The organism is Paenibacillus sp. J14 (assembly GCF_000518465.1).
GTDB lineage: Bacteria > Bacillota > Bacilli > Paenibacillales > Paenibacillaceae > Fontibacillus > Fontibacillus barengoltzii.
Genome location: NZ_JADQ01000011.1, coordinates 1 through 57,671 on the forward strand (window position 1 = coordinate 1; position 57,671 = coordinate 57,671).

The window sequence follows — 57,671 nt, forward strand, 5'->3', positions numbered from 1 at the left end:
CAGCCTCTAGCTTCATCCAACCTTCTCGGTGCTAATAACCCAATTTTAAATCTTCCATGCTAACCAGGTGGTTTTAAAATTGGCTTCTTATCACGTGGCACTCTCAAGTAGCCTAATCGACGTCGAATCTTGAATTCAGCCGAGCCTTCCGTTGCTCACGTAGCCCGTACAAGCTTATGCTTCCGAAGTCGTTTTCTACGAAAACGTTTAGCTCCGCTACTCAGTCTCTAGCTTCATCCAACCTTCTCGGTGCTAATAACCCAATCTAACGGTGAAAACGGACCCTGCCCAAAGAGGCGGTATCCGTTTTCGCTCGAACACTATAGTTATTTTATTACAAATAAGGCATTGGGTCTACCGGGTTACCGTTGATCCGGACTTCGAAGTGACAGTGAGGACCGGTGGAATTGCCCGTGCTTCCGACTTCGGCAATTTTTTCGCCTTTCTTCACGTGCTGGCCTTTCTCAACCTTAATCCCGCCGTTGCGAATATGGCCGTAAAGCGTCCATACGTTGTCACCGTGGTCGATGATGACCGTGTTGCCGTAGCCGCTCCACCATTCTGCAACGATGACGACGCCGTCCTGAGCAGCATGAATGTCCGTACCTTGCGGTGCTGCGAAATCCACACCTGTATGGGTCTTCTTCACACCCGTAATTGGATGGATACGCGTACCGTAGCCGGAAGAGATGCGTGCACCATCCACCGGCAATCCAAAGGAACCTCCGTTCCCCTTAAATCCGCCGGAACCGGACGAAGTCTTCTTATATTTGTATACTTGTGCGGCCTTTAGCTTGTTCTTCTCTTGTTCCAACGCCGACCGTTTCTTCGCCAGCTCAACCAGGAGCGCTTCTTGCTCCGCGCTGATATCTTCGGATTCCTCGATCTCCGCGTTGTATTTCGCAATCAACTGCTGCTTCTCGATCTCCTTCGCTTCCAGATCGCTCTTCCGCGACTCGGCATCCGCATAAAGCTGCTTCACTTTGGCATAATCCTGCTCCAGTTGCTGCTTCTGTTGCTCAATCAGTTCCTTATCCCGTTTATGTTCGTCCAACAGGATATGGTCTTGATTGGCAATCGCTTGGAGGGAGTCCGCGCGCTCAAGAAAATCGGTGAAGCTGGTAGAGGACAGCAGCACATCTAAATAGGAAACGACGCCATCCGTATACATCAACCGAACGCGAGTGTCAAGCAAGTGGGATCGCTCTTCAATTCGCGCCTGGGTCTCGTCCAATTTTTGCGCGGTTTCACGCAGATCCTCTTCCGTTTCCTCAATTTCGAGGGAGATTTTCGTTAACTCATTGCTGACAACCTCAATCTGACTCATTAATTGCTTCAGATAGTTGGTGTTTTTATTGACGTAATGCTGCGCTTCCTGCTTCTGACTCTCGGCTTTCTCCTGCTGCGCTTTGGCTTGCTTAGCCTGCTCCTGAAGCTGCTTCAGCTCTTTGTCGATCTGGCTGATGGTTTTGGTCTTGGCGAAGCCTTCAGTAGGTTGGAAAATCAAAGCGGCTAATGCGACAACGGTGAGTGTGGTTATCCATTTCTTCAACTTCGTTTCCCCATCCTTCTTGTATAAGGTAGTTAAAAGTTCGACTCTTCTAGATATAAGAAGACCTCGGCTTTTGATTGCAATGTGCTACACCTTCAAGAACTTCCGAATCGACATCGTACTTCCCCAAATGCCAATCAAAAGTCCTAAGCCAACCAGCAATCCGCCTAGTTCCAGACCGATATCTTGCAGCGGCACCAGTTGAATAGCCAGCGTCACGTCGGATTTGACCGAGGTCACCAGCTCGTTATAACTAAAGAACAGCACGCCAACGGTAATCAAAGAACCGATCAAACCTATGAGTGCGCCTTCTACGAAGAACGGCCAGCGTATAAAGGTATTCGTCGCGCCGACCAGCTTCATGATGCCAATCTCCCGGCGACGGGCTAAGATCGTAACCCGGATCGTATTGGAGATGAGGAACATCGCCATCAGGGCAAGACCCGCTACAAAGGCAAATCCGATATTGCGGATCGCCCGGGTGATTTTGAATAACTTTTCCACCGTACCTTGTCCGTAGTTAACCTTATAGATCGGGTTCTCTTCGTATTTATCGTTCAGGGCATTAATCTTGCTGGCTACGTAAGGCACCGTAGTAGGTTCAATGACCTTAACCTCAAACGTATCAGGAATCGGGTTCGTCGTCTCGTCGTACCCTTCCAGCAGATCCTTGCCTTCCTCGCCGAGCTTCTCCCGGAAATCCTTGAGACCTTCGGCTTTAGGAATCAGTTTCACTTTGCTGACTTCTTCCATGGAGCCGATATCGTTATAGATCTGGTCGCGTACGGCTTCGGTCACATCTGAGTTGAGGTATGCTTTGATCTGTACCTGGTTGTCCGCCTCATCGGCAAACGCATTGACGTTCAGCACTAGCAAGGTGAACACGCCTAAGATCAGCAACGATACGATGATCGAGGTGATGGACGCCACCGACATCCAACCGTTGCGGAACACGCTCTTTGCGCCTTCCCGCAAATGCCGCAAGAAGGTGCTAATAGTCATAACCATATTCCCCTCTCAGCTGGTCTCGCACGATATTGCCGTGTTCAATCGCGATGACGCGTTTGCGCATCGTATTGACAATCTCTTTGTTGTGGGTAGCCATAACGATTGTAGTGCCTCGGAAGTTGATTTCGTCCAGCAGCTGCATAATCCCCCAGGAGGTCTCAGGATCGAGATTCCCCGTAGGCTCGTCCGCAATAATGACGGAAGGATTATTGACGATCGCTCGAGCGATCGCCACCCGCTGTTGCTCACCGCCGGATAGTTGGGATGGATCGCGGTTTGCTTTATTTTTCAGCCCGACCAGGTCGAGCACTTCCATTACGCGTTTCTTAATAATCTTCTTCGGGGCTTCGATCACCTCCAAAGCAAACGCCACGTTCTCGTAAGCCGTTAGCTTCGGGAGCAGACGAAAGTCCTGGAAAATCACCCCGATATTTCGGCGCACATAGGGAATTTTGCGAGGTTTTAGCTTGCCAATGTTAAAGCCGTTCACAGAAATCTGCCCCTTGGTGGGCACTTCTTCCCGGTAAATCAGCTTCATAAAAGTCGATTTCCCTGCGCCGGAGGGACCAACCAAATACACGAATTCATTACGGTCGATCTTGACCGAAACGCCTTTAAGGGCGTGGGTACCGTTCGGATATGTCTTCCAGACATCCTGCATTTCTATCACTTGATCACGTCCTAAATCTATGATTCCGTTTCTATAGGTGGCCCTATCTTACATTCGACATGTTCCAGCCAAATCCTTTAAAAGTTGAGGAAATTCCTTGAAGTCCGATATTTATTGTAACAAAGATGTTACCACTTGAGTACCCGAAAGTTTCCAGCTGTTTGATCATACATATAGTTGTACAAGGTTCTTTTCTATGAATCTCAAGGGCTGCGGCCTAAAGGAGACGGCTATGAAAAAGAAACATTTGGCAGCTATATTCCTCTGCGTTGGGCTTCTCGGCGCCGCAAGTTGGGGAGCGCTCACACTCTATGTCTCACAGGACACCCTGCCTGCGGGCACCGTTGTGGCCGGATTGGATCTGGGTCGGCGCCAGCGTGATGAAGCGCTGCGGCTCCTTGACCAGGAGATCGCCGCATTAAACCGGAAACAAGCTGTGTTTACAGTCGACGGCACTACCAAAACCCTCACCTGGGAGGATGCCGGGATTACATTTGATGCAGAAGCTTTTCATGATGAGGTACAGCGACTGGAAGAAGGCTCCTTATGGGAACGGGGAATGGCGAGAAGAAGTTTTCCTCGGCAGCAGACGCTCAGCATCACCTTCGATCCGAAGAAGCTGCAGACGATGTTTTCCCCGGAGTGGGAAAAGAATCGATTTGGCTCCCCAGTGAACGCCGTGCGAACGATTACGCCGCAAGACCAAATCCGCTATTTGCCGGGTACGGCCGTGCAACGCATCGACTGGGAACGCTTATTGGAGATGGTGCCAAAGCAGCTTGGTGAAGAAGTGCGTCGTTTGGAAAAAAATTCATGGCATGAACCAACCTCAAACGCGTTATCGAAACAGCTTCCTACGTTGCAGTTTACCGTACCGCTCAAAACCGTAGAGCCCGAAATCACCGTAGAACGGCTCAAAAAAGAAGGCATCCGCCGCAAAATCATCCAGTTCTCCACAAGCCTGATGTCCAGCGGGGCCGGGCGGGTGCATAACGTGGACGCGGCAGCCCGCAGCATCGACGGGATGGTATTGGCTCCAGACGAAATTTTCGATTACAACGAAGTGATTGAATATGCCGAGAAGACGTACGGCTTCCGGGAGGCGCCGGTTATTTTTGGAGGGCGGCTGACCCCTGGGGTTGGAGGCGGCATTTGCCAGGTGTCGAGCACGCTCTACAATGCGGCGGTTCGTGCCGGGCTGACCATCGTGGAGCGACGCAACCATTCCCTTCCGGTCAAATACTTGCCCAAAGGTCAGGACGCCACGTTCGCCAAAGGCTACATCAACTTCCGCTTCCAAAACACCTCCGGCCACCATCTCCTCATCCGAGCCGAGGTGAAAAATGGTCAACTAACTGTTAAGCTTTTTGGCGATATGCCGGAGAACGTGAGTTACACGCTGGAGTCCCGTACAACCGAAGTCATTTCCCCGCCCAACAAGTATGTGATCAACCGCTCCTTGCCTGCGGGCAGCCAGCAAGTGCTCGTGCGTGGAAAGCAAGGATATGTCGTGGAGACATACCGCATCAAGAAAGTGGACGGCAAGACCGTTGAGCGCACGTTACTCTCCAAAGATACCTATCCGGCACAACCCAACGTCATCGCGGTGCGTGAAGTCAAAGCTGGTTCGACTGGGGGCAGCAATAGCGGAGATACGGGGAGCGGTGGCGGCAACCGTGGGAGCAACGGAAGTGGTAACCGCGGTAGTCAAAGCGGTGGTACAGGATCCGGGGGGCAAGGCGGCACAAGTGGATCTGGGAATTCTAACGGCGGAACGTCTTCGGATAACCTACCCAAACAGATCTTAGAGGACGGCGTCACCGGTCCGAATTTTCGATGAGCATCGCGGGGAGGCGGCCTTGCCGCTCCCCTCTCCCTTCTAACCCGGGCGATAACGGTAAAAATGGACCTTATTTCGTCAATTTCACGCCACTTCACCGAGATAAGGGAAAATTGTGGCGTTATTTTACGATAGGAAGCCCAAACTCACGCTTATTGCGACGTTTCCTCAATTATAAGGACATTTTTTACCGTTATTTCCCCGGAAATTGTCTGGGAGAGTCAAATAAGACCATAAAAGGGCGCTATTCTCCTCGCAAATTACAAAAGAAGCCGCTCGGCGTCGAGCGAAAGTCGATAGGAACGAACGCGTACGCTGCCGCTGGCAGGTTGGATCCACTGTTTCTCAGACAGTTGTCTTAGCCATTTGCGAGCTGTTTTGCTTTCCACTCCCATCATGTGACAGATGTCCCCCGGTGTTAAAGGTCTCCCCGCGCGAAGGAACTGACGAAGCAGCTCCCTCTCATGGTAGTTGGCCTGCAACAAAGAATCCGCCTCCCCCAGCCACCTTCCCATAAACTGCTGCAATGTTTGCTGACAGTAACGCGGGTTCTCGCTGACGTCATCGTATGTAAATCGCAGCACCTTCCAACCATCCAGAATCAAGTCGTTTTGCCGCCGACATTGGTCGGAGAAGCGATCCCGGCTGATCCCGCGCAGATGCGGGCCATATCCGTCGATTTCAATGGCAAGCTTAATTCCGGAACGTAGGTAAGCAAAGTCAAGATAGCGGTATCCGTCTTTAAAATCGGTCACCTCATATTCAGGATGAAGCTGCCGAAAATGCCCGAAAGCGGGCCACCATACTTTTTCGACAAATGCCTTTTCCGCATACCCATGCCCCTCCCTCAATCTTCGTTCTCTCTCCCCTTGCCGGCGTCCCAAATGATCGCTGATCCACTGCGCATACGTCTCCTGAAATCCCATCCAACCAACCTCCTCCAATGGAAAAATAAAACGCCTTCCGTCGACGGACGAGACAACTACATCGTCCAACAACAAAAGGCGTGTGCTTCACGGCTCTATATTTGTTTTGTGATTTACTCATTATTATACCACATGCTCGCCATATTCTTCCATATACTTCTCCAACTGGAACAGGTGACCAATCACCCAAAATTTGCCGCACGATGTAAACTTGAAGTATACTGGACTGCATCTGAGACCTGCCACAAACGTTCCTCATAAATTTACTGCATAAAATAATTCGCAGCGTCTCCAAACTAGGGTATCAACTTCAAGAGCACCGCTCTTGTTGCTGATTTCGTCGATGTAAGAAGGAGGCTTCCTTATAGATGAATAAAACGATCGCGTCCGCCTCTAACCCAGACTTAGATCAAACGCGCCGCACCTCAGTATGGCTACTGGTCACTGCCGTGCTTCTGACCGCCGCTGCCCTGCGGTCGCCCATCACCGGCGTAGGTGCCCTCATTGGCGAAATCGAGGCGGCCACGGGCTTGTCGCACGCGATGTCAGGCATGCTGACGACACTGCCGCTGATCGCCTTCGCGGTGTTTGCGCTGGCTGCGCCGGGCTTGTCCGCAAAGCTGGGGATCGAGCGGACGTTGTTCTTCAGCATGGTCCTGATGACCGGCGGCATCCTCGTCCGCTCCCTGCCGTCCGTTGCTGCGCTATTTGCCGGCACCGCGTTGATCGGCATCGCGATCGCGGTCTGTAACGTGCTGCTGCCCGGGCTGATCAAACGCGACTTCCCGCAGCAAGTCGGTCTGATGACTAGCCTGTTCACCACGTGCTTGACCTTCTGGGCGGCGATTTCCTCCGGGATCAGCGTGCCGTTGTCCCAAGGCCCGCTGGGGTGGCGAGGTGCGTTAATGATTTGGGGGGTGTTGACGGCGATCGCCAGCTTGGTCTGGCTGCCGCTGCTGCCCAAATACGCCGAAGCCAGCCGGAACCAGAACAACGCAGCCGTTGCGGGCCGTTCCGTCACCCCGAAGGAAGGGGAAGCAACCAACACTTCCTCACGCACGCTGTCCGGTCAGCCTAATCTAAGCCCTGCATCTGCTCCACGGCTCCGCAATCTTTGGCGTTCACGGGTTGCCTGGCTGGTGACGATATTTATGGGCTTCCAGTCGTTCCTGTTTTACGTCAGCATTTCGTGGCTGCCGGACATCCTGCAGGAGCGCGGGATGAATGCCGAACAAGCCGGTTGGATGTTATCGCTGATGCAGTTAGTCAGTATGGCCGGCTCCTTCTTAATGCCGCTGTTCGCCGCGCGATCGGACAACCAGAAGTGGCTGACCGCCGCCTCCGCTGCGTTATGCGTGATAGGTTTTGGCGGCATCTGGGCCGGATCGGTCTCGCTAGCTCCACTCTTCATCCTTCTGCTTGGGGTTGGTTCCGGCTCCACCTTTGGTCTGGCGATCGTGTTCTTCTCGCTGCGCTCGCGCACAACGGAGCAGGCCAGTGCTCTATCTGGCATGGCTCAATCGATTGGTTATATCTTGGCTGCTTTTGGGCCAACGCTGTTTGGCTATCTCCACGATCTTAGCGGCAATTGGGACACCCCGCTTGCTGTGATCACCGGTGTTTCGATCATAACCGCCCTCTTTGGCTATGCCGCAGGGCGCAAGGGAGATGTTGATGCACGCTAAAGGAGATGCAAGCCCCAAGCCACAACTCAAAAAAGCTGTCCCCGAGGCCCTCAATTAGGCCCCAAAGGGACAGCTTTTTCATTACTGCCAACCTCAGCTCGTTGGCTGACCTTCCAGATGCGGCTGCGGCTGTGGCTGCACCGCCGGCTTGTGCTTGAAGATCGGGACTAGGATCATCGCGCCCAGCAGCATGATGGTGCCGGATACCGCGTAAATGCCAACAAGCGGGAAGAACGTCTTCAACACGCCGGACACCGACATCATGATGACCATCATGCCCATAAACATCGGGCTAAGTACACCATTGACGCGGCCGACATAGGATTGCTCCGTCCATTGCAGGATCATCGTGTTGATTCCGATCTGGATGCAAGGGAATGTCAATCCGTTCAGGAACTGCAATGCCAACGTCAACGGAACGCTGGTCGACAGCCCCATGCCCACGATACAGACAGCGCTGACCGCCATCCCGAAGGCTAACAGCATTTGAGGCGGGATTTTTTTTGCTAAGCCCATAATTACACCGCCGCCAATCAACATCGCTACCCCGTTCACCGCCAGCAAAAATTGCAGGAATTCCTTAGGTTGACCCAAACGTTCGGTGACGACAAACAACCCCAGCGTCTGAATAATCCCAACCGAGAAGCCAGCAATGGCAAACGTGGCGCCCAATACCTTCAGTACCGGACTACGCCATACATAGCGGAAGCCGTCCGCCAGTTCCTTGCGAATATTGGAGGTTTTCTCCTGTTTCTCCTCTGGCTCCGCATCCGCCGGCAGCCGGAACAGCACCAAAGCGGAGAGCAGGAAAGCCACGCCCATCACGCCAATCGAGATGTAAATCCCAAATTGATGATAGGAGTAAATCCCCAGCGACGGCCCAATCACCATGAAAATAGCGACCAACGACTGGAACAACGCCATCCCTTGCTGCACTTTATCCGGATGGACATGCTGCTTAAACAGCTTCATAACTGACGGCTGCGAGAACTGCGACAAAATGGCCGAGATAAAGGTGGCAAAATAAACCGCTTCCCACGAACCGTACAGCAACGTCAGCAGTACGGCGAAGACCGACACCGCGGACAGGAAGTCGCACCAGATCATCGTCCGCTTCGGCTTCCAGCGATCCGCAAATGCCCCTCCGATGAATGAGAACACGAAGATCGGCGCAAACTCCACGACGGAAATGAGCGAAATCGCCAGCGGATCGTTATTGGTCTGGTCAGTGACAAACATCAGAATCGCAAAGTTACGGACCCAGATCCCAATCTGCAAGAACAGGTTAGAGATCAGGATCGTCTGGTAGAACCTGTTCCGGAACAAGCTCCCGGAAGGCAAAGCCTGTGACTCATTACTTTTCACGTAAACACCTCATTATTGCTCAGGATAAACTATAGATTATCCATATGAACTGTAGGGATGTCAATTGTTTCTTTGATTCCCTTGAATCTGGATATATCTCACTCCGAAACCACCGGCTTCTTTTCAGTACGACTCGCCGCATTAGGCCCAAACCCGCTCATTTTGGCATGGCCCATAAAACATACCGTGATCAAAGCCAGAACAGCTGGCACCAGCGTCCACCAAAACATCGTGGTAATCGACTTCGACAGATCCGTTACAATCTGCTCCAGGACCGGTGCCGGAATGGCTTTACGTGCTTCCGAAGCCAGGAGCGTCCGAGGATCATCCAGGGATGGAAGCCCTTCGGCTCCGCCGCCCATGCCGGATAACGATTCACTTAACCGATTGGCGAACAAGTTGCGTTGCACGATCCCAAAAATCGTAATCCCCACCGTCATCCCCAGCGAGCGAATGAACGACATCGTCGAGCTGGCAGCTCCCCGCTGCGAAGGTCCAAAATCTTGAATGGCCGACATTCCCAATACAGAGAAGGAGAACCCCACGCCAAAACCTGCGATGGCCATATAAATCGACAGCATCAACTTGGTCGTGTCCGGCGTAATTGTGGCCAGCAAAGCGATCCCCAAGATAAAAATAACCGCCGATAAGATCATCACATTACGAAAGCTGGTACGCTGCACGAGAAAGCCCCCAACTTGGGAAGCAACTACAGAGCTCAACGTCATCGGCAACAGGATCAAGCCCGAGTTGGTCGCCGTACCGCCCGTGACCCCTTGCACGAACAACGGAATATACACCGAAGCTGCAATAAATGCGGCACCGTAAAACAACCCGGCGAGGTTGCTGCTCGCAAACAGCCGTTTGCGGAACATCGCGAAGGAGATGATCGGCTCCTCCGCCTTACGTTCTACCAGCAGAAAAATCGTAAACAGCACGGCAAACGCCGCAAACAGGCCAAGGATCTGTCCGGAATCCCAGGCGTACAACTGCCCGCCCAGTTCCAAGGCAAACATCAGGGCAACCACTGCACCAATCAAGGTTACTGCCCCCCACCAATCGATGCGTTGTTTGGAGTGAACGGCCGATTCCCGGTAAAAAGCCAAGATCAGGAACAAAGCGACGATCCCCAGCGGGATATTGATGTAGAAATTCCAGCGCCAGTTCAGATGGTCGGTAATAAATGCCCCAAGCAACGGGCCGGCCAGGCTGGAGATCCCGAAGACGGCGCCAAACAAACCGCCCATGGCACCGCGTTTCTCCACCGGGAACACATCAAACACGATGGCAAAAGCGATGGGCATCAATGCCCCGCCCCCGATCCCTTGGATCGCACGGTAGATGCTGAGCTGTACAATGGTGTCAGCCGTACCACAGAGAATAGACCCTAACAAGAACAATGCTATGCCAAAAACAAAGAAACGTTTCCGCCCATACATATCGGACAGCTTACCGAAGATCGGCATCGCCGCCATTTCCGCGACCATGTATGCGGAGGTCACCCATACGTATTTATCCAGTCCACCGAGCTCGGACACGATCGTGGCCATTGCCGTAGACACGATCGTATTGTCCATGGCGGACATTAAGATTCCGAGCAGCAGACCGGCAACCACGAAGCCGAGACGGCTGCTTTTTTGTGTGTTCATCTTATTCATTCCTCCAAACGTTCAAGTGCTCCCCCACCTCGCTGTGCGGGTCTTGATGATAGTGCTTTGTATATTCCACGAGTCGGATCCGACAGCCCGGACCAATATGGACATCCCCGCCGCGCACGACATCGGCTACGGTATTTTCCAGACGAATGACATCCCCTTCAATCACCCTTGCCTGCAACGCCGGTGTGCCCCATTGCTTAAACAGCGATACCCACTTCCAGGTCGGGTGCGGAGCGATGCGGATTTGCCCGCCGACGATTTCCCCCGCTTCGCTGCGGCCGAACATCCCAATCTCCACCCGCTCGGCATTGATCGTGCCTTGGGTTTGAACCGCCCCCTTGAGGCGCAACCGTTCGGCCTGACAGTCACCATTCAACTCGCAGCTTCCAAACAGCCCAATCTCCTCTCCTGCGATGCCGCCATCAATGCGAAGCTCCCCATTCAGCTTGGCTCGGCCTGCTTGAAGCCCGCCTCGGACGTTAAGGGTGCCGGTAAGATGCAGCTCTTCTCCGCGCATCGGCCCGGTAACCTCAATCGTGCCAGTCGCCTTGACGGTCTCGGCACGCAAGCCTCCGTCCACCTCCAGCGTTCCGGTACAATTCAAGCTGCGGCAATTCACATCTCCATTGATTTCGCCTTCGCCGACAATTTTCACTTTATTAAAAACCCCGCCGTTTGATGTCCCGTTGCCAACGATCTTCAAATCGGCGCTGCGGTCTTGCATAACTTGTTCAGCCATCCTCAATCCCTCCTGAGTGATGAGTCGTTATTTCTGTTCCGCGTGCCCAACCGAAGCCTGCGGTGAAACCTCATAGTGTTCCTTATACTCCACGCGGCCAATTTCGCAGCCCGGTCCAATCACAACCGAGTTACCGCGCACCACTTCCGCCTTCGTCCCCTCCAGCCGAATGTCATCTCCTTCGATTACATCGACCGTCAACCGCGAAGCCCACATGGGAGAGATGTAATCCAACAGACGTTTGCCTTTGCGCTGGCGAACCACAATCACTTCCCCGCCGATTTCCTTCGCATGGCAAGGACCCTCCAAATCCAGCTTCAGATTTCCCGCATTCAGCATCCCGCCAACCTGAAGCTGGCCGTCCACCTCTGCGGTTTCAAATTCAGCATTGCCGTCCAGCTTCAAAGCGCCGTCCACCTTCGCCGTCTCACCAATCACAGAGCCTTTGGATTGGAGCATTCCTTGGACATGCAGCGAGGTGAATCGCACATCTTGGTGGACCTTCAACATTCCGTCCAGCTCGATTTTGCCGCCCTGCAGCAACCCCTCCGAGGAACCAGTGCCGTTGAAGCTCATTTGGCCAGCTTGGATCGTTCCTTTGATTTTCAGCGTCCCGTTGGCTTCCAAGACTTCGCAGGTAATGTCCCCGTTTAATGTGGCAATGCCCTCCGTCTGGATTTCACGGTACACGCCGCCGGATGCCTGACCTACACCGTTAATTTTCAAATCCTTAACGCTTCGTTCCGCCATCATCCTTCACTCCCGCTCACCAATAGTTTTAATTCCTCTGTGCAGCGCGCCAGCGATAACCGAACGATCGTCCGGACACTGCGGTCAACAAAAATGTCCCCATCCTCCGGCACCAGGATAAAGGCGGCCACCCCCATTTTACGGATGAGATGTACGCCGCATTCCTTCCCAGCCAAGCCTGGTAAATGGTCCTCAAGCGCCTGAACCAATAAACGCCCTTCCTCGAGGGAAATATCCCCGCTTTGCAGCAGCTTATCGAGCACGTAGACGATTAACATCTGATCGAAGCCAAAGTTCGGCTGCGCCTCTTTCTTCTCTGTAGTCTCCATATATAAGTTCAACGATGTAGATGTAACAATGTTTCGTTCCAGTAGTTCATCCGCGCTTAAACGGATATCCTTCGGACTCCCTGAGAAGACATCCGCCAGCGCATCCAGCGATAAATCGTCCTTCATGCCCAGAATGCGGTCAATGCGCTGCAGGATTTTTTCCCTTGGAAAATACGTTTCTTGCCCGGTAAAAGACGATTTACGGATAAACCACTGTTCCGGGATCAGGTTCTTGCGCTTCCAGCGATACAACTGTCCATACGAAATGCCTGTCAGATCCAGCAATTCCTTCTTGGAAATCAAATCCTCACTCATTGTCATGCTCCTTTCATTGCACAAACAGCGTAACATAACATTGTTACGTTGTAAAGTAAGCGTGAATGGAGATCGATCCAAGTCGTTGCTGCTATTCATCTTAATCGACCCTCGGATCTTCTCCATCCGTCTCGGGGCGGATTTATGCGCCCGGCTCAGGGTGGAAATCTCAAACGAAAAAAAGCCCCTCGCCACGAACTGTGACTAGGGGCATGAACGGCATAGATTCTATTTTGACCTCTTATAGCTTAAACCGATCGATCTGCTCATGCATATCTGCGGCCATCCGAGCCAAGCCTTCTGAGGCGGAGGAGATCTCTTCCATAGACGCCAGCTGTTCCTGGGTTGCCGCCGTCACCTCTTGCAGGCCCTCCATGCTGCTGGACGAGGTTGCTGCAATTTGTTCAACTGCGTGAGCGATTTGATCGGCACTCGCCGACATTTGCTGCGTGATGGCCGACACTTCATGAATTTGCTCCGATATCCGCTGCGTAGACCGCTCGATCGCTTGGAAGGCCGTTTGCGCTTCCTCGGTTACGGCTCTTCCCCGCTCGACATTCGTATTCACCTTATGATTCATGACTTCGTAGGCCTTGCTCGTAAGTTCGGTCATCTGCCCGATAGTCCGTTGAATCATTTCCGCTGTCGCTCCAGACTGTTCCGCCAGTTTACGCACTTCGCCCGCTACCACGGCGAAGCCGCGTCCTTCCTCGCCGGCACGCGCCGCTTCGATCGCTGCATTTAGCGCCAGCAGATTGGTTTGGTTGGCAATCTCCGTAATCGCGCTGCTCATTCCGGCAACCTGTCCGCTGAGCTCATTCATCTGATGCAGGATCTCCGCCGATTCCAGCGTCGACCGGCGAATCTCTTCCATTTGCAATCCGACGAGGTTCACCTTCCCGCTGCCCTCCCGGACATCCTCTACCGTTTGCAACGACGACTCAACGATGAGACCGGACGCGTCCGCGATTTTCCGGATGCCTTGGGACATTTCATCCATCGTCTTGGCGCTGTCTAATGAAGCGGCCGCTTGTTTCTCCGCATGATCCGAAGCGACCGAGGCTAGCTGGGCGACATGCTCCACTGCCTTGGCATTCTGCTCTGTTCCTGCAGTAAATTCTTCGCTTGAAGCTGCTAGTTGGCTGGCCGTTTCGGACATCTCCCGCACCATTCCCCGCAGGGAAGCCAACATGCTGTTATAGTTCGCGGTCAGTTCACCGATCTCGTCCTTACGCTTCGTGGCTACATCCTCGTTCAAGTAACCTTCACTCACCCGTTTGGCCGAACGGTTAAGCCGCTCGATCGGGCGCGTGATGCTCAAAATCACGATGATGAGCAAGGTGCCCGCAACGATCATTGAGACAGCCAGGACAATGAGGGAAGTCCACATGACTGGCTTTGAGGCGTCGCGGAATTCCTGCACATCCAGAACCCCAACGATTTTAAACCCGGTCAGTGGGTTGGTCGTAAAAAACGCGCTTTCTTCCTTCCCGGTTTCTGGATCGGTATACGTCAAATAGCCCGATTCCGCCTCATGGATTTTCGCCAGATGTTCACCTGAAGCCTCTTCACCAACCGTTTTGGTCGGATGCGAGACGAACTTGTTCGAACGGTCCAAGATATAAATATACCCGCGTTCCCCCAAGTGAATGCTGCTGACGTCCGCATTCAGTTTTGCCAAGTCCAGGGCGACCGTGATCGCTCCTTGATGGTCTTTTAACGCGCGGCTGATATAAAGATTAAAATTGCCGGTCGTCGCCGATACGAACGGATCAATGATTACGGTTTCCTCCGGGTTTTCCATGGAGGTGATATACCAATCCCGTTTGCGCGGGTCATAGTCCTGTTTGCCAGGATCGGGGGCTTTCATCCACGCTCCGTTCTGATTGCCAACTACCAGATTCTCTAGCTCTGGATGTTTTTCTACGAAGAGGTCAATGAGTTTCCGCAGCTCCGGAGATTTGGCATCCACCTGGGCGGAATCGATTTGCTGCACCAGCTGCTCCACGTTGCGAACTTCCGCCTCTACAATATGGTTAATCGTTTTATTCAATAGATTGACGCTCGCTTGGGTGTTATCATCCATTTGTTCATGTAACTGTTCGCTGGCGCGGGTATAGCTGGAGTAAGAGGTCGCCAGATTAGGGACCGCCAGCAGTACGGCAAAAATGATGAGCATCCGGTTGCGTAGTGTACGGACCTCCAACAATTGTCGAATCTGCATCCATCTTTTTTTCATCGTCGTTCTTCTCCTTTTATTTTGTAATGGGCATCCTGTGCTTCTTGTTGTCTGCCAAGGGTTGATCAACTACAAAACCGCGCCAATGTTGCTTCAGTCTGAGTCAATGCACCAAAATAAAAGGCTTGGCAAGATAAGTTATTACTATCTTTCGACAAAAAACGACGAATTCTTTATGGTTTTCTGAAATTTTTATGTAATTTCCATAAAATTCAAAATGTACAGAAGGCGCCCTCTCGAGGGCGTCGAAGCAAGGTAAATAAAAAAAACAGCCGTTCGTCTATCGACGAAGGCTGTCTCCGAGCTCTGCCTGCGAATTGGCTAATCGCTTATTTACTTTTTTCCAGATACTCTTGCGTCCATTGGCGGCCCGCTTCCAGCTTGCTCTCTGCACGTTCAATGGCGGCCGTCACTTGAGCGGTAGCTGTCCCGCCGTATACGTTACGGGCATTCACGACCGTCTCCGGCTGGAGCACGTCATAAATGGTATCGTCAAACAATGGCGAAAACTGCTTGAACTCGTCTAATGTCAGATCCAGCAGGTATTTGCCGTTTTGAATGCAGTAAAGGACGGTTTTGCCGATGACCTCATGCGCCTGACGGAACGGCAGACCTTTGTTTGCCAGGAAGTCGGCAATGTCGGTGGCGTTGGAGAAGTCCTGGTTGACCGCCTCGCGCATCCGCTCCTTGTTCACTTTCATCGTGGCGATCATCGGTGCGAATAGCTGCAGCGCTCCTTGCAGCGTGGCAACAGTGTCGAACATGCCTTCCTTGTCCTCCTGCATGTCCTTGTTGTATGCCAGCGGCAGCGACTTCAGTACGGTTAACAGGCCCATCAGGTTGCCGTAGACTCGGCCGGTTTTGCCGCGGACCAGTTCCGGAACGTCCGGATTTTTCTTCTGCGGCATAATGCTGCTGCCTGTACAGAACGCATCATCCAGCTCGATGAAGCGGAATTCGGTGCTGCTCCACAGCACGAGCTCCTCGCTGAGACGCGAGAGATGCATCATCAGAATGGAGGCGTTGGCAAGGAACTCGACGATAAAGTCGCGGTCGCTCACGGCATCCAGACTATTTTCATATACCCCGTCAAAATGCAGCTGCTCGGCTACAAAATGACGGTCGATCGGGAACGTCGTGCCAGCCAGCGCCCCTGCACCCAGCGGCAGCACATTTATCCGCTTATAGCTGTCCTGCAGACGCTCGATGTCGCGTTGGAACATGGACACGTATGCCAGCAAATGATGGGCAAACAGGATCGGCTGCGCCCGCTGCAGATGGGTATAGCCCGGCACAATCGTGTCGAGGTTCGCCTTGGCTTGTCCCAGCAGCGCCTCCTGCAGTTCCTGCAGCAGGCCCACGAACTCGACCACTCGCTTGCGCAGGTAAAGGTGCATGTCCGTCGCTACCTGGTCGTTGCGGCTGCGCCCAGTGTGCAGCTTCCCGCCAACCGGCCCCACCTCGTCGATCAACTGCTTCTCTATGTTCATATGGATGTCTTCGTCCGATACGGAATATTCCATCTCGCCGCGGCGGATCTTCAGCAGAACCTGATGCAGGCCTTCCTTGATCTTCTCGACATCCTCTTCCGGCAAGATCCCGCATTTGCCCAGCATGGTAACATGCGCGAGACTTCCTTGCACATCCTCCTCCGCCAACGCTTTATCAAACCCGATGGAGGCGGTATACTCCTCAACTAAACGGTTGGTCTGCTTCGTAAAGCGGCCACCCCACAGCTTGCTCACCTGACCCACTCCTTAACTCGAAACTTGATTGCTATTTCCAATCAATTCAGAACAGAAACAGAAGGAAATGTATTCGAAATTTCGACTACATTTCCTCGCGAACAATCGAAATTGTAGATTCTATTCGAAAAATCATACACATTCCCGCCTCATCCCCGCAAAAAGCTCAATTATATACGAAATTTCATACACATTGGGGTCTAATCGCTAAAAATCGGCGAATTGTATTCGATTTTTCGAATAGATTTTGGGTACACCCTTTACTTGCCGCTGTTTTGCGCCACACCCGCGCCAACTTTCAGACGCAGCGCGTTCAGATGGATGAAGCCGGTGGCGTCGCCTTGGTCGTACGCTTGCGTAGGATCGGCCTCCATCGTAGCGATATCCGGGTTGTACAAGCTGACTGGACTCTTCACGCCGGCGGCGATGATGTTGCCTTTGTACAGCTTCACGCGCACCGTACCTGTTACATTCTTCTGGCTCTCCGTCACCAGCGCTTGCAGCGCCAAGCGTTCCGGCGCAAACCAGAAGCCGTTGTAGACGAGCGTGCTGTAACGGGTGATCAGGCTGTCGCGCAGGTTCATGACCTCGCGGTCCATCGTCAGCGATTCCATTTTGCGATGAGCCGTGAACAGAATCGTTCCGCCCGGCGTCTCATATACCCCGCGGCTCTTCATGCCGACAAACCGGTTCTCCACCATGTCGACGCGGCCGATGCCATGTTTGCCGCCCAGCTCATTCAGCTTCTCCATGACCCCAAGCGGGCTCAACCGTTCGCCATTGAGGGCCACGCAGTTCCCTTGCTCGAACTCCAGCTCCAGATACTCCGGTTGATTCGGGGCATCCTCCGGCGACACGCTGAGCAGGTACATGTCTTTGTTTTCCGGGGCGGATGCGTCAAACCACGGATCTTCCAACACGCCGCTTTCATAGCTGATATGCAGCAGGTTGCGGTCCATCGAGTAAGGCTTCGCTGCCGAGGCTGTTACTGGAATGCCATTCGCTTCTGCATAGGCGATCATTTCAGCGCGTCCCGGGAAGCGATCGCGGAACTCGCTCAACCGCCAAGGGGCGATCACGCGAATTTCCGGAGCCAACGCCGCGGCCGCCAGCTCGAAGCGCACTTGGTCGTTGCCTTTGCCGGTAGCGCCGTGGGCGATCGCCGTTGCGCCTTCCGCGCGGGCGATTTCCACCATGCGCTTGGCGATCAGCGGACGGGCGATGCTGGTACCCAGCAGGTATTGCCCTTCATACAAAGCGCCCGCCTGGAACATCGGATAGATGAAGTCTTTGGCGAACTCGTCGCGCAGATCGTCGATGTATACTTTCGAAGCGCCTGTAGCCAAAGCCTTCGCTTCCAGCCCGTCCAATTCTTCCTTCTGGCCGATATCAGCCGTAAACGCGATAATTTCGGCATCGTATGTTTCTTTTAACCACTTGAGAATGACCGACGTATCCAGGCCCCCGGAGTATGCCAGTACGATTTTTTCCTTTGCCATGATTCCTAGTCCTCCCGAAGAAAAATTTATCCTATCAATGCGGCCATCAGCGCTTTCTGCGCATGCAACCGGTTCTCTGCCTGATCAAAAATAATCGAATGCGGTCCGTCGATCACGCCTTCGCTGACTTCCTCGCCCCGGTGAGCCGGCAGGCAATGCATAAAGACGTAATCCGGCTTCGCATACCGCGCCAGCTGCTCGTCGACCTGGTAATTGCGGAAGGCCTCTTCGCGGATCTTCTGCTCTTCTTCAAAGCCCATGCTTGCCCACACGTCGGTGTAAATGGCGTCCGCTTCTTGTACCGCTGCCTTCGGATCGCGCACCACTTCAATAACCGCGCCCGTCGCTTTGGCGATTTCTTGCGCATCCGCAACGATTTGCGGGTCCGGTTCATACCCTTCCGGGCTGGCCACGGACACGTGAACGCCCAGCTTCGCCCCGCCGATCATCAGCGAGTGCGCCATGTTGTTGCCATCGCCCACGTAGGCCAGTTTAAGGCCTTGCAGCTTGCCCTTATGCTCGTAAAGCGTCTGATAGTCGGCCAGCACCTGGCACGGATGAGCCAAGTCGCTCAGTCCGTTAATGACCGGCACGGTAGCATAGCGGGCCAGATCGACCACCTTATCATGACCGAAGGTCCGGATCATGATCCCGTCCAGGTAGCGCGACATGACTCCCGCCGTATCAGCGATTGTTTCGCCGCGTCCGAGTTGGATATCATTTTTGCTGAGAAAAAGCGCATGGCCCCCCAACTGATACGTCCCCACTTCAAAGGACACCCGCGTCCGCGTTGACGATTTTTCAAAAATCAATCCGACGGTTTTCCCCCGCAGCGGCTGGTACACCTCGCCGTTCTTCTGCTTGCGCTTGAGCTCAATCGCCAAATCGATCAAATAGTGGATCTCGTCAGTCGAATAATCCGTCAGCTCGATAAAATCGCGGCCGTTCAAATTCATACTGCTGCGTTTGGATGGTTCCAGCAAAGTCATTGATTAGTTCCCCTCCTTGGAAGTATAAGCGGCGATGACGTCTGCCAAAATCGCTACGGCCTGATCAATCTCTTCCTTCGACACCTTGAGGTTCGGCAGTAAACGAATGACCTCCGGGCCAGCGGTGACGAACAGCAGTCCATGTTGTTGTCCCAGCAGTACGATGTCGCCTACCGGTCCGGCGCATTGGATTCCGATCAGCAAGCCTTTGCCGCGCACTTCTTGGACAAACGGCTCATCTTTAAACGTCTCCTTCAGGAGCCCCGTCAAATATTCACCCATCTCTGCCACATGCTCCGGAATGCGCTCCTCCTGCATCGTCTCCAGTGTGGCAATGATCGCTGTCGTCACGATCGGATTGCCGCCAAATGTAGACGCATGGCTGCCCGGAGGGAACGCTTCGCGCAAATACGCTTTCGCCAGCATCGCCCCGGCGGGCAAGCCGCTGGCAATCCCTTTGGCCGATGTAAAAATATCTGGCTCGATGCCGTAATGCTGATGCGCAAACCATTTGCCCGTACGTCCCATGCCGGTTTGGACCTCGTCGATGATGAGCAGCAGCCCCTCTTCCTTGCACAGCTCGGACAGCTCTTGCACGAACACCGGATCCACCGGGTGCACGCCGCCTTCGGCTTGCACCATTTCCAGCATCACTGCCGCCGTTTGTAGGCCAATCGCTGCTTTCAGGGCAGGCAGGTCATGCAAAGGTACAGACTTGAAGCCTTCTGGAAGCGGCAGGAAGCCGTCCTTCACCTTCTGTTGACCGGTCGCGGTCAGCGTAGCCAACGTCCGCCCATGGAAGGATTGATTGAACGTAATAATCTCGAAGCGGTTGGTTCCCTTCACCTTTTGATGGTAGCGCCGCGCCAGCTTGATCGCCGCTTCATTCGCCTCGGCGCCGCTGTTGCAGAAGAAAACGACGTCCGCGCAGCTAATCTCGGTCAGCTTCCGCGCTGCAGCTTCCTGCTGCGGAATATGGAACAGGTTGCTCACATGCCAAAGCTCATCCAGCTGAGCCTTCACCTTGGCCGCCACCTTCTCCGGGGCATGCCCCAGGTTGGCGACCGCAAGACCGCTCATGAAATCAAGGTAGCGGTTGCCTTTGTCGTCCCACAGCCAGCTGCCTTTCCCTTTAACCAAATGAATCGGGTACCGGGCATAACTTGGGAACAACGCGCTGGGGCTGCTCCCTTCCGCCGCAGCTGCTACGGCGTTTGCTCCGGTGCCCGGAGCCGTTGTTGCTTCTTTCAGATCACTTTGCGCCATCGTTTTTTCCACTCCCATCTACTTAATTACTAATATAACCTTCCGACAGCCGCTTCGCTACGCCATCCGCACGATTCGGGTACCGATGCGTCCCCCGGCCAGCACTTTGCCAAGCACACCCGGCTCGTTGCCGCCTACAATCACTGCTTCCTTGACACTGCCGCTGATGCAAGCCACGGCGGCGCGCACCTTCGGGATCATTCCGCCGTAAATTTCCCCGGTGGAGATCATATCCTCGATTTGCTGTACGGTAATGGAATCGAGCACTTTTCTTTCGGTACCCGTCATTTTCAAAATCCCAGGCACATCGGTAACAACAATCATGCGCGAAACCCCAAGTGCCGATGCAACCGCTCCTGCAGCCGTGTCCGCGTTGATGTTATAACGTTGCGCTCCGTCTGCACCAATACCTACGGGAGCAATGACTGGAATGTAACCGAGGTCCAGTACGCCGCGGATCAAATCCGCGTTAACACCCGTCACATCCCCAACGAATCCGACTTCCTTGCTGTTCGCAACCGGCTTCGCCTGCAGCAAACTGCCGTCCACACCGGATAAGCCCAGCGCTTTCCCGCCGTTCTGAGCGATGCGGCGCACGATCAACTTATTAATACTGCCGGCCAGCACCATTTCTACGACGTCCAGGACTTCATTCGTCGTGTAACGCAGCCCGTCCACGAACTTGCTCTCAATTCCGAGCTTGCCAAGGTTTTCCGAAATGGCTGGCCCGCCGCCGTGTACGATCACCGGGTTGGCCCCTTCTTTTTGCAACTTCACCAAGTCAGCAAAAAAAGAATTCGGCAGCTCCGCGAGCGTGCTGCCGCCACATTTCATCACAAACATTAGTCTGCCTGCTCCTTTCCGGAGTTCATCTCATCTGATAAATGATTTAGGATATGAATTCAAATTAAGTGCGATAAGCCGCGTTAATCCGGACGTAGTCATAGGTCAAATCGCAGCCCCAGGCGGTGGCTTCGCCTTGGCCGTTATGCAGGTCAACGGAGATGTTGATCGTGTCGCCTTTCAGGTAAGCAAGCGCCACATCCTCATCGAAAGGAACCGGACGTGAGCCCTCCAACACGACGATGTCGCCAAGCTTGATGTCCACCGTCTCCGGATTGACCGGCTCTCCTGCACGGCCGACCGCAGCAATGATGCGGCCCCAGTTGGCATCGGCCCCAAACACCGCCGACTTCACAAGGCTCGAGCCGACGATTGTCTTTGCGATCGCCTGAGCCGAGTTATCGCTTACGGCGCCTTGGACCGTCACCTCAACGAGACGGGTTGCGCCTTCCCCGTCGCGGGCAATCGCCTTGGCCAACGTCTCGCACACGTGGCGGAACGCCGCAGCGAAGGCGTCCCAATCGGCGTGTCCGGGGGACAGCTCCCGATTGCCGGCCAACCCGCTCGCCATCGCTAACAGCATGTCGTTCGTGCTCGTGTCGCCGTCGACGGTGATCATGTTAAACGTCACGTCGGTCGTTTGCCCGAGCAGGCTTTGCAGCGCCTGTGGTTCAATAGCGGCGTCCGTCGTGACGAACGCCAGCATCGTGGCCATGTTCGGGTGAATCATGCCCGAACCCTTGGCAGCCCCCGCGATCGTTACCTCGCGGCCGTCCACGTCCAGCTTCACGCACACCTCTTTCTTCACGAGGTCCGTGGTCAAAATCGCCTGGCAGAACTGCTCGGCCCCCTCGCCGTTCGCTGCCAGCGCCGCCGGCAATCCTTCGATGCCGGCATGGACGCGGTCCATCGGCAACAATTCGCCGATGACGCCGGTGGAGGCTACGGCGACTTCGTGTTCGCCGAGCCCAAACGCCTTCGCCGCCGCTGCGCGCATCGCGTAGGCGTCAGCTTCGCCTTGCGCGCCGGTGCACGCGTTGGCGTTGCCGCTGTTGACGACGACGGCCCGCAGGCGCTGCCCGCTGGACGCGACGCTCTCACGCGTCACTTTCAGCGGCGCCGCCTGGAATACGTTCGTCGTATAAACTGCCGCGGCGACCGCCGGCACTTCGCAGAGGATCGCGCCGAGGTCGTTGCGGGTTGTCTTCTTCAGACCGCAATGCAGACCGCCGGCCTGAAAGCCTTTTGGCGTGGTGATGCTCCCCTCCGGCGCTTCACGAAATAAACTAACCACTCCCATGACTGACTCCTTTCATAAGCCCAAATAAGTTCATATCTACCTACGGATAAACGGGTGTGAACTTCAAGCCGGTCGTTTCTTCCCAACCCATCATCAGGTTCAAATTCTGAATCGCTTGCCCCGCCGCGCCTTTAACCAAATTATCAATGACGGACACGATCGTCAGCCGACCTGTACGCGCATCCGCCGCAAAGCCGATGTCGCAAAAGTTCGAGCCAAATACTTCCTTGGTCGCTGGCCACTTGCCTTTATCCCGAATGCGGACGAACGGACGTCCTTCGTAATATTGACGGTACAGCTGAATCAAATCTTCCTCCGTGTAAGCCCCCTTCAATGTGGCATACATCGTGCACATAATCCCCCGCGTCATCGGGGTTAGGTGCGTTGTGAACGTTACCGTAACCGGTTCGCCGGTGATTTGCCCCAAGGTTTGTTCGATCTCAGGGATATGCTGATGTTTGTTGACCTTATATACTTTCATATTTTCATTGATTTCCGCGTAATGGTTCGTCAGGTTCATCCCGCGGCCTGCGCCGGATACCCCCGATTTCGCATCGATGATGATGCTGCCCGGATCAATCCAACCTGCACTTAACGCTGGGATTAGGCCAAGCAGCGTAGCGGTCGGATAGCAGCCCGGGTTGGAGACGAACTCCTTGCCTTTTACTTCATCGCCGTAAATCTCCGCCAAGCCGTATACCGCCTGCTCAAGCAACGCGGCTTCCGGAGCCTCATGTTTATACCAAGCCTCGTATTCCCGGCCGTCTTTAAGCCGAAAATCACCGGACAAATCAATAACCTTCAGTCCAACCTCCAGCAGCTGCGGCACTAGCTTCGTGCTGACCCCGGATGGCGTCGCAGTAAATACCACATCCACCTTCGTGGCAAGCTCCTCTGGATTCAAGCCGTCCAGCGGCTGAACGATGATCTCGGATAAATGCGGGAACCCGTTCGTTATAGGCTCTCCTGCGCTAGTAACGGAAATCACCGAAGCAATCTCGACATGCGGATGTCCCCATAAAAAACGAATCAGCTCCACGCCCCCATATCCCGTGGAACCGACAATGGCTACTTTTATTTTCTCCCCGTTCACAATGCTAACCTCGCTTCCTCTCCCATTGGATCAACCCTATGAAATCAACAATATGCATCATTCCGTTGTAAATATGTATTATTATACGGCTGAACTTATATAAATACAACAACTCTCACAAAAAATTTCCCCTCGCATGTCAGGCCCCTCTTTTGGCCGCCAAACTTTTATGTAGGGGCTGAATCAGGTATATTTAAAAGGTGCTCATGAACCGTATAGAAGGAGGAGAAGCACCATGTCGAACGAAAAAACAATCGCATTCGTATACGCTCATCCCGATGATGAAACATTTGGATGTTCTTATTTAATCCGACAAATCGCGGATGAAGGAGGCAAGGCGGTGCTGCTTACGGCTACCCGGGGAGACGCGGGCAAAACCGGCCGCTTAGGGGAGATGACCCGCGAACAGTTAGCGGCCCGCAGGGATCAGGAGCTGGCCAAAGCCGCTGAGATCCTCGGCATCTCCGTCGTTGAGCAACTGGGGCTGCCGGACGGCAAGCTGAAGGAGGCGAATCCTGTAATGCTGCGGGAGAAGATCGCCGACTTCTTGCGGCGCCATCAGGCACAGGTGGTCGTCACGTTCCCGGAAGACGGCCTGTCCGGACACCCGGATCATATCGTCATCCATCACGCCGTAAACGATGTCGTCTTTGGGGGCCAAGCGCCAACCGTGCAGAAGTTGTATTACAACCAACTGGGATCGTACACTTCCGATCATTCCAGCGTGCTGCGCGTAGCAGCCGGCAACCGTTGGGAAGCCAAACGCCAAGCCCTCGCCGCCCATGAATCGCAAATTTGGAGCGTGGAGCGGGTATTTGGCGTATTGGGGCCGCAAGTACCGCCCCGTCACCAATTCGAATCGTTTGAGCTGGTTTGGGAGCGCGGCGAACGGTTCCCGCAAAAAAATGAGCAGTCTATCTATGATGGCTTGGTTTGAGGAACTTGTTGATCCATGGAAAAAAGCACGGGCTGAAGTGTTGACTTCAACCCGTGCTTTTAACGTTATTAATATTCTTCCGGATACGGAACAGGGTATCCCCCATCCTCCTCCGGCCCACTCGTACCGACATCGTATCCATTCACTTCAAAAGTAATAATTTTATCGAAGAATACGTAGTCTTTGCGACTTTTGAACGGCCCCTTGTTATTATCATGTTTATCAAAGGCATACATCACCGTTCCTACTCCGTTCGCCCGTCCTTCATACCAATTAATGAAGTCGTATACTTCTGCCATAGATAAGTCGTATTCTTTCTCAATCCCATTGTTTAGCGTAATCCGAAGCAGCGCTCTCTCTCCGGTCTGACCAGGAGGAGTAACTACATCGGCTTTTGGTGTGGCAGATGCCTCGTTAGAATTGGCGCTTTCACCTGTCGATCCAATCGCAGAGACGACATAATAATAAGTCGTACCGTTTACAACATTGGTGTCCGTGTAAGTTGTTGTGTTCCCCGGTACTGTAGCAATCGCCGTATACGGCCCGCCAGGCACCAGGGAGCGTTTCACGATGTAACTCGTCACATTACTGCTCGGGCTTGTCCAATTCAAAACAACTTTTTTATTCCCCGCGGATGCTGTCAAATTCATCGGTGCATCTGCAGGTTCTCCGCCTTTGCCAAAGACGTTCCATTCGTAGACATCACTAACACTTGTACCCACATTTTTTAGCACAACTGTCATAACGTTTTGGACAGGGGTAGGAAGGATTTCAACCTGATCTTTATTCACGATGTTGTATTGTTGTAACAAGTTATTGCTTGCATCATAGAACTCAACAGCCAGGTTAGTGCCACTGGCGATCACGGAATTGATTTCCACCGGTGAAGAAAATGTGTACCATGCTACGCCACCAGTAACCAAGACAAATTTTGTACGTGTATTGTTGTCTGTCAATTCACGTGCGGTACGCGTTGGGTTTCCTACCGTGTTACCAGCTTGGATTAATAGCCCATCCAACAATCCACCCGTATATTTGGTTGCATTTGGTGTAATGCTTTTTTCCGCTGAATTTCCGCTTTCCCCAGCCTCATTCACTGCGCTGACTACATAATAGTAGGTCGTTCCATTCGTTACGGCTCGATCTACATATGCTGTGCCTTTCACGTTCGCCAGTAAGCTGTAAGGACCGCCTGCTGATGTCGAACGTTTTACGTTATATGAGGCAGCTCCTGTGTTATCCCATTCCAACTTTACAAACTGATCACCGCCCTGGATCCAGTTAATGGTTGTATCTAGTGGTGGTGCTGAAGGGTTTGAAAATACATTCCATTCGTATACACTGATACTGCTAATTGACCCGTTTTTTAATACAACCGTTGTCACATCTTGTACTGGGGTCGGGAGCGTTTGAATTCCGTCATTTTTGATAAGATCATATTTCTGCAGCAAGTTATTATTGGCATCGTAGAACTCAACAGCCAAAACGTTACTGCTATTCACAATCACAGAGTTGATTTCTACTGGGGAAGAAAATGTGTACCATGCAAAACTTCCGGTTGTCATGACAAATCTGGTACCCGTATTGTTGTCCGTTATTTCACGTGTTGTTCTCGTTGGTGTCCCAACTGTATTACCCGCTTCGATTAATAACCCATCTAACAATCCGCCCGTATATTTGGTTGTATTCGGTTTAGCACTTTTTTCAGACGAATCGCTGCTTTCCCCCGCCTCATTGACCGCACTAACTACATAATAATAGGTCGTTCCATTGGTGACGGCTTGATCTACATACGTTGTTCCTTTAACGTTCGCCAGTAAGGTGTAAGGGCCGCCAGCGGATGTTGAACGTTTTACATTATAAGAGGCAGCTCCTGTATGATCCCAATCCAATTTTACAATTTGATCCCCGGCCTGGATCCAATTGATGGTCGTCGCTGTTGGTGGCACGGAAGGGACCGTAAATACATTCCACTCGTACACATTGATATTGCTTGATGCACCTTTTAAAACAACAGTAGTAACATTCTGTACTGGAGTTGGAAGGGTTTGAATCCCATCATTGCTTAAAACATTATATCTTTGCAGCAAGCTATTTTGATTATCATAAAATTCAATGATTCCTGCCCCACTACTCTTCAGCACGACAGAAGAAATTTCTACTGGGGAAGAAAAGGAATGCCATGCTACATTTGATGTACTAAGTATTCCTCTTGTCGACACATCGCCATCTGTCATTTCTGCAACCGTAGTCGTCGATTGCCCAACCGAAGCTCCAATCTCTATCGAAATCCCGTCCAATAATCCACCCGTAAATTGAGATGCCGCGTGGGTGGAAGCAGGATATGTAATTGAACCAGTTATAATTCCAACAGCAAGTAAGATGATGCCAATCAATCGCTTCAAAATAATGCCTCCTATGAGAAATAATGACTATCAGGCCTGATGATTTAAAGGCTACCACTCACGATACTGTTTGTCCAAACATAAATTCCTAGATCAGGATGAAAAATCTAATATTTTCCTTATAAGTATTGTTTATGTAAAATGTCGTTATGATAAATAAAAAATCCATAAGTATGGCCAGGTAGATCAATCTACTTGCCCCACACTTATGGATTACGTCACATTTCTCTAGGCTCTTTTAAACCCTTCCCCCAACACCTCATGCGCATTGGTGATAATCACAAACGCATTGGGATCCAGCGTCTGCACTAAGGTCTTGAGTCGCGTGACTTCGCTCTGCCCGACGACGACCATCAGCACGGTCCGCGCATCGCCGGTGTACCCGCCTTGGCCGTCCAGCTTGGTCAGCCCTCGATCCAGATGAGTAAGGACCGCTTGCGCGATCTCTTCCGTTCGGTCGGCGATGATATAAGCAACCTTCGTATAGTTGAAGCCCAGCTCGATGGCATCGATAATTTTACCGGTGATGTACAAGCCGATCAGGGCATAGAGCGCTTTTTCCGGGGTCAGCAAAAATAACGCCAACACAATCACTATCCCATCCATCATCACAACACAAACGGAAAGGCTCAGGCCGCTGTATTTCTGAATGATTTGCGCTAAGGTGGATAGTCCCCCTGTCGATCCCCGGCCTCGGAACACGATGCCAAGCCCGATCCCGACCCCGATACCTCCATATAACGAAGCCAGCAACGGATCTGTCGTCGGCACTGGAATGTCCCGCGTCAAGAAGACGAAGAACGGCAGCACCACCGTGCCCAACAAAGAACGGATGGAGTAGTCCCGCCCAAGCAACACGTAGCCGGCAATGAATAGCGGGATATTCAGGGCCCATTGCGTGTAGGCGGGTTCGATCCCAAATTGCGATTGAATGATGATCGATAATCCCGAGACACCGCCTGAGGCGATATGACTGGGGACCAGAAACAAATTAAACGCCAAGGCCGTGATCAGAGAGCCTACGATAATCATCAGCGTATCTATCGTATGGCGTACCGGACCGGCGACCGGGATATAGTCTTGAAGATGGCGTTTGCGAACTTTCGGTGGCATTGCTGCCCCTCCTTACTGGCATTTCATGAAATTGGTACAACGAAAAACCCACCCGTACCAAGCGTGGCCAAGGTGGGTCATATTTAGCAGCTTTAGCAGCGGCTCGGGCGGAATGGTCACACCAAGGCGCTCCGCCCTGCCGATTAATTCTCCGTGTTCGTTTTAATCTGACTGCGCAGATAACCGTCGATAAACGCGTCCAAATCCCCGTCCATCACCGCGCCGACATTCCCTGTCTCCACGTTCGTCCGGTGATCCTTCACCATGCTGTACGGATGGAACACGTACGAGCGGATTTGGCTGCCCCAGGCGATATCGGACTGCTCGCCGCGGATCTCATCCAACTCGCGTTGTTGCTCCTCGATCTTGCGTTCGTACAGCTTGGAGCGAAGCATCGTCATCGCCCGTTCACGGTTCTTGATCTGCGAGCGCTCATTCTGGCAGGTTACCACGATCCCAGTCGGGATGTGGGTAATCCGCACGGCCGAGTCGGTCGTGTTGATGTGCTGACCGCCGGCGCCGCTGGCGCGGTACGTATCGATTTTCAGATCCTCGTTACGGATTTCAATCTCCACGTCATCGCTGATCTCCGGCACGACGTCACAGGAGACGAAGGACGTATGCCGGCGTCCAGAAGCGTCAAACGGCGAGATCCGCACCAGCCGGTGCACGCCCTTCTCCGCCTTCAGGTAGCCGTAGGCATTGTAGCCCTTGATCAACAGTGTAACGCTCTTGATCCCAGCTTCGTCGCCCGGCAGGTAATCCAGCGTCTCGACCTTGAAGCCGCGTTTCTCCGCCCAGCGGGTATACATCCGCAGCAGCATTTGGCCCCAGTCCTGGGACTCGGTGCCGCCGGCGCCGGGATGCAGCTCGAGAATCGCGTTCATTTTGTCGTATGGCTGGTTCAACAGCAGCTGGAGCTCGAATTCCTCCAGCTTCTTGACGAGCTTCTCTACGGAGTCCGCTACCTCCGCAGCCAGCGATTCATCGCCTTCTTCCTCGGCGAGCTCCGCCATCATTTCCAGCTCATCGTATTCGTTTTGCAGCGCCGTATATTGGTCGACTGAGGATTTGACCGCATTCATCTCGGCGATAAGCCCCTGAGCTTTCTCATTGTCGTCCCAGAAATCCGGTGCCGCCATTTTCTCCTCATAGTTGGCGATCATCTCTTGCTTCAGATCTAAGTCAAAGAGACCCCCTAAGGTTAGTTAATTTCTTTGCGATTTCGCGCATGTCTTGTTTCACGTTCGCGTCGATCATACGTTGAATCACCTTTCTTTTATCGTATTCGGCTCTGTCTTCATCATGGGCCCAACGGGCAAAAACGGGCGTACCCGGGGATTCCCAGGTCACCCGCTAATGCTTGGTGCGAACCGTAACGGTCCGCGTATCCGTGGTTTATGCGTTTTGGCCGTGGCAGTGTTTATACTTCTTGCCGCTTCCGCATGGGCACAAGTCGTTGCGGCCGATCGTCTCGCCGCGTTTGACCGGGCGTTTCTCAGCCGGTTCGCCGCTTGTAGTGATTTTGTTCTCATCCACAACCGCTTGACGCTCCTGGTTCGTTTCGATCTGCGCCTTCATGATGTATGTCGCGACTTCTTCCTGAATGTTGGCGATCATCGCGTTGAACATCTCGTAGCCTTCAAATTGATACTCGCGCAGCGGGTCAGTACCGCCGTATGCACGAAGATGAATACCTTGACGCAGCTGATCCATCGCGTCGATGTGGTCCATCCATTTGCTGTCGACCGCGCGGAGAGCGATAACCTTCTCGAACTCCCGTACCATTTCCGGACCAATTGCTTCTTCGCGAGCGTTGTACTTCGTCAGGACGCGTTCAAAAATATACTCGACCATCTCATTTGGCTCTTTGCCCCACAGATCGTCTTTCGTAATCGCGCCTTCGTCCAGCAGCTTGCTGTTGACGTAATCGGCAACTTCTTGCAGTTCCCAGTTCTCCGGTATCTCGTCAGCGGTATGGGCTTCAACCACCCGTTCGATGACCGGCTTAATCATATCGAGAACGATTTGCTTAATGTTCTCCGATTCCAGCAGCTCCCGGCGTTGTTTATAGATAATTTCGCGCTGTTGGTTCATGACATCGTCATATTGCAGGACGACTTTGCGCACGTCGAAGTTGTTGCCTTCTACGCGTTTTTGCGCTGACTCAATCGCGCGGGTAATCATCTTGCTCTCGATCGGTTGGTCTTCCTCGAAGCCAAGGCGTTCCATCATGTTCAGCACGTTATCCGCACCAAACCGCTTCATCAGCTCGTCGCCCAGCGACAGGTAGAACTGCGTGGAGCCGGGGTCGCCTTGACGACCGGCACGACCGCGCAACTGGTTATCGATCCGGCGCGATTCGTGGCGTTCGGTACCTATGATATGCAGGCCACCCAATTCGGCCACGCCTTCACCCAGCAAGATGTCGGTACCGCGACCCGCCATGTTGGTAGCGATCGTCACGGAACCCGGTTCCCCTGCGTGGGAAATAATTTCCGCTTCCTCCGCATGGTATTTCGCGTTCAGCACCTTGTGCGGGATTCCTTTGCGCTTCAGCATCTCGGATACGCGTTCGGAGTTCTCGATCGAGACCGTACCAACGAGCACCGGTTGTTTTTTCTTATGACGCTCCACGATTTCTTCGACAACGGCTTTAAACTTGCCGTCAACGCTCTTATAAACAACGTCCGGCAAGTCAATCCGACGGTTCGGCCGGTTGGTCGGCACCTGGAGCACTTCAAGGCCGTAAATTTTCTTGAATTCTTCTTCCTCGGTCTTCGCCGTACCGGTCATCCCGGCCAGCTTGCGGTACATCCGGAAGTAGTTCTGGAACGTAATCGTCGCCAGCGTCATGCTTTCGTTCTGTACCTCGATGCCTTCTTTGGCTTCGATTGCCTGGTGCAGCCCGTCGCTGTAGCGGCGGCCCTGCATGATCCGACCGGTAAATTCATCGACGATCAGCACCTCGTCATCGGTCACGACGTAATCGACGTCGCGGCGCATGATGACGTTCGCTTTGAGCGCCTGCACCACGTGGTGGTTCAGCGTAACATGTTTATGATCGTACAAGTTATCAATGCCAAAAACGCGTTCCGCTTTAGCAACCCCTTTTTCGGTCAGCGAAACAGCCTTTACTTTAATATCTACCGTATAATCTTCCTCCGGCGTCAGCGTCTTCACGAAACGATCGGCTGCATAATACAGCTCGGTGGATTTCTGAGCTTGGCCGGAAATAATCAGCGGCGTCCGCGCTTCATCGATCAAGATGGAGTCCACTTCGTCAATAATGCAATAATACAGCGGCCGCTGAACCATCTGTTCTTTGTAGAGCACCATGTTGTCGCGCAGGTAGTCAAATCCAAACTCGTTGTTCGTGCCGTACGTGATGTCGCAAGCGTAAGCTTCTTGTTTCTGCTCATGCTCCATGCCGTTGAGGTTCACCCCAACCGTCATGCCGAGGAAGTTGTAAATCTGCCCCATCTGCTGGCTATCGCGTTGTGCCAAATAGTCGTTGACGGTAACGACATGCACACCTTTCCCCAGGAGCGCATTCAAATAAACCGGCAGGGTTCCGACCAGCGTCTTCCCTTCACCGGTTTTCATCTCCGCAATCTTGCCTTCGTGAAGCGCCATACCGCCGATCAGCTGCACATCAAAATGACGCATCCCGAGCGTGCGTTTCGAAGCTTCCCGTACTGTGGCAAAAGCCTCCGGCAACAAATCATCCAGCGTCTCGCCTTTCTCGATCCGTTCCCGGAATTCAGCGGTTTTCCCTTTCAATTGCTCGTCCGAAAGCGCCTCAAATTGCGGTTCTAATGAATTAATATAATCTACCGTCTTCATCAGACGTTTGACATCACGTTCATTCGTGTCGCCAAATATCTTTTTTACTAATCCCAGCATGATTTACCCCTTTCACGCATAAACAGATGATTTGCCTAAATTGTAACAGTTTGTAAGGCACGCCGCAACACGCCCCGTCACGTCTGCATTGCGGTAAAGCGCCTTTGTATACGAATAAAGAGCCCTATCCGCGGGCGGATAAGGCTCGTTTCCTTTGCGTAAGTATCACAGGAATTACCACCTAGTTTGAAGCAAGTTGCCATGATTGCACGGAGTGCAAGGGGTTAATCCTGTTCAATCAAACCGTATTTGCCGTCATTGCGCTTGTAGACGACGTTCACTTCTTTAGTGTCGATGTTCGAGAAAACGAAGAAGTTGTGTCCTACCATATTCATTTGCAAAATCGCTTCCTCTACGTCCATCGGCTTCAAGGTAAAGCGTTTCGTACGAACCACTTCCAGCTCTTCCTCGCCTTCATCCAGCGCAACGGAGCCTGCGGTCGTGCCCTCTACAAAGAGGCTGTTCTTCACGCCTTTCTGGCGCAGTTTACGGTTGATTTTCGTTTTGTGCTTGCGGATTTGACGTTCAAGCTTGTCCACAACCGCATCAATGGATGCGTACATGTCATCGCTGCGATCTTCCGCACGGAGCACAACGCCGGTCAAAGGAATCGTTACCTCGACCGCGTGCAAGCCTCGTACCACACTTAACGTGACAGTACCGTCTGAGGTAGGGGGTGCATCAAAGTACTTGTCTAGCCGGCTGAGCTTCTTGTCTACGTAGTCACGCAAGGCCTCAGTCACTTCAATCTGCTGTCCTCGAATACTAAAATTCATAGGGCACTCCTCCTTTGCTTTGCACCTTTATTATACCATGACGTTAAGGCAAAGTAAAAAGTGTTAAAGGTCTGTAAACCACCGCGATATCCGTAAAAAAAGACGGGCAGATCGGCAAATCCCCCGCGCTTTCAAGCCCGGCGATCCTTCCGGTTTCCCCACCAGGATTTCAACAAAATCGTGAACGCCGCCCCACACGCGGCCCCGATCGTATCCAGCAGCACGTCCTGCACCATCGCCGTCCGCCCCGGCGTAAAGCTCTGATGCAGCTCATCCGTACAGGCATAGAGGAATGCGATCAAAATCGCAAAGAGCAGACATCGCCGATTGGATCGTCCCCGACCGCCTAAAGCGTAAACCAGGAACGCTGCCAGTAAAGCATAACTGCCGAAATGCGCCGCTTTGCGAATAAAAAACTCGATGAAGCTCGCCCCGCCCACACTGTCCACACTGATTTCATAGTCACCATAGCTGAACCGGATCCCGCCGAATCGATTCTCAATCCACTGGTCCGAGGTGCTCTTCTCAATTTCCGGCACCAGCGACTGCTCCTCATAAGACTGCGAAGAAAACCCAAAAAGAATCGCCATCATCGCGATCGCCGGCAGCCAGCGCAGCCAAGGTCGAAGGTTGTGCAAAGGAGGTCACCTCATTCGATTACGAACTCATTCACTTTAGAAAATTATAGCATAATAAAAATAAGAAAACCCCGGGTTCCCCCGGGGAGTTGCTAGCGAATCTTTAATTGTTAACCATCGTACCGTTCATATGTAGGTCGGCTGTGCCGGGATGATTACAGTTTGATTACGTTAGCGGCTTGTGGACCACGTGCGCCTTCAACGATTTCGAACTCGACGGATTGGCCTTCTTCCAGCGTTTTGAAGCCTTCAGCTTGGATCGCGGAGAAGTGTACGAATACGTCGCCGCCTTCTTCAGTTTCGATGAAACCGTAGCCTTTTTCTGCGTTGAACCATTTTACTTTACCTTGCATGCACTAACATTCCCTTCATTATCAAATAAGAGTGTGATCCTTGTAACCAAGCCCCACATGTCTGACTATACCACCCAAGCTTATCCAGTGTCAATTACCAAGGAAAAGGTTTTATTGTAAGGAATTTGTAAATATTTGTCGGATTTTAGTCATTTCAATATAGAGATAGAAATCTCACTAATCCTTATTAACCGTGAAACAAGTTTTGGCATCATCCAACAGAATACTTGCTCTACCAATTGAATGATACTCAATTTGATACTTTTGAATATCTGTTTTGCTAAAACAGTTCCGACCATCGAAAATAATCGGTGTCTTCATTTTTTCTACAAATTTCCCCAATTCATATTCACAAATTTCAGGCCATTCGGTCAAAATCATAGCACAATCGACATCCTGTATCGCCTCTTCGATTGAATCCACGTAAGATACCCCTAGTGGAAGGACCTTTTTTGCTTTTTCGGTGGCGATTGGATCGTATGCTATCACTTTTGCCCCCGTCGAAAGTAGTTCATTGACTACCGTAATGGATGCTGCTTCCCTCATATCATCAGTGTTGGGTTTGAATGCAAGTCCCAATATAGCAACGGTCAGCCCCTCAAGAGAACCAAACCGTTTCTTTGCTTTTTCTGTCAGAATGCTTTGTTGTTTTTTATTTACTTCAATAACCGACTTTAATAATTCAAACTGATAATTAGCATTTCCGGCTATTTGCATCAAAGCTTTGGTGTCCTTAGGAAAACACGAACCTCCATAACCAATGCCAGCATTCAAAAAGTGCTTCCCTATCCGTTTATCCATCCCCATCCCTAAAGCCACTTCAGTAACATCTGCGTCTAATTTTTCGCATAAATTCGATATTTCATTAATAAAACTTATCTTGGTTGCAAGAAAGGCGTTGGAAGCATATTTAATCATTTCAGCACTTCGAATTGACGTTCTAAAAACAGGCACCTGGAAAGGTCGGTTTATTTCTTCGACAATATCTGCAGCAAGTTTGCTATCGGAGCCTATAATAATACGATCTCCATGGAATGTATCATGGATAGCGGATCCCTCTCTAAGAAATTCCGGATTTGACACAATATCGACAGTAATGTTATCAGAGAACTTGTTATACTCGATGATAGCCTTTATTCGATCATTTGTTCCAATGGGCACAGTGCTTTTTGTTACAATAACGACATCGTTTTTAATATACTTTGCAATGGCAAGTGAGGCATTTTCAACAGCACTTAAATCAGCAGTACCGTCATCATTGGACGGGGTACCGACAGCGATATAAATAACTTGCGCTTCATCTATTCCTTCTTGAAATTCACTAGTAAAACTAAGGCGATTTTCTGCTATATTTTTTTGGATCATCTCTTGAAGTCCAGGTTCATAAATCGGGGAAATTCCACTTTTTAGCATTCGAACCTTTGCCAAATCGACATCAATGCAGGTAACCTTATGCCCAACTTCGGCTAAACAAACACCTGTTACTAAACCTACATACCCTGTTCCTATGACCGCAATATTCATTATGATCACTCCAAGTCTGTAGAAACATATATTTATTACTATCGGTCATCCTTAATAGCTTCTAGAGAGTTAAACATCTTTTTGAGTAATCATATCAAGCAAAGAGTAAATACTCGAGACTAAATCATGGTCCCCCCAGTTATTTTGAACAGCTGCACCTGCTAATTTATGGATATTCTGAATCGCCTCACCACTAAAGCAAGGGTAACCAAAACTTGCTGCATTAGCTTGAACAATCATCAGATCTTGCTTAGCCTCTCCTAGCAGCCCTCTTGCAGCATAAACGAATGCTCTCTCAAGAAGTGCCTCAAGCATCAGGGTGATATTATCGGCTTCAAAAACCTCTCTATACATTTCATTGATCGGAATCGTCTGGTATAACTTTCTAAAGATAATTTGTTCATACTTTGCTGTTGCCGAATCCAATTTTGAATACTCCACAGGATCATTGGCTGAACCTCTGCTAGCGGCGTGCATCCGATACAACACAGTCGGAACTGGCAAGTAGTCAATTTTATATAAATTAGCCAATCTTAACCAAAAGTCATAATCTTGAGCTCTAGTTAGCTGAGTATCCCAACCGATTAATTGATCAAGACAACTTCTTCTAAACAAAACTGTTGGCCCGTGTACAAAACACCCACGCATTAATAATTTAAAATCTAAGTCAACTCTTACTGGAGATAAGTCATGTATACTTACAACCTGTCCGTTTGTATCGTTAAAGTTAATAGAGCGCGTATGAACCATTCCCAGTTCGGGGGAAACCTGGAATCTTTTTAATTGGAGCTCCAATTTTAATGGTAGTGCGATATCATCATCGTCAAATACCCAAATGAATTCCCCATTAACATGTTTAATAGCTTCATTTAAGGCAGATGCTTTGCCCCCGTTTTCCTTATAAATGTATTTTATTCTATCCATATAAGGGGTGAGCAATTCTTTAACAGGAATTTCTGAACCGTCATCAACCAATATAACTTCAAGATTCTTATGCGTCTGGGCAAAGACAGATTCTATCGACTCAAATAAATAATCGGGTCTATTATAGGTTGTAATAATGACGGAAACCAACTTATCGCTTGATGGCAAACTATACAACGGCGGCAAGAATAATGAGCAAATATCTATATGATCTTCAACCCCAGGCAAGTTATCACTGACCGGTTTCGTTAAAACTCCTAAGATCCATTCACTTGGAACATCATCAATCCACTCTAATGAACAGTCTACCGCGTATTCAACAAGACCGTTTAATAGTTGTTTACTAAATATATTGAGATGGTCGGGATCCGGAATGGAGTACCTATTGGGAACGCTTATAATCACTTTGCCTCCCGGTTTACATACTCTATAGGCCTCTTTAATAATTCGTTTTGGATCGTTAACATGCTCCAATACTTCCGCAACAACTACCGTATCGAAATATTGATCAGGTAGATTTAGTTGATAACCATTGCCCACTTGAAATCTGCAAGTGTCAATCCCGAGTTTTGCCACTTTATACCTTGCAAGATCAACAGCAACAGGGTCAATGTCAATTCCATAAAGCGTTGCTCCGTGTGCTGCAATGAAAACCGACAAGTCACCATTTGCACAACCTATTTCTAACACATTACCGGTACATAACGGCGCAGTAACAGCCATTCTCTTTAATTCTTGCTGGTTACGGACTCTTCGATAGTTATCCCACTTCTTAGAGAGGTTAATATCATTAATGTTCAGTAAAACTCTATAGATTTGATTTCCGATAACTTCCTCAATATACTGACCGGACTTCGAAAGATACCATTCTGCAAGTTCTTCGTTACCAACGATCATGGACAATAGAGCTAAGCATGCTTCCGCTTCTTTGCTTTCAGAGCCTGCGGTTAATTCAGAGAAGCAATGCTCATAAGCTTCACTAAGGTTGTTCTCTTCAATTAAACGTATGACGTTTTCTGATAAGGACATTTATCAAACGCTCCTGTCTGTGTTTTCAAAAAAAGTACGGATACAAAAACCAATTCTTTATAAATACTTATATCGGCATTCGATTTGATTAATATTACAGGAAATAATATCCGTAAACAGCAAGAACAATGGACATGAAAATTGGCTCCCGAAAATACAGGAGCCAACGAATACTCAAGCTAATCATTTACAATTATTGATTCAATCCACGGAGATTTTAGGCTATTCCTTTTTAATTCTTGTACTAATGCTGCTCCCGCAATTTTATTTTCCATTTTGAGCAACCTCAATAGCCTATAAGAAGTCTGATAATTCTTATCGAGTTGATATAACTTTTCAGCATAATAGATAGCGTCTTCCACTTGTCCTAATTTCATTAATATATCGCTTACCAATTCATAAATATTGATATTCTCTTTTTTATTTTCAGATTCAATGATTACCTCAAGTGCCAATTCCGCAAAACCATTTTTATTTAATTCTTTGGCGATCAGATAACGAAGTCTCGGATTGACGGTAGTCCCGATTAATGTTTCCAAACAATCATATTTCTGTAACTTAATCAAATCAGAACATAGGTGACTCCAAAACTCCTCTGATTCCTGCGATAATTCCAAACCATTGTCTTGATGCTGCTCAATTAGTTCTCTCCACCACTTCCATTCTTTATCTCTAAGCCCAAGCTCACTTTTAAACCTCGCCATGACATCAAAAGAATTAGTGATGAAACTTAATAGGAATAAGTCCCTTTTAGAATAAGGCTGAAGTTTACTAATGTGACTCCACTTCATTAACGCCTGATCATAATCGCCATCAATCATATCGATCCAAGCTCGAATCTCATCGTCTATTTCAACTCTATAGCACTTGATCAACTCATAAGTTACGGGATGTCTTAATTCATATAATAAGGACAAGAACTGCTGGATACGCTTGACGTCATTAAATGGCCAAATTTTTATCATAGCTGCTAGTAAATCTTGTCCAGATAAATTTGGATACAAGTCCGTGAACAGCTTTACAAGATAAAGCAAATCAGGTGCCTCTTTAACGGCAAGAAAAAAATGTTCTTGTGCTTGTTCATATTCTCCCTGTAATAAATAAAGTTCACTTAGCCTACTATGAGCAAGGTAGGAACCAGAACCATCATGATGATCATACTCTTTAATTCCAGAATCTTCTCCTAGCTCAAGGCATTTATTAAAGCATATCATAGCGTCTTCAACATATCCTATTTGTTGATACACACTTCCGACCTCATACCACATAGTTGGGTTTTCAGGGTAAAGTAAAATACTATCCGAAGCAATTTCCAACGCTTGCGGATACTGCTCCAATTTAAGAAGAGAATTTATCAGAAGGATCAGCATTCTGGAAGTAAACGTTTGATTTTTTGCAATAGAATACGATTTTTTAAATGCATTCACAGCATTAGCATACTGTCCTTCATGATAATACTGGAGGCCTAAATTATAATAGTTAAAAGATGTAGGGCTTGTTAAAATTGCATTTTTGATAATCTCCATATTTCTTTTGCTTTTATTTTTACCCTTTACGATGCTGTCCAAATACCCATCGTGGTATATTACACAGTTCATGTACCCACTAGGTAAATGTGCATTTTTCTCTAGGTTTATCTGCTCATGAAGCTTACCTTCGTATCTCATCGACGGCTGGTTCCGAAATAGTCGAACAAACTGGTGAGTCTGAGTTCGTCCCATTCCCAACTCATTTCGAATACGGAGGAAGTAATAGGCTTTATCCAGTTCGCATTGTAAATTTTCTACACCCTCATATAAATATTCGTCCGCATCCAAATGCAAAATATACTCACCAGTGGCTTGATCCAAAGCATAATTTCGAGCTTCAGAAAAATCATTCGTCCATTCGAATGAGTAGACTTTATCGGTATATTGCTTCGCAATCTCGATAGTCCGATCTGTAGAGCCCGTATCCACAATAATGATTTCACTCACGATATTCTGAACGCTGTTAAGACATCTTTCTAAGCATCTTTCCTCATTTTTCACAATCATGCAAAGCGAAATTGATGATTTTTTCATAGATGTGTCCTCATTTCACTTGATTTAAAAGATTGAGTCTTTCCAATGCCAGGCCAAACCCTTGTTCAAAACTAATCCTGTAATGATATTCAGCCAATTGGATGTCTCCGCTTAATTCGAAGTATAGTCCCAGATTATAATGAGATCGGTACGATCCTACCCCTTGAACCGATTCATATTTGCCTTTAGAGACTTCCCCAATTTCGATACAAGTGGCGAAGACATCTGGAATTTGCGGAAACCATTCAGGATTTCTTGCTTCGATTACGGCACAACCATATATATAATATAAATCGGTGTAATCCGGATAAAATTCAATAGCGGTATTAATAACATTCGATAATTTGTCCCATTCCTTCAATTTCATTAATATATTGGCATAGTCGAGAAGCAAAGTGCTATGATAGTTAGGGTAAGGGGCTTTGATTAAATCCAAAGCTCTTTCAAACCACTTTTTGGACTTTATCCATTCATTCATATGCCCATAGGTTCGTCCCAATTGAAATAACAAGTATGGATTGTTAGGATCTTCTTTATGTTCCAGTAAAAGTAAACTAATATTTCTCTGGTACTTATTCTTTTTATTTATCTCTTCCTGAGTATATCCTTTATGATAAAACCTAATGGAACTATTAACTACTTTTGGAGATCCTCCTCTATAGTAAAGTTGCTCATGTATTCTGCCCTTAAAAATAAAATCAACGTTATTAGGAAACATTCTAGTAATCCAAGATACCGACAATTGTCCATTCGCTGTTAAGCTTTGTATTTCGATCCGCGCAGCTACTTCTTGGCTAACAATAACTTTCTTGGCCGCTTCCTCTAAAGCTTGATTGTCTCCAACAAATTCCTCATCAGCATCCATTATGAGAATAACTGGGGCTGTGGCTTGCATAATGCTAAAATTCCTGGCCTCCGCAAAATGATTATCCCACTTTCGCAGAAATACTTTCGCCCCCAATTCTCTAGCAATTTGTGCCGTTTTATCATCTGAATAGTGATCAACCAAAATAATCTCACGGACAAAAGGATTTATTGAACAAATGGCCTTTTCAATTGAGTGTTCTTCATTCCGTGTAATTATGCATACAGATATGTCATTCAAAGCATCATTCCCCCAATACTATAGAGCAACAGGTATCCTTCAAAGGATACCTGTTGCTCTATAGCTATACATTACTTATACGTATAACCATTAATTATTACTTCGGATGATTGTCCATCAGGATTAACGACTCTGATATTAACAGGCTCCGCAACTGTCCAACGAGGGGTACGTGCCTTGATTTGAGACTTGGAATACACCGTCGATTGGATAAGGGTATCGTTGAAATACACCTGAGCACCTGTTACAAAGTTCTGACCTGTTATTGTAATTAGCGTTCCTCCTGTTAACGGACCTTCAGTTGGTGAAAGACTTGTTATCACCGGACTAGGTAAAGGCGGAGGTGCTAGATAGGTAAATCCAGATGGAACCGTAACCGATTTCCCAGTTGAATTAACCACTTTAATATCTACCGGTCCAGCCACAGTCCATTTTGGTGTGGAAACCTTAATTTGAGTCGAACTATATCTTGTAGCTTGAACCAAACTGTCATTAAAGTAAACTTTAACTCCAGTATCAAAGTTATTCCCCGACAGAGTAATAACTAATCCCCCAGTTAACTCTCCCTGGTTTGGAGTAACACTTTGGACCTCAGGTGTTGGAGGTTCTTTATATGTGAACCCGTTTACCAATTCAACCGACTCATTATTAGGATTTACAACTTTAATTGTTACTGTACCCGGTTGAGTCCATGAAGGAGTGTTAGCTTTAATCTGGGTCGAACTGTAAGTGGTCGATTGAAGAAGTACATCGTTAAAGTATACTTTCGCACCTGAAACGAAATTTTTCCCTGTTAGTGTAATTAGCAAACCACCAGTGAGTTCACCTTCACTTGGGCTTACGCTGGTAAGTTCCAATGGAGGTGGTGGTGGTGGTGCAAGGTAATTAAAACCGCCACTTAAAGTAGAAGATTGTCCATCTCCGTTCACTACTTTAACATCTACCGGACCGCTTGTCGTCCAGACAGGTGTTCTTGCCTTAATTTGTCCAGAGCTATATACAGTCGCTTGAACCTGCGTATCGTTAAAGTATACTTTTGCTGCAGTGTCAAAATTTTCTCCTACTAATGTGATAAGCAACCCTCCGGCCATTTCACCTTCATTTGGACTAATGCTTGTTAATTTGACGGGAGGTGGTGGCGGTGGTGTTTCAAATGTGAATGCTTGGGGCAATACTGCCGTTTGCCCATCTGGATTTGTCACACGAATATCTACAGTTTCAGCCGATTGCCATGCAGGTGTAGTAAATTTCAATTGCGTTGCAGAAACAAATGTCGTTGCGACCTCTAGACCGCCAACGTTTATTTTGGCGCCGTTAACGAAGTTATTGCCAGTGACTACAACGACTTTTCCACCTGTTATTAACCCTGTATTAGGGGTTACAGAAGTAAGTATTGGTGCAGGTGGTGGCGGTGGTGCAAGATAGTTGAATCCATTGCTAATAACTGAACTTTGCCCATCACTATTTACTACTTTGACATCTACAGTTCCACTTATCGACCACTTAGGAGTCTTAAGCTTAATTGTTGAAGAACTGTAGAAGGTAGATTGTACCAGTGTATCGTTAAAATACACCTTTGCCCCAGAATCAAAATTCTTTCCAGATAAGGTAACTAACAATCCCCCAGCCATTTCTCCTTCATTCGGGCTGACATTGGTTAACTCCATCGGCGGCGGCGGTGGTGGTGTTTCAAAAGTGAACGCTTGTGGTAAATCATCTGTTTGGCCATCCGGATTCGTCACACGTATATCTACGGTTTCTGCTGTCTGCCATTCTGGTGTTGTAAACTTCAATTGCGTTGCAGAAACGAATATAACCGGAATCTCTTGATTGCCTAGCGTTAGTTTCACACCGTTCACAAAGTTCGATCCATTTACTGTTACTAGGGTTCCCCCCGTAACCAAACCGGTTGTGGGAGAAATAGAACTTAATACCGGAGCTGGCGGTGTCAAGTAATTGAACCCCTTTTCTAACAAAGCAACTTGTCCATCATCGTTGATTACTTTTACATCTACTGCGCCAGGTAATACCCATTTTGGGGTTACAGCTTTAATTTGGGTTTTGCTGTACACAGTGTATTGAATTAAAGTGTCATTAAAGTAAACTTTAGCCGTAGTATCAAAATTCGCGCCTGTAATTGTGATGACTAGGCCTCCATCTAACTTCCCTTCATTCGGAGTTATGCTTGTGATCTCCGGAGCTGGTGGAGGAGGCGGTGTCTCGAACGAGAACGCTTGTGCTTTTGTTACGGCTTGTCCATCAGGATTCGTCACTGTTACATCTACAATTTCTGCAGATGCCCAAACTGGTGTAGTTATTTTTAATTGTGTTGATGAAACGAATGTCGTGGCAATCTCTTGATCTTTTAATTTAACCTTTGCCCCGTTGATGAAATTAGAACCATTCACCAATACTTCGGTGCCCCCCGTAATCAACCCATGATCAGGGCTCACAGAGCTGATTATCGGTGCGGGAGGTGGAGGAGGCAATATATAGTTATACCCTTTTTCTACTAGTGCTGTTTGTCCATCAGGGTTTTCAATTTTTATATTGACAGATTCTGCATTTGACCATTTAGGGGTCCGGATCTTAATCACAGAACCACTATAAAAAGTAGTTTGTGTCACCAGTGTATCGTTAAAATAAACTTTGGCTCCACTAAGGAAATTGGAACCATTCAATGTTACTAAAGTATCTCCTGTTGTAAAGCCTTCATTAGGCTGGATGGAGGTGATTTCAGGTTTCGGCCACTTGTATGTATAACCTTCGGCCTGTTCAATAAATTGACCGTCTGGATTTACAATTTTGACGGTAACGGCCTCTGCCTTACTCCAACTCGGAGTTAATATGGTAATTGTTGTGTCATTAACATAGGTCGATGGTACGACCTTATTATTGAAATAAACTTTGGTACCTGTTTTAAACCGGCTCCCAGTTAGTGTTACCGACTCTCCCCCCGTGGTTAATCCTTCATTGGGAGATACCGATACTAATTCAGGGCCAAGAATATAGCTATACGCAGCATCTAATTTAGCGCTTAAGCCATCTGAATTTGTTACCTCAACGGCAACTGTTTCCGGAATTGAAGTAGCAGGTGCCTTTACAACTATTTTAGTCGGTGTGATTGAAATAACATCTGCAGTTTTTTCACCCATTTTAACTTGTGCACCTGTCAAGAAATAGTTGCCTTGGATGGTTACTTCATTATTACCCGCTAACGGGCCTTCATTAGGAGTAACTTTTGATATTACTGGAACAGCATAATAGTTATATGCTCCTGTTGCAGTTTGACCGTCATCATTGATCACAGTTACTTCAACTGTCCCTGGAACTCCCGCCGGAGTTGTGACAATCAATTCTGTCGAACTATTAAATTGTACCGAAGGTGCAAAATTTTTCCCGAATTTAACTTTTACATTCGGACGGAAATTCTCCCCAGTGATTACTACAGATTCTCCACCTTCGAATGGACCGCTATCCTTAACAATTGAGGTTATGATTGGAGCCTTATATTTTACTTCAATTTTAGGATTCCTAACATCATATTCGTGAGGTACACCTAAATAATCGTCATACTTAACGTGAATGTCTTCTGCCCCAACTGAAATCAAACCTGTATTGGAGCCTAACTTATGACGTATTTTATACTTGAAACTCAAAGCATCTTTCTTGAGTTCATTGAAGGTCCATGTTAGTGTATTTCCATTAACAATCGGTTGTGGTATATTATCTTGGTAAGAATTAGGAACAATCTCAAACTCTGGGGCTACCGTGTCCGTAACCTTGACATTATAGGCACTAGCCAATCCAATCTCGTCTACGATGGCTGCATAAATTTCGGCTAAGCCTACAGACCCCAGTACAAAATGGTGGTGGTGAGCTGTTGTTGCCATATCTTTCAACAGCAAGTTAGGAGCACTTGTATCTGGGTTTTCATTTGGAAGCAAAAGTGCTATCGTATAGAATACGACGCCTTCTCCCTTTGCTGAATTCGCCTGTTCCAGAGCTACTTGGCGAGCATACGAATCTGGTGAAGGTTCGGTAGCTTGTCCGTCGGTCATGAGCACAATAACTGGTTGGGCTTCCGCTCTATGATTTCTTAGAAGTTCTTGCGCCAAGGCTATTGCGTCCCTTGTACCAGTGCCTCCACCAGCGGTTATTTTATCTATATAATTTTTCAATTCTGTAGGATTATCAGAGAGATCGAAGGACTTTTCATCACTTGCGAAATCCACAATGCCAACCCGATGCTTCGTAAAGTCCACAAGGTCAATAAATCCTTTGGCCGCATTCTTGGCATTTTTCATCTTATCTTCGCCGTTATTCGGCCCATAATCTGCCGCCATACTTCCCGAACGGTCGATAATTAAAATGATATCATTCGGTTTTATTACGGTTACATCCGGAGAACCTATGACATCTAGTTGAATCTCAGCCTCTTCCCCCTCAGTTATTTGAGTCGGATTAACTACTTTTGTTACTGTCACACTTCCACTTGCCGCTTCAACAGAAGAAACAAGCGGTAATTGTGATATAAGCAACACAGTAGTTAGGACAAGGCATAACAGCCTGGAATAGCCAAATTTCATATTCACTCCTCCTCTTTTATTTTTTAAAATCTACAAAAAAAGCGCCGACATCATTGGCATTATATTTCCCATAATCCTGTGTCACTCGCTTTTTTCTATTAAACATAATAATCTCCTGACCCAATTTTTCCTTCTCTAACGTAATAAAATGAATGATTTGCTCATGCAGTTCTCGAACCTTATCTAGAAATTCCAAATCTCCCTCTGTTCTTTTCATCCCATTAATCTCGTTATACAATTGATCTAGAATACTAGCATATTTCTCATATTCTTCAAAACTATGCTTTTCTAGTATTTGTTCATAAATTTGCATGAGTTCAACAAGCGGGTTGAACCTCTGACTAGACATTTTCTTGGCCTACCTTTAAAGAGTGCATTGCCTTTTTCCAAGTTTCAGCAAGTCCCCGTGCAAATTCCAATACATCATCCAACATAGGCTCTTCTCTTTTAATCATAAATCTAGCAATATGTCCGTTATAGAACTCGTACAGTCGATACAGATCTTTAGCAATGGGATAATCCATATTCAACGTAATCATCAGTTCGCTAATAATGGACCGAACTTTATGCAGGGATTCATTCATTGCTTCGTACTGTTTTTGAGCATATTGGGATTTTGCTAAAAGTAATGATTTAACCATTCCCTGATATAGCATTAAAGTCAATTCACCAGGACTGGCTGTCTCAACTTGAACCTTCAAGTACTGCTGTTGAATTGCGTTTTGCATCGTTACCTCGCTCCATCAATCATTTTATTGGTAGAATAATTGCGTCAGTAAATTTTGACTTAACTCATCGAAGCAAATATTGAACTCTGGCTATTTAATTTTTGCAATGCTAGTTCCATGGCAGAGAATTGCTTGTAGTATCGATCTTCAATATCAAGTAGTTTTGATTTCCACTTTGCCTCTTGGGCATTCAGTTCTTTGAGTTCTTTGCCCATAATACTATCATCAACTGTTTCAGCCAAACCGGTACTTCCGATTTTTTTCTTAATTGCTGCCAATTGGTCATTAGCAATATTATATAGTCTGTCTGAAATAGATAGGTTAGTTTTTCCTTGTACTTCGGTAAGTGTTGAACCCGAAGCAAACAACCGTTTGACCTCATCAAAGTGATTATTCACGGCGTCCATTAATTTAGCCTCATCAATCTCAAGCTTCCCATTCTCCGTATATGCAGACTTTACTTTAATGCCAATTTGCGAAAGCAAAGAAATCTCACCAGCTGCTGCATTAAGAGGTGTATTTAAGCTATTACGCATGGAAGACAAGGTATCTTTTAATATTGAGTCATTGTACAATGTACCTTCCTTTGCTTTAGCCTCCCATTTTTCGATTTGACTTTCGCTCATTGCTTCCTTTTCCTCATCAGTAAGCGGAGCATAGTCTCTATTTTTCCTCGTTGTTGTTGCAGTAGAGAATGCATCGATCAAAGCGTTATATTGCTCAACAAAGTTCTTAATCTTATCAACCACTCCGCTACGATCAGTAACTGATCCGATAGAGGCTTGTCCTTTACCTTTTAAAACAACCTGAGTTCCGTTAATAAATACAGAGTTTGATGAAGAAGTTAGTGACACTCCGTTAACAGTGTATACAGCATCGCTTCCTTTATCACTCGTTGAAGCAAAACCAAACAATGCTATATCACCGGAGACATTTACTTCAGCTGCTCCCCCTACATCTGTACTTGATAAATATAAAGCACCGCTATTAGGGTCGTAGCTGGCAGTCACTCCGGTTACACTTGAATTGTTGTTGATACTCTTTACAATGGAATCAATTGTAGAATTACCGGCAGTAAAACTGATATCCACGTTCCCTTTGGAGCCCTTTACATTAAAAGTCCCACTAGTGGCTACAGGTGTAGTGGAAGAACCCGTTACCTTACCGACAATCATTGCTGATTCGGCCAATTCAGTAACCGTTACATTGCTTGTTCCAACATTTTTACCTGACGAAGTGATCTCCAGCACTGAGGTGTTCGATGATGTCGATGTTGTTTTTTCATAGTTACTCTCAAATCGAAGTTCATTGATAGTATTTTTAAACGATAGCAGTTTTGTATTCATCGACATATAATCTTGTCTTTTCCACAAAGTGAACTGCTTCTTTTTAAGGATATTATCAAGGGGTACTCTTTCTGCGGCCATCAATTTCTGTATGATACTTTCCGTGTCGAGCATTCCACTAAAACCGGTCAGACGACTTGGGGAGCTTATACTTGCCATCCCTGCATACCTCCTTTACATCTTTTCGTCAACAAAAATACCAACCTTTTGACTAAGGTTATACATAACATCGAGCATTTTCTCGCTCGGGATTTCCCGGACGACCTCGTTCGTTTCATCTTTCAACACTACAACCATAATCGTGTTGGTTTTTTCGTGAACCTTAACTCGAATATAAGTACCGGTTTCTTCAAGCTTTTTGTTCACTTTATCGACAAGTTTCGGTATAGAATGCTGTTCATTTGAAAGAGGAACCGAATCAGCCATTTTTTCCACAATCTCCTCATTTGAGAGACTCTTGAACCATGGCATTAAGGATGTCGATGATGAATTTGGATCAACTCTCACCTTTGTATCCCCCTAATTCGATTATTGGTCTATACTAAAAAAACCGGCCGGTTTCCCGGCCGGCTCTGTTGCAGATTAACGAAGAAGTTGCAGAACACCTTGAGGTTGCTGATTCGCTTGAGCCAACATTGCTTGAGCTGCTTGTTGCAGGATACCGTTCTTCGTGAATTCCGACATTTCTTTCGCCATATCAACGTCACGGATACGCGATTCAGCCGCTTGAAGGTTTTCAGCAGTTGTTCCCAAGTTGTTGATCGTATGTTCCAGACGGTTTTGAACAGCACCGAGATTAGAACGAAGCTCGGATACTTTGTTAATAGCGGATTGAACTTTATCCAGGTTTGCGCTGGCAATGGAGTTCAGAACTGTCGCCGAATTACCGGAAGTAAGAGTCAACAAGCCCGCTGTAGCATCCATGTTAACTCCCAGTGCAGTCGCAGTAGCGGAAGAAAGCGAAAGGCCAATAACTTCGCCGCTGTTTGCGCCAACTTGGAAAGAGATCGATGTTGTTGTTCCGTCAAGAAGTTTCTTCGTATTGAATTGAGTTTGAGAAGCGATAGAACCAATTTGAGCGGACAGTTGTGCAATTTCGTCATCGATTTTCTTAGCATCAGTTGTTGTCAGCACTTCGTTTGCGCCTTGTACGTACAGCTCAGCCATACGTTGCAGCATAGCATGAGTTTCGTTCAAAGCACCTTCAGCTGTTTGGATCAAGGAAATGCCATCCAAAGAGTTCTTGTTAGCTTGTTCCAAACCACGGATTTGGTTGCGCATTTTCTCGGAAATCGCCAGACCAGCTGCATCGTCAGCAGCACGATTGATTCTGAAACCAGAAGACAATTTCTCCAAAGATTTGCTTTGAGCATTGTTGTTAATGGTCAATTGACGTTGTGCATTGTAAGAAGAAATATTGTGGTTAATACGCATAATAAAAATCCTCCTTGGAATGTACTGGTGTTTAGCATCCTTGCTTACACCCTTTTTTGGTCGATACATGGTGTACGGCCGTCAACACCATGCCTTTCGTCCCATGATATATATATCGGACAAGACTCAATATTGTTTATAGCTTTTTTGTTTTTTCAAAAATTATTTCTTCGTTGGAGGCACCATTCGCTTAAGTAATTCAGTCTGATTTCCAATTGACTCAACAGCAGCTTCTTTATTTTGCTTTTGAATCAATTCGTAAATTTCCTCCCGATAGATTGTCACCTGATCCGGTGCCTCTATACCAATTTTAACTTGATCTCCCAAAATATCGATAACCGAAATGGCAATATCTTGATTGATTATGATCTTCTGCCCTTTATTTCTCGATAATATCAGCATGCTGCCCCTCCTGTTTTCGAAGGTCCATGATTGAATAACGAGGCCCATAAGCCGAACGTTCGAGCACAATTTGAGCAGCAAATAAGGTATCTATGTTCATAATTAGAGGTGCCTGTAAATTTATAGTGATATCAGAGATTGATCTAGCCGTTACAATTGAGCGTACAACAACTTGCTCCTCCTTCTGGATTTGAAGCAACTCTAACCATCGCTTATCGATGGTAAAATCATACTCGGGACAAAACAGAAACGGATCTGTTGTGATAAAAACCAAATGTTCATCTTCTGTTGATTGGATATATTCGAATGTTTCTGCTACCCCAGGCAAAAGAACAAACTTCTCATAATTTTCGAACCCTAAAATAGGGGATTTGAAGTGCCATATGTCCTCTTGCTTCACACTAAACTCACCAAATCTGGATGATTGAATTTTCAACGGAATACCCCCTGCTTGAAAATAAAAAAGCTATACATGAAGCACTTTCTAGCGTTCATTATAGCTATTTGCAAAACACTTAGACAACCTCATCTAAGTTCCTTCCGGTTGCTGTGATAAATATAAAGTTTTTTTGAATTAGATAAGGATTTACCTTGCCAGGATAATAATCGATAATCGGCTTATGTGTCTCCGGTTCTGCAGTTACCTTCTTCGGAAAATAACTAATCGATAATGTACCAGGAGTATATGTAATGTCGACATTGTCATATCTCGCTTCTCCCCTGAATTCAATAGGCCGATCCTTAAACGCATTCTGTCGAGCAATTTCTGCGAATGCATTTCCCGGAAGATGAATAGCCATCATTCGATCACCAGCCTGGGCAATCTCTGCAATATTCTGCATTGAAGATTCCAAGGCACTCTGTGAGATCCGATCACAAAACTCGTCAATCTTTGCTCTCCCAAGGGCTGACCAAGCTTTTCGCTGGTCAATATCCAACGAACTTTTTGTGCGTTCAATTGTCAATTCCCCGAGTTCTTGATGAAGATTCATCGAAGGTTTAGGTTGCTTAATACTCCACTGTCCCTTAGTCGTCTTAATGGCGATACGGCTGAAACCCTGGTGAATTTGTATTTGAGGAATATTCAAAATCTCACCCCTAATTCAAAAAATCAACCAAGCTAGGCCGAATAATTCTAGCCATTGTATCCAACGATGCCTGATATATACTTTCAGCGGTTTTAAGCTCTGTAATTACAGAAGCCATATCGGCATCCTCTGTTTTTGACTGCAATGAAGTATAATTGAGATTCAAGTCGCTGAGACGGTTTAAGGTAAATGTCAATCGGTTTTGCTTACCACCGACTTCAGCTTGGGCGGTAATCACATTCTCGAGATTCTTCTGAAGAGCTGGAATAATGTTTTGAATGGCCGTTGTTCCTGTTGGGCTTGTATCCGCTAATGCCTGTTTGAAGTTGTCAATAACTGCAAAGAGCCCTTCCGGATCTCCCGATACTCCAAACACCTTATCCCCCTGTAAATTCACGGGAATATATATTCCCGCACCGATCTGATACCGCATCTCTCCTTGATCCAAACTATATGCTGTATTAGCTGGATCGCTTGGATATGGCTGTTCATTCACGCGTTCCCCGTTAAAGATGTATTTCCCCTTGAATTGAGAATTGCCGAGGGAAACCAGTTGCTTGTAAAGCTGATCCACTTCTTGAGCTATATTATTTCTCGCATCAGCCGGGACGGTATCCGTTCCACCTTGCACCGCGAGTTCAGACAAACGCTGTATAATTTGCGTTGTTTCCGTTAATACGCTATCCGTAAAAGCCATCCAAGAATCCGCATCTTCCACATTCTCTTCAAACTTCGTAGTCGAGCTAATCTCTGCCCGATATTGCAAGGCGCTTGCGACGCCAACTGGATCGTCGGAAGGACGGTTGAGGCGACGGTTCGTCATCATTTGCTCCTGATACTTGTCCAAACGTCGGTAGTTATTTTGCAGATTGCTCATCATGGATCTGCTCATCATCGATTGAGTAATACGCATTTGTCATTCATCTCCTATCTACCGCCCGACTACACCGGTACCATTAATTAGTTTATCCAACATCTCGTCAATGGTTGTAATCACACGAGAGGATGCACTGTAGGCATGCTGGAATTTGATCATGTCCGCCATTTCTTCATCAAGCGATACACTACTTACGGCCTGTCGCATACTATCAGCATGATCGGACAACAACGTGCCGTTCTGAACCATACGGTAAGCGTCGTCCGAATCCGTACCTAATTGAGCTATAACCGATTGAAGATAGCTCCCAAAGGTACCTTCATTAGTAAGCGCACCGTTCTGAGTACTGTAATCAAACTTCCCTTCGGATAGTGAAGCGATGAGCAAAGCAAGGTCTCCGTTCCCTTGAAGCACTTTCTCCGTTACAACACCGTTCACTGTTACCTGCTCTGTGCGCATCGATGCCGCTATATTAGCAAGATTAGCTTGAATTTCCGGGTTAACACGAATATTAGCCGCTGTAATAGCTCCGCCATCGCTAGATACAAAGAAATCTTTCCCCACGGTCGCTGGCTCCTGGAGAGTGTACCCCAACTTATGCAGACCATTTAACCCATCAACGGTATATTTAATATCCTGCATCAATTTCCGCGGGTTGGCTGGATCCATTTGGGCTCCAGGAATTGTAACGCCATCCGGCAAAATAGATCCGGCAGGTAATGTGACTTCAATTTTACCTGTTGCCAAAGTGTTTGCCATCACATTCATTTGGTTAATGTAGCCTTGAACAAATACATCACGAGATTCAATATATCCTGCAATCTCACCCTTGGTGAGAGACGCTGTATTAGCCAAAGTAAACTCTACTGGTGCCTGCGTACCATTCACAACTAGTACATCACCAAACATAACCTGATAGTTATCATCAGTTTCTGTAACCTGGACATTGCCTAAAGAAGATAATTGATCCACGAGTAAGTCCCGCTGATCTCGCAGATCGTTTGCGTTATCCCCCAAACCTTCCACTCGATTGATCATTATCGTCAAGTCGGAGATTTGTTGAATCGTATTGTTAGCTTCAGCCACTTTCACATCAATTCGCTGAGTAATATTGCTACTAAGCGTATTTAATTGTGATGCAATATGATTGAAAGTTTCGGTCAAAGCAATTGCTTTCTGCTGAACGACTGTACGTGAGGACAAGTCCGAACTACTGGGGTTTTTGCTCAATTGTTGCCAAGCGTTCCAAAACTCCGAGATACTTGTGGCGATGCTGTTTTCAGAAGGTTCGTTGAAGATCCCCTCAATATTGGACAGTGCCTCTTGTTTAACATTCCAAGTGGATAGATCTGAATTTTGATTCCGATACTCAATATCGAGCAGAAAGTCGCGGATTCTTCTGATACTGGTAACTTCTACACCCATGCCGAGTTGGTTGGGGTTTGTTGATTTGGTTAATCCTGGGAACTCAATGGGTCTTGCCGCTGCCATTTTCGCAACTTGACGAGAGTAGCCAGGTGCATTGGCATTCGTAATATTATGACCAGTTGTGGCAAGTGCTGTTTGCTGTGCCAGAATTCCTCGCTTGCCCACTTCGAGCGTATGAAAAGTCGATCTCATAATTTACCTCGCTTCCTGTCGTCCCTTATGCTCTAGTATCGAAATAACTTCTATTTTTCTTCGTAGCCTGTTGTTTCGTTGGATCAGTGTACATCAATTCGTCCTCAGGCAGGCTTGTTAACAGATTCAAGCTATAATCAATAAACGTAAGCGACTGCTCAATTAGCTCTTTATTAATAGCGTTAAGACGTTTCAATTCTTGTAATGTTATTGATAATTGCCTCTGTGCGTCCAAAAGCATCTGCTTCTCCTCGGTATCAAATACCAAGCGACTCATTTCCGTGATCGTAAGGTTTAATTGTGAGCGAATTCCCTTCTCCTTCAAAAACCGGAATACGGACTCCTCACGCAGTTCGTCTAACTCAGCTGCTTGTTTCAGCAATCGGGTTTCCTTGGTCATGACTTGAGTCAAACCAGCCACATCATTAGCCATAATCGCTTTTTGCTTCTCAGCCCCAAGTTCAATCAAGGTGCGGTACAACTCGTCCAAATGTCGCAATGCGTCGACAACTTGTTGTACACTCATTCTTTTTCACCTGATTCGATAAACGACTTAAAGTATGGAGCTAGCTTCTCTGCGATTTTCCCGGCTTCCACATGGTATGTCCCCGACGACACCTCTTCCTTCAATTTGGCAATCCGTTCAATACGCTGAGGGTCCTGAACCTTTTTATATTCCTCAAGCATCCCCTTAGCCTCCAATGAGATGGAAACTTGGTCTACTTGTTTCTTTTTTGGTAAATGGTTGTCACGATTTTCAATATTTCGTAGATATGGATTAATTCCGCCGATTCTTCCCGTTTCATTGATTTTCAACTTACATTCACCTCGCTTCAAATAAAAAAGCCGATAATCTTTACTAAGTTTATCGGCGTTGGTTTAGGCTTTTTTAATAGCGAACGATTGGAGCTTAAAGAATATTATGCCAAAGAAACAGGGTTTTAGTCATTAAGGACTACGGAATTTGTCGATTGCATTGTAAGCACCATTACCGCGCTTATCGCCAAATTCCTGGCCATTCTGAGAGTCCTCTCTAGCTGCTGCAGCAAAACCACGTACAAGACGGGTGCGGCAAGAATCACACATATTTCCATCCCGAATTAATACCCCACATACTTCGCAGGGATACATCATGTTCGGGTTATTTGCAACGGAAATACGACCTTCTTTTATGAATTTAGTGATTTGACGAATAGAAACACCAGTTGCTTCATGAACTTCCTGGATTGTGGCCATTTTCTCTTCACGCAAATATTTCAGGCATTTTTCGTACTCTTCTTCAATTTCCTTGATACAAGAAGGACAAATATCTCTGAAATTATTGGCAAACAATCTCCCGCAGCGCGGACAATTCTCTAGATTGATCCCCATATGCTTCGACGTCCTTTCAAGAATCGCTTCGTTTGATGCTAGATTACCTCATTTATGGGGGGTTCGTCTATACATTTGATGAGAAGAATTAGGAAGTTTACATTTTCTAGGATCGAGCCCAAGTCAAACAATAAACTTCGGCGCGGCGACCTATGCGTCCACAAAGCTCATGAAGTACGCGGGAGCAAGCCTCAAGCGTGCTTCCTGTTGTATAGACGTCATCGACCAATAATATACGTACCGGCTCGGGCGACCGATCCGAAAGGATTTGGAAAAAAGGATCTGGCTTTGTATCATCATAAAAATGGGGTTTCCTCATGGAGACCTGCGGGTTGGCACACACGTCCCCTCCAATCACCCAACCCTGAGGCGCCGCCCAATAGGGGGATTTGGTGCGATTCAACTTCACTTCGTTTATCGCTGTTAATAGTTTGTCTGCGGCAAGCGCAGACGGGCGGAAAACATCATGCAGATCATGGAGACGCTCCCAGCGGGTTTTGAAGCTTTGTTTCTCAGTATGGCGGGAACGTTCCAGCAAATGCAGTAGAGGAATTCGGCCAGCAGTCGCAGCACCATAGGCCAGACGGGCGGCTTGATTGAATCCCCGTTCCTGCATGCGTTCGCTGCTGACTGGAACGGCGGTGACTGCATGGAAACGAAAAGAAGTTTCGCCGATTTTATTTTTGCTTATGACACCTGTTTCTTCTAGCTCCTTCACCATTTGCCGATAAGCCACCCCCGTCATCCGAGCTAGAATCGTGCCATAGGTTTCATTTCCACGGTATTTATATTGAGCAAGCCACTCGCGCATCATCGGGTTATAGGTAACAGCACTTCGATTCATCACGAAGCTACGGGGAGCTTGCCCCTTCCGGGTGCAATCCGGGCACCCCATCGACCGACCACAAATTTGGCAGCGCGGGCTTTTGATCCAAGGGATCGAGAGATAGCAGGATAAGCATATTTCCGGATAGCCCCGCACTCGCTCGGATATTGTCTTGCCGCACGTTAAGCAAGGAATGGAGGGAGGTGCCAACAATTGATGTAAAGGTGTTAATAACCCATTCCAGGAAAAGCTTTTCTCCTCACTAAAGCAATAAGTGCTGGAGGACACAGGGTTTGACAAGAAATCATCCGCAGAACAGATCTCGGTTGCCGCTTGTGCTCCTATTCCCGCTGAAGTAGACCGCCCAGACCTAATTCGAGCATAGGTATTCTCGTCGAAATGCCCTGAAAACAATCTGCCGACGGATTGTCCTTGGGAATTTGGCTTAGGATATCGGAACTTGACCGCCCCACGCCGATTTCGGTTTCGCGTGCTTGAACCGTCATTCGCAACACTCTGGGATGACTTCATCATATTATTGAACCTCCTTTACCTTTATAAAGCCGTTTTTGTAAGCAGCCGCGTTCATCATTCGGATTTGCCGAATCGCATCACGTTGTGACTTGGTCCACGCCGGTGCGGCAAACACAACCTTTCCTTTCGGATCGTCCTTGGAGCGGCCAGCTCTCCCTGCCATTTGGACCAAAGAGGCTTCATCAAACAAATCGCTGTCCGCATCCACTATGTATACATCGCTTTTAGGTACGGTAACGCCACGCTCTAGTATCGTAGTCGTCACCAGCATGCGAATTCGTCCTTCCCGAAAAGCGAGCACTTTCTCATTCCGGTCTGGATCTATAGAAGAAGTCCCTTCAATAGGGAGTCCCGGAAAATAAGTGCGTAAAAGCTCGGTAAAAGCCGCAATTTGACGAATTCGGGTTACGAAGAGAAAAATTTGTGCCCCACGTTGAACGGAATGGCGCAGTAAGTGAAGTAAAGCAGGGGGCAAAACGCGGCGGCGGAGACAAGCCTCCACGCTCGCCATAGTAATTCTCTCAGGAACCGGTAACGGATAGCCGTGATATCTTGCCGGCACTTTAGCATGCGGCAGCCGGCCCGCCCGAATCTCTCTTCGCATTCGCGCAGGCGGTGTCGCGGACAACAAAATAAAACGGCCCCCCGGTTTGCAAGCGGCCTCCGCTGCATAGTTCAACATCGGATCATTGTGATAGGGAAAAGCATCCAGCTCGTCAATCACGACCAAATCAAACGCCTGGTAAAACCGCATCAGTTGATGGGTTGTAGCCAGTATTAACCGCGCTTCTTCCCATCGCTGCGGGCTTCCTCCATATAAGACTGCCATCGGCTCCTCGGGAAAAGCCTTCGCCACCCGTGGGGCCAACTCCAGCACGACATCACGGCGTGGCGTCGCCACCAGCACCCGGCCGCCGCTATCCAATGCATAGCGCAGCAGCGGGAAAATCATTTCGGTTTTGCCGGCGCCGGTTACGGCCCAGAGTAGGAAGCGTGGCGGACGGGACCTGGTTTCCGTCCGGCGCAAGGGGGAACGCCGCGAGGCCAGAAGAAGAGCCGGCCTTCCGTGAGCCGTTGCTGCCCCTGGCCGCTGCGCAGCAGCTTCCTGCGCTTGCGCCAGGAAGCGCAGCGCCTGCCCCGCCGCGCTGCGCTGGGCGGGGCTCAGCCCCCACCGGTCCAGCAGGGACCCGGTGGGGGCCAGGCCCGCGGCCGTGCCGCCCCCGGCACGCGGCGGCACGACGCCCGCGCTGCTGCCGCGCAGCAGCAGCGCGCAGGAGCGGCTGCGCCCGAGCGCGAGGCACGCCTCGCAGTAGGCGCAGCCGCGAGAGCCGCACGACCCGCAGGGCGTGCGGCGATGCACCCCGCTGCCGCAGCGCCGGCAGCGGGAGGTTCGGGCCCGGCGCCAGCGCGGGCCCGGGTTTTGGCGGGCGGAGGCCACGCCCGCCGTGAGCTGCACGCGCCCTTGCAGGTGCGCGTGCTGGAGGGCGGAACGCCAGACCGGGGCAAGGCCCGGCAGGCGTTCCGCCAGCAGCTGCTGGAGCTCGGCCTCCAGCAGCGAGCGGCCCGCCAGCGCAGCCGCCAGGCGCTGCGCCGCTTCGGCGAGCTCAGCCAGCTCGCCGCCCATGTCCTCTCGCTGTTGCTTTTCCAGCCCCGCGCCGCTCAGGTCCGCTGACAGTTCCTTCCCCTGTCTCACGCCGCCCCGATCCATCAACCTTATTTCCGTCCTAAGATCCTCATGATCCTCGTCATTCCCGCGATGGTTAAACATCCGTCCCCATGCCGTGACTTGGCCATCCTTCACCAGCCACCCCCGGTGCCGACCTACCAGGGCACCCTCATCTAACGGCTCAGCCGGATGAATGAGCTTCGCCTCCGCTTTAATCTCTTCCTGCAAAACCTGCAGCAAAAAAAGATCCCATTCCTGCTCTGTCCACCGATCCATCTCACGGAATGCCTTGAAGGAATCTCTAGCCTCAACCGCCCAACCGAACGGTAATCCTTCGGATAATAAATAGATTGCGTGCGCCTCTCGATCGAGCCACCACAACAAGTCAACGTGCAAATCTAAGCTAACACGAAGCTGCCATCCAGATTTAGTGCGTACGGCATACAGACTCCCTCTCACAATTTCCACCGTCCTCCTAATTTCTAACATCTTTATCCATATTTCAACAGTTTTCGGATAATTCCTCTTTTTCAGATCTTAGTTTTTTCAATTTCAAAATATCTCCGATACTTCGACTTCTTTCACCAAAATCCTCACACCTTCTGT

47 protein-coding genes are annotated in these 57,671 nt (G+C 48.7%); 3 read left to right on the forward strand and 44 right to left on the reverse strand.

What is annotated here, in order from left to right:
* Positions 1–334 precede the first annotated feature (334 nt).
* The 3 genes from M891_RS0105465 to ftsE form a co-directional block, all read right to left on the reverse strand.
* Positions 335–1,552 carry a murein hydrolase activator EnvC family protein gene (locus tag M891_RS0105465; RefSeq protein ID WP_028538113.1) on the reverse strand — a complete coding sequence of 406 codons (1,218 nt, stop codon included), beginning with the start codon at positions 1,550–1,552 and terminating at the stop codon, positions 335–337.
* Positions 1,553–1,639: 87 nt separating this feature from the next.
* On the reverse strand, positions 1,640–2,554 hold the full coding sequence (gene ftsX, locus M891_RS0105470; protein WP_028538114.1) for a permease-like cell division protein FtsX: 915 nt from the start codon (positions 2,552–2,554) through the stop codon (positions 1,640–1,642).
* The gene (gene ftsE, locus M891_RS0105475; RefSeq protein WP_009225387.1) at positions 2,544–3,230 is read right to left on the reverse strand and encodes a cell division ATP-binding protein FtsE; all 687 of its coding nucleotides are present in this window, start codon (positions 3,228–3,230) and stop codon (positions 2,544–2,546) included. Before ftsE ends, ftsX begins: the two co-directional genes overlap by 11 nt.
* A 232-nt stretch (positions 3,231–3,462) precedes the next feature.
* Here ftsE and M891_RS23370 point away from each other — a divergent pair, with 232 nt between their 5' ends.
* Positions 3,463–5,070, forward strand: coding sequence for a VanW family protein (locus M891_RS23370; RefSeq protein WP_036699466.1), 1,608 nt, complete (start codon positions 3,463–3,465; stop codon positions 5,068–5,070).
* A gap of 260 nt (positions 5,071–5,330) precedes the next feature.
* On the opposite strand, the gene M891_RS0105485 is transcribed toward M891_RS23370, so the two are convergent.
* Positions 5,331–5,996, reverse strand: coding sequence for a hypothetical protein (locus M891_RS0105485; RefSeq protein ID WP_028538115.1), 666 nt, complete (start codon positions 5,994–5,996; stop codon positions 5,331–5,333).
* A gap of 368 nt (positions 5,997–6,364) precedes the next feature.
* Here M891_RS0105485 and M891_RS0105490 point away from each other — a divergent pair, with 368 nt between their 5' ends.
* A complete protein-coding gene (locus M891_RS0105490) occupies positions 6,365–7,681 on the forward strand; it encodes a CynX/NimT family MFS transporter (RefSeq protein WP_028538116.1) in 1,317 nt (438 codons plus the stop codon).
* 93 nt (positions 7,682–7,774) lie between these two features.
* Here the strand turns inward: M891_RS0105490 and M891_RS0105495 are convergent, their stop codons facing one another.
* From M891_RS0105495 to argC, 13 genes are all read right to left on the reverse strand, one after another.
* Complete coding sequence (locus tag M891_RS0105495) at positions 7,775–9,046, reverse strand: MFS transporter (RefSeq protein ID WP_028538117.1); 1,272 nt, start codon at positions 9,044–9,046, stop codon at positions 7,775–7,777.
* A gap of 98 nt (positions 9,047–9,144) precedes the next feature.
* Positions 9,145–10,695 carry an MDR family MFS transporter gene (locus tag M891_RS0105500; RefSeq protein ID WP_016314103.1) on the reverse strand — a complete coding sequence of 517 codons (1,551 nt, stop codon included), beginning with the start codon at positions 10,693–10,695 and terminating at the stop codon, positions 9,145–9,147.
* A gap of 1 nt (position 10,696) precedes the next feature.
* Positions 10,697–11,443: a hypothetical protein gene (locus M891_RS0105505; protein ID WP_028538118.1), complete on the reverse strand. Its 747-nt coding sequence runs from the start codon at positions 11,441–11,443 to the stop codon at positions 10,697–10,699.
* 27 nt (positions 11,444–11,470) lie between these two features.
* Positions 11,471–12,193: a hypothetical protein gene (locus M891_RS0105510; protein ID WP_051416850.1), complete on the reverse strand. Its 723-nt coding sequence runs from the start codon at positions 12,191–12,193 to the stop codon at positions 11,471–11,473.
* A complete protein-coding gene (locus M891_RS0105515; protein ID WP_028538120.1) occupies positions 12,193–12,837 on the reverse strand; it encodes a YhbD family protein in 645 nt (214 codons plus the stop codon). The genes M891_RS0105510 and M891_RS0105515 overlap by 1 nt, the downstream gene beginning before the upstream one ends.
* Before the next feature lie 241 nt (positions 12,838–13,078).
* Positions 13,079–15,076 (reverse strand): methyl-accepting chemotaxis protein, encoded by a 1,998-nt coding sequence (locus tag M891_RS0105520; RefSeq protein WP_028538121.1) that lies wholly within the window; start codon positions 15,074–15,076, stop codon positions 13,079–13,081.
* A gap of 329 nt (positions 15,077–15,405) precedes the next feature.
* Complete coding sequence (argH, locus tag M891_RS0105525; protein WP_028538122.1) at positions 15,406–16,821, reverse strand: argininosuccinate lyase; 1,416 nt, start codon at positions 16,819–16,821, stop codon at positions 15,406–15,408.
* Positions 16,822–17,081: 260 nt separating this feature from the next.
* Positions 17,082–18,320 carry an argininosuccinate synthase gene (locus M891_RS0105530; protein ID WP_028538123.1) on the reverse strand — a complete coding sequence of 413 codons (1,239 nt, stop codon included), beginning with the start codon at positions 18,318–18,320 and terminating at the stop codon, positions 17,082–17,084.
* Positions 18,321–18,346: 26 nt separating this feature from the next.
* Positions 18,347–19,309, reverse strand: coding sequence for an ornithine carbamoyltransferase (gene argF, locus M891_RS0105535; RefSeq protein WP_028538124.1), 963 nt, complete (start codon positions 19,307–19,309; stop codon positions 18,347–18,349).
* A gap of 3 nt (positions 19,310–19,312) precedes the next feature.
* Positions 19,313–20,575 carry an acetylornithine transaminase gene (locus tag M891_RS0105540; protein WP_028538125.1) on the reverse strand — a complete coding sequence of 421 codons (1,263 nt, stop codon included), beginning with the start codon at positions 20,573–20,575 and terminating at the stop codon, positions 19,313–19,315.
* A gap of 57 nt (positions 20,576–20,632) precedes the next feature.
* Positions 20,633–21,418: an acetylglutamate kinase gene (gene argB / locus M891_RS0105545; RefSeq protein WP_028538126.1), complete on the reverse strand. Its 786-nt coding sequence runs from the start codon at positions 21,416–21,418 to the stop codon at positions 20,633–20,635.
* Between the two features lie 64 nt (positions 21,419–21,482).
* Positions 21,483–22,718 (reverse strand): bifunctional glutamate N-acetyltransferase/amino-acid acetyltransferase ArgJ, encoded by a 1,236-nt coding sequence (argJ, locus tag M891_RS0105550; protein WP_028538127.1) that lies wholly within the window; start codon positions 22,716–22,718, stop codon positions 21,483–21,485.
* Between the two features lie 40 nt (positions 22,719–22,758).
* The gene (argC, locus tag M891_RS0105555; RefSeq protein ID WP_084628821.1) at positions 22,759–23,811 is read right to left on the reverse strand and encodes an N-acetyl-gamma-glutamyl-phosphate reductase; all 1,053 of its coding nucleotides are present in this window, start codon (positions 23,809–23,811) and stop codon (positions 22,759–22,761) included.
* A gap of 235 nt (positions 23,812–24,046) precedes the next feature.
* On the opposite strand from argC, the gene M891_RS0105560 reads away from it, so the two are divergent.
* A complete protein-coding gene (locus tag M891_RS0105560) occupies positions 24,047–24,748 on the forward strand; it encodes a PIG-L deacetylase family protein (protein WP_028538129.1) in 702 nt (233 codons plus the stop codon).
* Between the two features lie 68 nt (positions 24,749–24,816).
* On the opposite strand, the gene M891_RS23375 is transcribed toward M891_RS0105560, so the two are convergent.
* From M891_RS23375 to M891_RS25515, 27 genes are all read right to left on the reverse strand, one after another.
* Entirely contained in the window at positions 24,817–27,153 is a 2,337-nt protein-coding gene (locus tag M891_RS23375) for a fibronectin type III domain-containing protein (protein ID WP_307719246.1), read from the reverse strand.
* Between the two features lie 228 nt (positions 27,154–27,381).
* On the reverse strand, positions 27,382–28,266 hold the full coding sequence (locus M891_RS0105570) for a YitT family protein (protein WP_028538130.1): 885 nt from the start codon (positions 28,264–28,266) through the stop codon (positions 27,382–27,384).
* Positions 28,267–28,409: 143 nt separating this feature from the next.
* Positions 28,410–29,526 (reverse strand): peptide chain release factor 2 gene (prfB, locus tag M891_RS0105575; RefSeq protein ID WP_127576021.1). Its coding sequence is split into 2 segments (ribosomal slippage): positions 28,410–29,453 and positions 29,455–29,526, totalling 1,116 coding nucleotides; the frame shifts between segments, so codons are not numbered across the junction.
* Between the two features lie 138 nt (positions 29,527–29,664).
* Positions 29,665–32,172, reverse strand: a complete 2,508-nt coding sequence (gene secA / locus M891_RS0105580; RefSeq protein ID WP_028538132.1) for a preprotein translocase subunit SecA — start codon at positions 32,170–32,172, stop codon at positions 29,665–29,667.
* Positions 32,173–32,396: 224 nt separating this feature from the next.
* Positions 32,397–32,948, reverse strand: a complete 552-nt coding sequence (gene hpf / locus M891_RS0105585; RefSeq protein WP_016314123.1) for a ribosome hibernation-promoting factor, HPF/YfiA family — start codon at positions 32,946–32,948, stop codon at positions 32,397–32,399.
* Between the two features lie 131 nt (positions 32,949–33,079).
* Positions 33,080–33,586 (reverse strand): VanZ family protein, encoded by a 507-nt coding sequence (locus M891_RS0105590; protein ID WP_016314124.1) that lies wholly within the window; start codon positions 33,584–33,586, stop codon positions 33,080–33,082.
* Positions 33,587–33,741: 155 nt separating this feature from the next.
* Complete coding sequence (locus tag M891_RS0105595) at positions 33,742–33,939, reverse strand: cold-shock protein (RefSeq protein WP_009225364.1); 198 nt, start codon at positions 33,937–33,939, stop codon at positions 33,742–33,744.
* A 177-nt stretch (positions 33,940–34,116) separates the two neighbouring features.
* A complete protein-coding gene (locus M891_RS0105600) occupies positions 34,117–35,463 on the reverse strand; it encodes a UDP-glucose dehydrogenase family protein (RefSeq protein WP_028538133.1) in 1,347 nt (448 codons plus the stop codon).
* Between the two features lie 69 nt (positions 35,464–35,532).
* A complete protein-coding gene (locus tag M891_RS24565; protein ID WP_051416851.1) occupies positions 35,533–37,416 on the reverse strand; it encodes a glycosyltransferase in 1,884 nt (627 codons plus the stop codon).
* Between the two features lie 179 nt (positions 37,417–37,595).
* Complete coding sequence (locus M891_RS24570; RefSeq protein WP_028538134.1) at positions 37,596–39,479, reverse strand: glycosyltransferase; 1,884 nt, start codon at positions 39,477–39,479, stop codon at positions 37,596–37,598.
* 10 nt (positions 39,480–39,489) lie between these two features.
* The gene (locus tag M891_RS0105615) at positions 39,490–40,584 is read right to left on the reverse strand and encodes a glycosyltransferase family 2 protein (RefSeq protein ID WP_028538135.1); all 1,095 of its coding nucleotides are present in this window, start codon (positions 40,582–40,584) and stop codon (positions 39,490–39,492) included.
* 71 nt (positions 40,585–40,655) lie between these two features.
* Positions 40,656–45,173, reverse strand: a complete 4,518-nt coding sequence (locus M891_RS23390) for an IPT/TIG domain-containing protein (RefSeq protein ID WP_051416852.1) — start codon at positions 45,171–45,173, stop codon at positions 40,656–40,658.
* A gap of 16 nt (positions 45,174–45,189) precedes the next feature.
* Positions 45,190–45,522, reverse strand: a complete 333-nt coding sequence (locus tag M891_RS0105625) for a hypothetical protein (RefSeq protein WP_028538136.1) — start codon at positions 45,520–45,522, stop codon at positions 45,190–45,192.
* The gene (gene fliS / locus M891_RS0105630) at positions 45,515–45,901 is read right to left on the reverse strand and encodes a flagellar export chaperone FliS (protein WP_028538137.1); all 387 of its coding nucleotides are present in this window, start codon (positions 45,899–45,901) and stop codon (positions 45,515–45,517) included. Before fliS ends, M891_RS0105625 begins: the two co-directional genes overlap by 8 nt.
* A gap of 59 nt (positions 45,902–45,960) precedes the next feature.
* The gene (gene fliD / locus M891_RS0105635; RefSeq protein ID WP_028538138.1) at positions 45,961–47,406 is read right to left on the reverse strand and encodes a flagellar filament capping protein FliD; all 1,446 of its coding nucleotides are present in this window, start codon (positions 47,404–47,406) and stop codon (positions 45,961–45,963) included.
* A gap of 15 nt (positions 47,407–47,421) precedes the next feature.
* Complete coding sequence (locus M891_RS23395; protein WP_127576022.1) at positions 47,422–47,754, reverse strand: flagellar protein FlaG; 333 nt, start codon at positions 47,752–47,754, stop codon at positions 47,422–47,424.
* A 75-nt stretch (positions 47,755–47,829) separates the two neighbouring features.
* The gene (locus M891_RS0105645) at positions 47,830–48,681 is read right to left on the reverse strand and encodes a flagellin N-terminal helical domain-containing protein (protein WP_028538139.1); all 852 of its coding nucleotides are present in this window, start codon (positions 48,679–48,681) and stop codon (positions 47,830–47,832) included.
* Between the two features lie 162 nt (positions 48,682–48,843).
* A complete protein-coding gene (csrA, locus tag M891_RS0105650) occupies positions 48,844–49,083 on the reverse strand; it encodes a carbon storage regulator CsrA (RefSeq protein WP_028538140.1) in 240 nt (79 codons plus the stop codon).
* Entirely contained in the window at positions 49,061–49,519 is a 459-nt protein-coding gene (gene fliW, locus M891_RS0105655; protein ID WP_028538141.1) for a flagellar assembly protein FliW, read from the reverse strand. Before fliW ends, csrA begins: the two co-directional genes overlap by 23 nt.
* Positions 49,520–49,598: 79 nt before the next feature.
* Positions 49,599–50,171 carry a DUF6470 family protein gene (locus M891_RS0105660; protein WP_028538142.1) on the reverse strand — a complete coding sequence of 191 codons (573 nt, stop codon included), beginning with the start codon at positions 50,169–50,171 and terminating at the stop codon, positions 49,599–49,601.
* 10 nt (positions 50,172–50,181) lie between these two features.
* A complete protein-coding gene (flgL, locus tag M891_RS0105665) occupies positions 50,182–51,084 on the reverse strand; it encodes a flagellar hook-associated protein FlgL (protein WP_028538143.1) in 903 nt (300 codons plus the stop codon).
* An 18-nt stretch (positions 51,085–51,102) separates the two neighbouring features.
* A complete protein-coding gene (gene flgK, locus M891_RS0105670; RefSeq protein ID WP_028538144.1) occupies positions 51,103–52,668 on the reverse strand; it encodes a flagellar hook-associated protein FlgK in 1,566 nt (521 codons plus the stop codon).
* Between the two features lie 25 nt (positions 52,669–52,693).
* The gene (locus M891_RS0105675) at positions 52,694–53,194 is read right to left on the reverse strand and encodes a flagellar protein FlgN (RefSeq protein WP_028538145.1); all 501 of its coding nucleotides are present in this window, start codon (positions 53,192–53,194) and stop codon (positions 52,694–52,696) included.
* Positions 53,191–53,484, reverse strand: coding sequence for a flagellar biosynthesis anti-sigma factor FlgM (locus M891_RS0105680; RefSeq protein ID WP_028538146.1), 294 nt, complete (start codon positions 53,482–53,484; stop codon positions 53,191–53,193). Before M891_RS0105680 ends, M891_RS0105675 begins: the two co-directional genes overlap by 4 nt.
* 132 nt (positions 53,485–53,616) lie before the next feature.
* A complete protein-coding gene (locus tag M891_RS0105685; protein ID WP_028538147.1) occupies positions 53,617–54,033 on the reverse strand; it encodes a TIGR03826 family flagellar region protein in 417 nt (138 codons plus the stop codon).
* Between the two features lie 112 nt (positions 54,034–54,145).
* Positions 54,146–54,883 carry a ComF family protein gene (locus M891_RS0105690; RefSeq protein WP_051135020.1) on the reverse strand — a complete coding sequence of 246 codons (738 nt, stop codon included), beginning with the start codon at positions 54,881–54,883 and terminating at the stop codon, positions 54,146–54,148.
* A 517-nt stretch (positions 54,884–55,400) separates the two neighbouring features.
* Positions 55,401–57,524 (reverse strand): DEAD/DEAH box helicase, encoded by a 2,124-nt coding sequence (locus M891_RS25515; protein WP_028538149.1) that lies wholly within the window; start codon positions 57,522–57,524, stop codon positions 55,401–55,403.
* Positions 57,525–57,671: the final 147 nt, after the last annotated feature.

Excerpts from the sequence above, each read along its gene's own strand:
- M891_RS0105690 (WP_051135020.1), bottom strand. The coding sequence starts at position 54,883 with ATGAATCGAAGTGCTGTTACCTATAACCCGATGATGCGCGAGTGGCTT.
- M891_RS0105570 (WP_028538130.1), bottom strand. The coding sequence starts at position 28,266 with ATGCCACCGAAAGTTCGCAAACGCCATCTTCAAGACTATATCCCGGTC.
- csrA (WP_028538140.1), bottom strand. The coding sequence starts at position 49,083 with ATGCTGATATTATCGAGAAATAAAGGGCAGAAGATCATAATCAATCAA.
- M891_RS0105530 (WP_028538123.1), bottom strand. The coding sequence starts at position 18,320 with ATGGCAAAGGAAAAAATCGTACTGGCATACTCCGGGGGCCTGGATACG.
- fliD (WP_028538138.1), bottom strand. The coding sequence starts at position 47,406 with ATGGCAAGTATAAGCTCCCCAAGTCGTCTGACCGGTTTTAGTGGAATG.
- fliS (WP_028538137.1), bottom strand. The coding sequence starts at position 45,901 with ATGCAAAACGCAATTCAACAGCAGTACTTGAAGGTTCAAGTTGAGACA.
- M891_RS0105520 (WP_028538121.1), bottom strand. The coding sequence starts at position 15,076 with ATGAAAAAAAGATGGATGCAGATTCGACAATTGTTGGAGGTCCGTACA.
- M891_RS0105560 (WP_028538129.1), top strand. The coding sequence starts at position 24,047 with ATGTCGAACGAAAAAACAATCGCATTCGTATACGCTCATCCCGATGAT.
- M891_RS24570 (WP_028538134.1), bottom strand. The coding sequence starts at position 39,479 with ATGAAAAAATCATCAATTTCGCTTTGCATGATTGTGAAAAATGAGGAA.
- M891_RS0105540 (WP_028538125.1), bottom strand. The coding sequence starts at position 20,575 with ATGGCGCAAAGTGATCTGAAAGAAGCAACAACGGCTCCGGGCACCGGA.
- argJ (WP_028538127.1), bottom strand. The coding sequence starts at position 22,718 with ATGGGAGTGGTTAGTTTATTTCGTGAAGCGCCGGAGGGGAGCATCACC.
- argB (WP_028538126.1), bottom strand. The coding sequence starts at position 21,418 with ATGTTTGTGATGAAATGTGGCGGCAGCACGCTCGCGGAGCTGCCGAAT.
- ftsX (WP_028538114.1), bottom strand. The coding sequence starts at position 2,554 with ATGACTATTAGCACCTTCTTGCGGCATTTGCGGGAAGGCGCAAAGAGC.
- M891_RS0105600 (WP_028538133.1), bottom strand. The coding sequence starts at position 35,463 with ATGAATATTGCGGTCATAGGAACAGGGTATGTAGGTTTAGTAACAGGT.
- M891_RS24565 (WP_051416851.1), bottom strand. The coding sequence starts at position 37,416 with ATGTCCTTATCAGAAAACGTCATACGTTTAATTGAAGAGAACAACCTT.
- M891_RS0105500 (WP_016314103.1), bottom strand. The coding sequence starts at position 10,695 with ATGAACACACAAAAAAGCAGCCGTCTCGGCTTCGTGGTTGCCGGTCTG.
- M891_RS0105645 (WP_028538139.1), bottom strand. The coding sequence starts at position 48,681 with ATGCGTATTAACCACAATATTTCTTCTTACAATGCACAACGTCAATTG.
- M891_RS0105515 (WP_028538120.1), bottom strand. The coding sequence starts at position 12,837 with ATGAGTGAGGATTTGATTTCCAAGAAGGAATTGCTGGATCTGACAGGC.
- M891_RS0105675 (WP_028538145.1), bottom strand. The coding sequence starts at position 53,194 with ATGAGTGTACAACAAGTTGTCGACGCATTGCGACATTTGGACGAGTTG.
- hpf (WP_016314123.1), bottom strand. The coding sequence starts at position 32,948 with ATGAATTTTAGTATTCGAGGACAGCAGATTGAAGTGACTGAGGCCTTG.
- M891_RS0105490 (WP_028538116.1), top strand. The coding sequence starts at position 6,365 with ATGAATAAAACGATCGCGTCCGCCTCTAACCCAGACTTAGATCAAACG.
- argF (WP_028538124.1), bottom strand. The coding sequence starts at position 19,309 with ATGACTTTGCTGGAACCATCCAAACGCAGCAGTATGAATTTGAACGGC.
- M891_RS0105595 (WP_009225364.1), bottom strand. The coding sequence starts at position 33,939 with ATGCAAGGTAAAGTAAAATGGTTCAACGCAGAAAAAGGCTACGGTTTC.
- M891_RS0105625 (WP_028538136.1), bottom strand. The coding sequence starts at position 45,522 with ATGTCTAGTCAGAGGTTCAACCCGCTTGTTGAACTCATGCAAATTTAT.
- M891_RS23390 (WP_051416852.1), bottom strand. The coding sequence starts at position 45,173 with ATGAAATTTGGCTATTCCAGGCTGTTATGCCTTGTCCTAACTACTGTG.
- M891_RS0105485 (WP_028538115.1), bottom strand. The coding sequence starts at position 5,996 with ATGGGATTTCAGGAGACGTATGCGCAGTGGATCAGCGATCATTTGGGA.
- flgK (WP_028538144.1), bottom strand. The coding sequence starts at position 52,668 with ATGAGATCGACTTTTCATACGCTCGAAGTGGGCAAGCGAGGAATTCTG.
- M891_RS23370 (WP_036699466.1), top strand. The coding sequence starts at position 3,463 with ATGAAAAAGAAACATTTGGCAGCTATATTCCTCTGCGTTGGGCTTCTC.
- secA (WP_028538132.1), bottom strand. The coding sequence starts at position 32,172 with ATGCTGGGATTAGTAAAAAAGATATTTGGCGACACGAATGAACGTGAT.
- M891_RS0105510 (WP_051416850.1), bottom strand. The coding sequence starts at position 12,193 with ATGGCGGAACGAAGCGTTAAGGATTTGAAAATTAACGGTGTAGGTCAG.
- flgL (WP_028538143.1), bottom strand. The coding sequence starts at position 51,084 with ATGCGTATTACTCAATCGATGATGAGCAGATCCATGATGAGCAATCTG.
- M891_RS0105505 (WP_028538118.1), bottom strand. The coding sequence starts at position 11,443 with ATGGCTGAACAAGTTATGCAAGACCGCAGCGCCGATTTGAAGATCGTT.